Annotated in this window: 54 protein-coding genes (2 of these 54 only partly in view); 18 read left to right on the top strand and 36 right to left on the bottom strand. The window is 66.8% G+C overall.

All coding sequences use genetic code 11. From position 1 onward, the window contains the following. The 3 genes from ACFRAH_RS15960 to ACFRAH_RS15950 form a co-directional block, all read left to right on the top strand. On the top strand, nt 1 holds a 1-nt sliver of the coding sequence (locus ACFRAH_RS15960; protein ID WP_377991880.1) for a VOC family protein. It extends 473 nt beyond the left edge of the window; a 1-nt sliver of its 474-nt coding sequence is all that appears in the window; its start codon lies beyond the left edge, outside the window; only part of the stop codon is in view: it crosses the left edge, with 1 base visible at nt 1. Between the two features lie 133 nt (nt 2–134). Then, nucleotides 135–911: a glycoside hydrolase family 16 protein gene (locus ACFRAH_RS15955; protein ID WP_377991879.1), complete on the top strand. Its 777-nt coding sequence runs from the start codon at nt 135–137 to the stop codon at nt 909–911. 95 nt (nt 912–1,006) lie between these two features. Beyond that, nucleotides 1,007–1,663, top strand: a complete 657-nt coding sequence (locus tag ACFRAH_RS15950) for a cyclodeaminase/cyclohydrolase family protein (RefSeq protein ID WP_377991878.1) — start codon at nt 1,007–1,009, stop codon at nt 1,661–1,663. Nucleotides 1,664–2,009: 346 nt separating this feature from the next. On the opposite strand, the gene ACFRAH_RS15945 is transcribed toward ACFRAH_RS15950, so the two are convergent. Further along, complete coding sequence (locus ACFRAH_RS15945) at nt 2,010–2,774, bottom strand: MBL fold metallo-hydrolase (protein ID WP_377991877.1); 765 nt, start codon at nt 2,772–2,774, stop codon at nt 2,010–2,012. 103 nt (nt 2,775–2,877) lie between these two features. Here ACFRAH_RS15945 and ACFRAH_RS15940 point away from each other — a divergent pair, with 103 nt between their 5' ends. Then, nucleotides 2,878–3,516 carry a dihydrofolate reductase family protein gene (locus ACFRAH_RS15940; protein WP_377991876.1) on the top strand — a complete coding sequence of 213 codons (639 nt, stop codon included), beginning with the start codon at nt 2,878–2,880 and terminating at the stop codon, nt 3,514–3,516. A gap of 8 nt (nt 3,517–3,524) precedes the next feature. Here ACFRAH_RS15940 and ACFRAH_RS15935 read toward each other — a convergent pair whose 3' ends face one another. From ACFRAH_RS15935 to ACFRAH_RS15925, 3 genes are all read right to left on the bottom strand, one after another. Further along, nucleotides 3,525–4,373 carry an HAD-IIB family hydrolase gene (locus ACFRAH_RS15935; protein WP_377991875.1) on the bottom strand — a complete coding sequence of 283 codons (849 nt, stop codon included), beginning with the start codon at nt 4,371–4,373 and terminating at the stop codon, nt 3,525–3,527. Nucleotides 4,374–4,608: 235 nt separating this feature from the next. Continuing rightward, a complete protein-coding gene (locus ACFRAH_RS15930) occupies nt 4,609–5,784 on the bottom strand; it encodes a serine hydrolase domain-containing protein (protein WP_377991874.1) in 1,176 nt (391 codons plus the stop codon). A 326-nt stretch (nt 5,785–6,110) separates the two neighbouring features. After that, nucleotides 6,111–6,521 carry a VOC family protein gene (locus tag ACFRAH_RS15925; protein ID WP_377991873.1) on the bottom strand — a complete coding sequence of 137 codons (411 nt, stop codon included), beginning with the start codon at nt 6,519–6,521 and terminating at the stop codon, nt 6,111–6,113. A gap of 199 nt (nt 6,522–6,720) precedes the next feature. On the opposite strand from ACFRAH_RS15925, the gene ACFRAH_RS15920 reads away from it, so the two are divergent. Beyond that, on the top strand, nt 6,721–7,023 hold the full coding sequence (locus tag ACFRAH_RS15920) for a DUF4193 domain-containing protein (protein ID WP_377991872.1): 303 nt from the start codon (nt 6,721–6,723) through the stop codon (nt 7,021–7,023). Between the two features lie 292 nt (nt 7,024–7,315). On the opposite strand, the gene ACFRAH_RS15915 is transcribed toward ACFRAH_RS15920, so the two are convergent. From ACFRAH_RS15915 to ACFRAH_RS15895, 5 genes are all read right to left on the bottom strand, one after another. Then, complete coding sequence (locus tag ACFRAH_RS15915; protein WP_377991871.1) at nt 7,316–7,546, bottom strand: hypothetical protein; 231 nt, start codon at nt 7,544–7,546, stop codon at nt 7,316–7,318. A gap of 467 nt (nt 7,547–8,013) precedes the next feature. Further along, on the bottom strand, nt 8,014–8,682 hold the full coding sequence (locus ACFRAH_RS15910; RefSeq protein ID WP_377991870.1) for a GntR family transcriptional regulator: 669 nt from the start codon (nt 8,680–8,682) through the stop codon (nt 8,014–8,016). Nucleotides 8,683–8,723: 41 nt separating this feature from the next. Then, nucleotides 8,724–9,710 carry an ornithine cyclodeaminase family protein gene (locus ACFRAH_RS15905; RefSeq protein ID WP_377991869.1) on the bottom strand — a complete coding sequence of 329 codons (987 nt, stop codon included), beginning with the start codon at nt 9,708–9,710 and terminating at the stop codon, nt 8,724–8,726. A 41-nt stretch (nt 9,711–9,751) separates the two neighbouring features. Continuing rightward, nucleotides 9,752–11,089 (bottom strand): amidohydrolase family protein, encoded by a 1,338-nt coding sequence (locus tag ACFRAH_RS15900; RefSeq protein WP_377991868.1) that lies wholly within the window; start codon nt 11,087–11,089, stop codon nt 9,752–9,754. Nucleotides 11,090–11,250: 161 nt separating this feature from the next. Beyond that, nucleotides 11,251–12,738 (bottom strand): chlorohydrolase family protein, encoded by a 1,488-nt coding sequence (locus tag ACFRAH_RS15895; RefSeq protein ID WP_377991867.1) that lies wholly within the window; start codon nt 12,736–12,738, stop codon nt 11,251–11,253. 178 nt (nt 12,739–12,916) lie between these two features. On the opposite strand from ACFRAH_RS15895, the gene ACFRAH_RS15890 reads away from it, so the two are divergent. Continuing rightward, a complete protein-coding gene (locus ACFRAH_RS15890; RefSeq protein WP_377991866.1) occupies nt 12,917–14,380 on the top strand; it encodes a DUF3100 domain-containing protein in 1,464 nt (487 codons plus the stop codon). Nucleotides 14,381–14,400: 20 nt separating this feature from the next. Further along, entirely contained in the window at nt 14,401–15,624 is a 1,224-nt protein-coding gene (locus ACFRAH_RS15885) for an amidohydrolase family protein (protein ID WP_377991865.1), read from the top strand. Between the two features lie 93 nt (nt 15,625–15,717). On the opposite strand, the gene ACFRAH_RS15880 is transcribed toward ACFRAH_RS15885, so the two are convergent. From ACFRAH_RS15880 to ACFRAH_RS15870, 3 genes are all read right to left on the bottom strand, one after another. Beyond that, complete coding sequence (locus ACFRAH_RS15880) at nt 15,718–18,108, bottom strand: ATP-binding cassette domain-containing protein (RefSeq protein ID WP_377991864.1); 2,391 nt, start codon at nt 18,106–18,108, stop codon at nt 15,718–15,720. A 122-nt stretch (nt 18,109–18,230) separates the two neighbouring features. Next, nucleotides 18,231–18,641, bottom strand: coding sequence for a VOC family protein (locus ACFRAH_RS15875; protein WP_377991863.1), 411 nt, complete (start codon nt 18,639–18,641; stop codon nt 18,231–18,233). 10 nt (nt 18,642–18,651) lie between these two features. Further along, nucleotides 18,652–19,095 (bottom strand): helix-turn-helix transcriptional regulator, encoded by a 444-nt coding sequence (locus tag ACFRAH_RS15870; protein ID WP_377991862.1) that lies wholly within the window; start codon nt 19,093–19,095, stop codon nt 18,652–18,654. 82 nt (nt 19,096–19,177) lie between these two features. Here ACFRAH_RS15870 and ACFRAH_RS15865 point away from each other — a divergent pair, with 82 nt between their 5' ends. From ACFRAH_RS15865 to ACFRAH_RS15850, 4 genes are read left to right on the top strand one after another with little or no spacing between them, the layout of a single operon-like run. After that, a complete protein-coding gene (locus tag ACFRAH_RS15865; protein ID WP_377991861.1) occupies nt 19,178–20,359 on the top strand; it encodes a type III polyketide synthase in 1,182 nt (393 codons plus the stop codon). A 4-nt stretch (nt 20,360–20,363) separates the two neighbouring features. Beyond that, entirely contained in the window at nt 20,364–21,137 is a 774-nt protein-coding gene (locus tag ACFRAH_RS15860) for a class I SAM-dependent methyltransferase (protein ID WP_377991860.1), read from the top strand. Further along, entirely contained in the window at nt 21,134–22,267 is a 1,134-nt protein-coding gene (locus ACFRAH_RS15855) for an FAD-dependent oxidoreductase (RefSeq protein ID WP_377991859.1), read from the top strand. Before ACFRAH_RS15860 ends, ACFRAH_RS15855 begins: the two co-directional genes overlap by 4 nt. 13 nt (nt 22,268–22,280) lie before the next feature. Further along, nucleotides 22,281–22,970 (top strand): peptide deformylase, encoded by a 690-nt coding sequence (locus ACFRAH_RS15850; RefSeq protein ID WP_377991858.1) that lies wholly within the window; start codon nt 22,281–22,283, stop codon nt 22,968–22,970. On the opposite strand, the gene ACFRAH_RS15845 is transcribed toward ACFRAH_RS15850, so the two are convergent. Further along, entirely contained in the window at nt 22,967–25,084 is a 2,118-nt protein-coding gene (locus ACFRAH_RS15845) for a S9 family peptidase (protein ID WP_377991857.1), read from the bottom strand. The genes ACFRAH_RS15850 and ACFRAH_RS15845 overlap by 4 nt on opposite strands. Before the next feature lie 74 nt (nt 25,085–25,158). On the opposite strand from ACFRAH_RS15845, the gene ACFRAH_RS15840 reads away from it, so the two are divergent. From ACFRAH_RS15840 to ACFRAH_RS15825, 4 genes are all read left to right on the top strand, one after another. After that, nucleotides 25,159–26,100 (top strand): putative RNA methyltransferase, encoded by a 942-nt coding sequence (locus tag ACFRAH_RS15840; RefSeq protein WP_377991856.1) that lies wholly within the window; start codon nt 25,159–25,161, stop codon nt 26,098–26,100. 121 nt (nt 26,101–26,221) lie between these two features. Next, nucleotides 26,222–26,683, top strand: coding sequence for an NfeD family protein (locus ACFRAH_RS15835; RefSeq protein ID WP_377991855.1), 462 nt, complete (start codon nt 26,222–26,224; stop codon nt 26,681–26,683). 104 nt (nt 26,684–26,787) lie between these two features. Beyond that, complete coding sequence (locus ACFRAH_RS15830; protein ID WP_377991854.1) at nt 26,788–27,759, top strand: SPFH domain-containing protein; 972 nt, start codon at nt 26,788–26,790, stop codon at nt 27,757–27,759. 267 nt (nt 27,760–28,026) lie between these two features. Next, nucleotides 28,027–28,374 carry an RNA polymerase-binding protein RbpA gene (locus tag ACFRAH_RS15825; RefSeq protein WP_003802221.1) on the top strand — a complete coding sequence of 116 codons (348 nt, stop codon included), beginning with the start codon at nt 28,027–28,029 and terminating at the stop codon, nt 28,372–28,374. A gap of 118 nt (nt 28,375–28,492) precedes the next feature. Here the strand turns inward: ACFRAH_RS15825 and ACFRAH_RS15820 are convergent, their stop codons facing one another. The 18 genes from ACFRAH_RS15820 to ACFRAH_RS15735 form a co-directional block, all read right to left on the bottom strand. Next, complete coding sequence (locus ACFRAH_RS15820; RefSeq protein ID WP_377991853.1) at nt 28,493–29,230, bottom strand: polyprenol monophosphomannose synthase; 738 nt, start codon at nt 29,228–29,230, stop codon at nt 28,493–28,495. Between the two features lie 380 nt (nt 29,231–29,610). Next, nucleotides 29,611–31,272, bottom strand: a complete 1,662-nt coding sequence (locus ACFRAH_RS15815; protein ID WP_377991852.1) for an amidohydrolase — start codon at nt 31,270–31,272, stop codon at nt 29,611–29,613. A gap of 76 nt (nt 31,273–31,348) precedes the next feature. Then, nucleotides 31,349–34,243, bottom strand: a complete 2,895-nt coding sequence (locus tag ACFRAH_RS15810; RefSeq protein ID WP_377991851.1) for a DEAD/DEAH box helicase — start codon at nt 34,241–34,243, stop codon at nt 31,349–31,351. 24 nt (nt 34,244–34,267) lie between these two features. Further along, the gene (gene tatC, locus ACFRAH_RS15805; protein ID WP_377991850.1) at nt 34,268–35,062 is read right to left on the bottom strand and encodes a twin-arginine translocase subunit TatC; all 795 of its coding nucleotides are present in this window, start codon (nt 35,060–35,062) and stop codon (nt 34,268–34,270) included. Between the two features lie 48 nt (nt 35,063–35,110). Beyond that, complete coding sequence (tatA, locus tag ACFRAH_RS15800) at nt 35,111–35,380, bottom strand: Sec-independent protein translocase subunit TatA (protein ID WP_306923733.1); 270 nt, start codon at nt 35,378–35,380, stop codon at nt 35,111–35,113. A 35-nt stretch (nt 35,381–35,415) separates the two neighbouring features. Beyond that, nucleotides 35,416–35,781 (bottom strand): hypothetical protein, encoded by a 366-nt coding sequence (locus tag ACFRAH_RS15795; RefSeq protein WP_377991849.1) that lies wholly within the window; start codon nt 35,779–35,781, stop codon nt 35,416–35,418. A gap of 10 nt (nt 35,782–35,791) precedes the next feature. Next, nucleotides 35,792–37,807, bottom strand: coding sequence for a helix-turn-helix transcriptional regulator (locus ACFRAH_RS15790; RefSeq protein ID WP_377991848.1), 2,016 nt, complete (start codon nt 37,805–37,807; stop codon nt 35,792–35,794). A 221-nt stretch (nt 37,808–38,028) separates the two neighbouring features. Then, nucleotides 38,029–38,424: an FKBP-type peptidyl-prolyl cis-trans isomerase gene (locus ACFRAH_RS15785; protein ID WP_377991847.1), complete on the bottom strand. Its 396-nt coding sequence runs from the start codon at nt 38,422–38,424 to the stop codon at nt 38,029–38,031. Nucleotides 38,425–38,479: 55 nt separating this feature from the next. Continuing rightward, the gene (locus ACFRAH_RS15780; protein WP_377991846.1) at nt 38,480–39,409 is read right to left on the bottom strand and encodes an FKBP-type peptidyl-prolyl cis-trans isomerase; all 930 of its coding nucleotides are present in this window, start codon (nt 39,407–39,409) and stop codon (nt 38,480–38,482) included. 113 nt (nt 39,410–39,522) lie between these two features. Next, nucleotides 39,523–40,887 carry a Pup--protein ligase gene (gene pafA, locus ACFRAH_RS15775; RefSeq protein WP_377991845.1) on the bottom strand — a complete coding sequence of 455 codons (1,365 nt, stop codon included), beginning with the start codon at nt 40,885–40,887 and terminating at the stop codon, nt 39,523–39,525. Between the two features lies 1 nt (nt 40,888). Continuing rightward, nucleotides 40,889–41,596 carry a proteasome subunit alpha gene (gene prcA, locus ACFRAH_RS15770; RefSeq protein WP_377991844.1) on the bottom strand — a complete coding sequence of 236 codons (708 nt, stop codon included), beginning with the start codon at nt 41,594–41,596 and terminating at the stop codon, nt 40,889–40,891. A 1-nt stretch (nt 41,597) separates the two neighbouring features. Further along, on the bottom strand, nt 41,598–42,419 hold the full coding sequence (gene prcB, locus ACFRAH_RS15765; RefSeq protein WP_377991843.1) for a proteasome subunit beta: 822 nt from the start codon (nt 42,417–42,419) through the stop codon (nt 41,598–41,600). 85 nt (nt 42,420–42,504) lie between these two features. Then, nucleotides 42,505–42,705, bottom strand: coding sequence for a ubiquitin-like protein Pup (locus ACFRAH_RS15760; RefSeq protein ID WP_076802936.1), 201 nt, complete (start codon nt 42,703–42,705; stop codon nt 42,505–42,507). 84 nt (nt 42,706–42,789) lie between these two features. After that, nucleotides 42,790–44,409, bottom strand: coding sequence for a depupylase/deamidase Dop (gene dop / locus ACFRAH_RS15755; protein ID WP_377991890.1), 1,620 nt, complete (start codon nt 44,407–44,409; stop codon nt 42,790–42,792). 50 nt (nt 44,410–44,459) lie between these two features. Continuing rightward, nucleotides 44,460–46,199: a proteasome ATPase gene (arc, locus tag ACFRAH_RS15750; RefSeq protein ID WP_377991842.1), complete on the bottom strand. Its 1,740-nt coding sequence runs from the start codon at nt 46,197–46,199 to the stop codon at nt 44,460–44,462. A gap of 82 nt (nt 46,200–46,281) precedes the next feature. Next, complete coding sequence (locus ACFRAH_RS15745; RefSeq protein WP_377991841.1) at nt 46,282–47,349, bottom strand: tRNA (adenine-N1)-methyltransferase; 1,068 nt, start codon at nt 47,347–47,349, stop codon at nt 46,282–46,284. Nucleotides 47,350–47,480: 131 nt separating this feature from the next. Next, entirely contained in the window at nt 47,481–48,650 is a 1,170-nt protein-coding gene (locus ACFRAH_RS15740; RefSeq protein WP_377991840.1) for a site-2 protease family protein, read from the bottom strand. A gap of 13 nt (nt 48,651–48,663) precedes the next feature. Then, nucleotides 48,664–49,392, bottom strand: a complete 729-nt coding sequence (locus ACFRAH_RS15735) for an HAD family hydrolase (RefSeq protein WP_377991839.1) — start codon at nt 49,390–49,392, stop codon at nt 48,664–48,666. 175 nt (nt 49,393–49,567) lie between these two features. Between ACFRAH_RS15735 and ACFRAH_RS15730 the strand changes: the two genes are divergently transcribed. Beyond that, nucleotides 49,568–50,473: a PAC2 family protein gene (locus tag ACFRAH_RS15730; protein WP_377991838.1), complete on the top strand. Its 906-nt coding sequence runs from the start codon at nt 49,568–49,570 to the stop codon at nt 50,471–50,473. 74 nt (nt 50,474–50,547) lie between these two features. Here ACFRAH_RS15730 and mshC read toward each other — a convergent pair whose 3' ends face one another. Both mshC and ACFRAH_RS15720 read right to left on the bottom strand, forming a co-directional pair. Next, complete coding sequence (gene mshC / locus ACFRAH_RS15725) at nt 50,548–51,831, bottom strand: cysteine--1-D-myo-inosityl 2-amino-2-deoxy-alpha-D-glucopyranoside ligase (RefSeq protein ID WP_377991837.1); 1,284 nt, start codon at nt 51,829–51,831, stop codon at nt 50,548–50,550. Nucleotides 51,832–51,846: 15 nt separating this feature from the next. Further along, nucleotides 51,847–52,680, bottom strand: a complete 834-nt coding sequence (locus ACFRAH_RS15720) for an undecaprenyl-diphosphate phosphatase (protein ID WP_377991836.1) — start codon at nt 52,678–52,680, stop codon at nt 51,847–51,849. Between the two features lie 50 nt (nt 52,681–52,730). On the opposite strand from ACFRAH_RS15720, the gene ACFRAH_RS15715 reads away from it, so the two are divergent. Further along, complete coding sequence (locus ACFRAH_RS15715) at nt 52,731–53,669, top strand: aldo/keto reductase (protein ID WP_377991835.1); 939 nt, start codon at nt 52,731–52,733, stop codon at nt 53,667–53,669. A 45-nt stretch (nt 53,670–53,714) separates the two neighbouring features. Here ACFRAH_RS15715 and ACFRAH_RS15710 read toward each other — a convergent pair whose 3' ends face one another. Further along, entirely contained in the window at nt 53,715–53,978 is a 264-nt protein-coding gene (locus tag ACFRAH_RS15710) for a hypothetical protein (protein WP_377991834.1), read from the bottom strand. Between the two features lie 39 nt (nt 53,979–54,017). On the opposite strand from ACFRAH_RS15710, the gene ACFRAH_RS15705 reads away from it, so the two are divergent. Further along, entirely contained in the window at nt 54,018–54,251 is a 234-nt protein-coding gene (locus tag ACFRAH_RS15705) for a DUF5703 family protein (protein ID WP_102973612.1), read from the top strand. Nucleotides 54,252–54,311: 60 nt separating this feature from the next. Here the strand turns inward: ACFRAH_RS15705 and ACFRAH_RS15700 are convergent, their stop codons facing one another. Beyond that, nucleotides 54,312–55,505 (bottom strand): acyl-CoA dehydrogenase family protein, encoded by a 1,194-nt coding sequence (locus ACFRAH_RS15700; protein WP_377991833.1) that lies wholly within the window; start codon nt 55,503–55,505, stop codon nt 54,312–54,314. Between the two features lie 23 nt (nt 55,506–55,528). Continuing rightward, nucleotides 55,529–55,719, bottom strand: the 3' portion of a protein-coding gene (locus tag ACFRAH_RS15695; RefSeq protein WP_377991832.1) for a M20/M25/M40 family metallo-hydrolase. 1,114 nt of this gene lie beyond the right edge of the window; the window shows 191 of its 1,305 coding nt (coding positions 1,115–1,305); its start codon lies beyond the right edge, outside the window; its stop codon occupies nt 55,529–55,531.

Below are 55,719 nucleotides of genomic sequence, written 5' to 3'. Positions count from 1 at the left end.
GGTCCCGCCGGCGGCCGGCCCACCACCCGCTGGCCTCAAGGTTTTCCCAAGTACTGGTCAGTAGCCTGTGCCCAGGGTACTGAACAGGTTGCGTTGGGCGGGGCGCTGCGAAGGCTGCAAACCGAGGTGAGGTCATGCTCTGGAGGCGAAGGCTGGCAACGGCAATCATCGCTGCTGTCACGTTGAATCTGGCGGCGGTTTCCCTGGACAGAGGCTTCTTTGCAGGGGAGGTGGAGGGGGCAGCCGCTGCGACCGTTGTGCCGAACATCCAGACGGCCGTACTCCGCAATTGGGGTCCGGTGGTGGCCGGTGACGAATTCAATTATGTGGGACCACCCAACCCGCTGAAGTGGAAGGTGTACGACAGTGTCGGCCATGCCGGTAACGGGATCCGCAGCCCGAAGGCGGTGAAAGTTATCTACGGGGCACTCTTCATCACCGGCGACTCCCACGGCACCACGGGCGGGGTGTCCGCGAAGTTCGCCCAGCAGAAGTACGGCCGCTGGGAGACCCGGATGAGGACCACCGTGCGGGACGTGGAATACCATCCGGTCGTGCTGCTGTGGCCCAATGACAACAACTCCTCGACTTGCGCCGAGGTTGACTACGCGGAGGCACTGGGCAATCAAAACGTCGTCAAATTCAGCCTCCACTACGCCTGTACGCGGTCCAATTACCAGACCAGGGCGGCCAGGAACATCGACCTTACCCAGTGGCACAACTACGCCGTTGAATGGACCAGGACCGGAATCACCGGGTACATCGACGGCGTCCCGTGGTTCATCGACGCGACGCCCAGCCACCTGCCGACGGTGGGCATGCACCAGACGCTCCAGCTGGACTGGTTCCCGGACGGAACGGTCCTGAATCAAACGCAGATGATCGTTGATTGGGTGCGCGTGTACCGGTAGGTGCCGGAACCGGAAAGTCTTTGGGCACGACGGCGGGACGGCCCGCCGTCGTCCGTTTCTGTTTTCCCGCCTGCCGCGTGGGGCAGACTGGTGCCATGAGTGATGATTCCAAGGCGGTTTCGACGCGGACTGCGACGGTTGACGGCTGGACGCAGGCTTTGGCGGAGTCCGTTGGTTCGCCGGGCGGCGGCGCCGGGGCGGGCGTGATGCTTGCCATCGCAGCGTCCCTGGCGTCCATGGTTGCGGGGTACACGGAGGCTGACGGGCAGCAGCGGGCGCAACTGAAGGAGGTCCATGCGCGGGTGCGTTTGGTGCGGGAGGCTGCACTTCGGCTGGCCGATGAGGATGCCACGGCATCCCAGGCTTTCGGCGCGGCCTTCCGGCTGGACCCCGGGCCCGAACGCGAGGATGCCATACACCGGGCATCCGTGGACGCGGCCAAGGCTTCTGCCGTGCTCGGCGAGCGCGCTATCGAGGCCATTGCGGACCTGGAGTGGCTGGCTTCCAACGGTAACCCGGCGCTTGTGGCCGATGTCGTCGTCGCGCTTGGGGCCCTCAGGGCGGCGGTGACCGGAGCCAGAACCAACGTGAGCTTTGATCTCGCTGCCCTCACGTCCGCAGGGCGTGCGCCTGAACAGATCCGGGAAGAACATCCAGCCCTGTGGGCAACAATCGAGAGCCTTGACGACGCAGCCGACCGGATCGACCGGCTGACCGCCGAGGTGAACCACCGTTCCAGCCCCGCCGGCTGACTACTGACCCACTTCGTCGGATTCCGGGACTGGGAATATGCTCTGGCCCAGTGCCGAGCCGTAAAGCCTCCGAGGTTCACATCCGGAGGCGCTGATCCAGACCAGCGTCCCGGAGGGCGTGGCGTCTTCCACGTAACCAACGCGGATCACGGTTCCGGCTTCTTCCACCCTGACCTTTTTCCCCTGCAGGCCGGGCGCATCTTGAGTGCTGCTCCCGGCAATTGTCCCCGGCGTCACTGTCGGTGGCTCCTTCACGTTGAATGGCGTTCGCCCCGCCGTCCGTGGCCGGGTGAATAAATGAACGTTATTCATTTTACGGGACAATGCTCGATGTGTCAGCCTGAGGTCAGGTCCGCAGTGCCGCCAGGGCGTCGGCCAGGGGCATCCGGAGAGCCGGGCCATGGCCCGGCAGCACCACCGAGGCATCCATTCCGTCCAGGCGTCGGGTTGCCGCGAGTGCCTGGCCGGGGTCGGAGTGGAACATTGGATGCAGCATCTGCGGCCCGTTGATCCGGCTCAGGGGGTGGCCGCTGACGAACGAGTCACCGACGGCTACCGCCCCTGCTTCCGGAAGGAGGAGCGCAACATTTCCCGGCGTGTGTCCCGGCAGCGGGACCGCTTCAGGCTTGCCGGGCAGGTTTTCCAGTGTGGCGGTGCTCCAGGCCTGCGCGTCCGTTGCGGGCTTCGCCTTGAGGGCGCCCGCCTTGATGACATGGGCCAGCCAGCGGAAGACGCGGGGCCGCCAGGCGCGGACGATGACCTGGCCGAACGTGACCTGGTGCTTTTCCTTTCCTTGCACGTGGGCCAACTCCTCCGGGGCGCACAGGATGGGCGTTCCGTAGGTGTCGGAGAAGTAGGCGGCTGAACCGGTGTGGTCGACGTGGCCGTGGGTGATCAGCATGGCCTTGGCGTCGGACGGCCGCAGGCCAATATGGCGGATGGATTCCAGGACCAGGGGGCGGTCGGCCGGATAACCGCCGTCGATGATGATGAATCCCGTTTCGTCGCGGACCACGATCCAGTTCGACGCTGGCCCTTCGACGAAGAAGACACCGGGCGACGGTTCTGACGTGCGGGTGGCGGGGTCCCATGCGGGGGAACGATGCTTCACGATGCACATCCTAGCCACCGGACCTGCGCCTGTGCTTGTCTGTAGCCATGCAGCGCGGATCCGGCGTTGGGTCCGCGGCCGTTGATCGATGAGGTGACATGACATGAGGCTGACGACAACGACCAACGTCTCGGTGGACGGCGTGATGCAGGGTTTGGGTGGACCCGACGAGGACCGCAGCGGGGGCTTCGAACGCGGCGGATGGGCCATTCCGCTTGTCGATGCGGAAACGGGGGACTACCTCAACCAGGTTTACGGAAGCGCGGATGCGTTCCTTTTCGGCCGCCGGACGTACGAAATCTTCGCCGCCTACTGGGGAGTGATGCCCGATCCGAGCACCAACCCGATTGCCGCCGCCCTGAACAGCCGGCCCAAGTACGTGGTGTCCGCCAGCTTTGCCGACCCGTTGTGGGCGGGCACGGCCGTCCTGCATGGCGACGTCGCAGCGGCCATCGGAGACTTGAAGGCGAAGCACGACGGCGGGCTGCTGGTTCCGGGCAGCGGTGTCCTTGTCCGATGGCTGCTGGCCAACGGCCTGGTGGACCAGCTGGATCTGGTGACCTATCCCGTCGTCGTCGGCCAGGGTACGCGGCTGTTCCCCGACTCCGGCCCGGACATCGCGCTGGAGCTGGTTAGCTCGCGGACCACGTCGCGGGGCATCACCATCCAGGCATACCGGCCCCACGGGCGGCCGGAGTATGCAACGTCGACTGTGGATCCCGGAGAGGTGTTTAGCCACTGACCGCCGGATCAGATGAGGCCGAGCTCGGCGAAGGCGGCAACGAGTCCTTCCTGCCGCGGACGCGCAGCGGTGTGGTCCGCGATCGCCACAAGCTCGGGTGCGGACCCTTCGATGGCGACGCCGATGCCCGCGTAGGCGATCATCTCCAGGTCATTGGCGCCGTCGCCCACTGCGATCGTGTCCTGCCGGTCAATGCCGAGGTGGGCAATGACGGCCGCGAGACCGTCGGCCTTGCTGATCCCGTGCTGGTACAGTTCCCCCGCGTGTCGCCCCTCGTCGGCCACCGAATTGGCCACCACGGCAATGGCACCGCCGATCTCCCGGACCAGGTGCTCCATGGAGACGGGGGAGTCGAACACGGAGACCTTGGCGAACCGCACTGAGGTGCCGTCCGGTGTGGGGCGCACCGCGTTGAAGATATCGGCCGCACCCACAGGGCCCGCAGGTGCCTGACTGAAATGGGCGTCAAGGATGGCCCGCAAGCGTTCCAATGCCGCCGGAGGAGCGTGCAGGTCTTCCTGCGACTCCAGGATGTACACGGCATCATGGGCGTCCAGCGCCCTTACCGTCCTGGCCCCAAGGTCCGCCGGGAAGCGCCGGTCCACGAGCACGGTCCCGGCCACCTCCACGTAGGCACCGGCACTGGCCACAAGGCCATCAAAACCCGCGGCCAGGATACTCCCGGGCAGCATGGCCACGGGACGCCCGGTGCACAGCAGGACGCGGTGCCCGGCCTTGCGCGCCGCCTGCACGGCGCGCACATGGCCCTCCGGGACGACGCCGTAGTCCGCGTAGGTGCCGTCCACGTCAAGGAAGACAGCCCGTACAGTTCCGTTGGTGCTCGGCGTTGCGTTCATGCTCCGGGATCATATCTGACAACAGACGCCGTTACGCCTGGCTGATATCAATCCCGGGTGACCGGCGCGCCCGCACGCTCATACGCAAGCGAGACCGCGCCTTTGGAGAAGGCCGCGGAGGCTGCCAGGTCGAGAGATGGGGGCGGGGCATAGCCTGCTGTGCCGGGAGCGGTGGTGAGGGGCAGCGCTCAGTTTCCGGATTTGTGACGTGTCTACCCCGTGACGTTCCCGCCGCTCAGCCGGCGGCTTGGCAGAGCCTGTCCAGCGCTTCATTGAGGGTTGACTCGATCTGGCCATTCAGCAGGTCCCGTCTGTTCCCGCTGGACGGTTCCTCAAGCTGGGTGGGCATCGGAGGAGTGGTGACGGTCATGGCGGCGACGTAACGGCCGTCGTCGCTGCTGACCGCGATCGTCTGGTAATCCCAGAAGTTGCCACGGCCTTCCTGCCGCTTCGCAGACGAGCAGCCGTCACCGTGCTGCCACAGCCCCAGCCCGTACCCCAGGAAGCCGGGGCTGGTCTTCATCTCCTGCAGCGACCCAGCCGAAACGGCCCGCCCCTGGAAAAGCTGGGCCATGAAGAGGTTCATGTCCGCGACCGTCGACACCGCCCCGGATGCGGGGGAGCCTGCGGAGAAGTTGTTGTCTGTGGTGTCGACGCGCTCACCGCGGAGCGTCACGTAGCCGTGCAAAAGACCTGTCTCGTGCAGATCGATGCGGTCCAGGCTGGTGTTCTTTAGCCCGAGCGGCCCGAAGACCTCTTCGTCCATGACGCGGGCGAACGGCTTGTGCCGCAGCGTTTGGACCAGCAGGCCCAGCGCGAGGTAGTTCGTGTTCGAGTACATGAAGGAGCCGACACTGGCCTCAGTCCAGGGGAGGGTCCCGGCCAGCTGCAGCCCCCGTTCCATGGTCAGCGTCCGGGAGAGGTAAGGGCGGAAGTCAACATCACGCGGCAGTGCGTCGTTGACCTCCGGCATCCCCGAGGTATGGCTGAGCAGTTGCCGTACGGTGATCGGGCCCGGAGGCTTAAGCGCCGCCGTGAACCCCGGAATGACGTCGTTGACAGGGTCATCGAGGCCGATGAGGTGGTCATCCACGAGCTTGAGCACCGCCACGGCCGTCATGGTCTTGGTGACGCTTGCGATCTCCACCCTGTCGGTGGGCTGCGCAGGCGTCATGGATTCCAGGTCCCGCACGCCGTAGGCATTCGACCACTCACCGCCGGGCCACCGGATTTGGACGACCGCGGCGACCGCGCCCTGATCCATGAAGAGCTGGACCTGCCGCTCCAAGGGGCCAAGGGCATCCTGCGAGGGTGGCGGCGGTGCGGTGTCGTCTGTGGTGTAAGTGCAGCCGGTGACGGCGAGGACGACGGCGAAGACCGCCCGCCTCACTGCGCGGTTCTTCGAGCTCATGGGAGCCCTCCGACTAAGAACGGGGTGACAAGGACTTGGCCGCGAGCGGCACCACGCCCGGCCAGGCCTGTGACGGCACCGTCGCCCCAGCACCTCAATGCTAAGGCCGTCCCGCGTGACGGGGAACCAGCGGGCCGTGCCACGGGCTTTTGCCTCGAGCCTCTGCCCGATCGGTGCGGCCAGGACGCTGACGGTCCCGCCCGCACTGAGGAACAGGACTAGCGAGTTTCACCATGCCATCGCCAATCCGCGCCTGCTGTTTTGAGTCCGTTCAAGACCCAGTCCAGCGCCACGGCAGTTACATTCCACACGGCTTGAGTTTTACATCAGCGGATCTCTTGGATGCGGATCTGGTTGCCGGCAGGGTCCCGGAACGCGCAGTCGCGCATGCCGTACGGCTGCAGGGTGGGCTCCTGGATCACCTCGGCGTCGGTGGCCTGTACCTTCTCGAAGACCTCGTCGAGGTTGGGCGTGGCCAACAGGATCCAGCCGTAGGTGCCCTTGGCCATCATCTCAGAGATGGTGCGGCGCTCCTCGTCGGTAATCCCTGGATCGGTGGCCGGCGGGGCGAGAAGGATCGAGGTGTCCGGCTGGCCTGCCGGCCCGATGGTGATCCAGCGCATCGTGCCCCGGCCGACGTCCTGGCGGACCTCGAAGCCGAGTGCATCGCGGTAGAACGCGACAGAGGCGTCCGGGTCGATGTGGGGGAGTGCGATTGCATGAATGGTGAGTTCCATGGTCAACACGTTAGGGCGTGCGTGTGGACAATGCTTCTCGATTCCTGATCGGCTGATCGCCCGCTGGGCGATGCGCGGCAGCCGTCTCGTAGTACTTGTGGGTGAGAAAATAGTCTCAAACCTTGCTGGCTGGGAATCAAGTCGTCACACTGTACGTTGCACATCCGACAATCCCTACTAAGGAAGGCGATGCATTTCAGTGGCAACTGATTACGACGAGCTGCGCACCGAAGTTAAGGAATCGCAGAACGATTCCCTGGAAGCCCTCAAATCGGCCAACGCACCCGACGCACAAAGCGTGGTGCGTGAGCTGGACGCAGCGGATGACATGGACAGTGTCGGGATCCCGGGCGGCGAATTTGTCGCAGAGGAACTGGTCGTCCAGGTGGTTCCGCAACGCGACGACGAGTTCACCTGTTACTCCTGCTTCCTGGTGCGCCACCGCTCCCAGATGGCAAGGGAGAAAGACGGTCACGCCTACTGCACCGAGTGTGAGGGCTGAACTCAAAAGGAGCCCGTCGCCGGTCCCGACACGGGTATTGATGAGCCGGGATAGTCCGGTCACGGAAAAGGCGGGCTCTACGCCTATGGCACCGAGGAAAGGTGCCGACCCAGGCGCCATTCAACCCGTTCACGTCGATGTACAGGACCGGGGCCGTACCCGGCGGAAGAGGCGGCGGCGCTGATTCGACGCGCCCCTCGGCACGCACCAACCCAAAAACTTCAGCGCCGTTGCGCAAGTTTCAAGCCGTGCGGCGTCCGGTCGAGGCCCGGCTGCTGGATGTGGTCAATAACTAGTCCCGGGCGTTCATTTGGGCATCGCGTATCTGTGCGTGCATGTCCCAGGGCGCCTGCGGCAGGACGTTCCCGGTCTCGAGGAGCGTCTTGAGGTTGGAGCCGACAGCAGCCCAGCCCAGGGCCGCGGCCTCGGCATCTTCGGCGGTGGGAATGTTTTCGTGCACGATCGAAAGCTTCACGATCTCCTTGTATTCCTTGATGCTGAAGGTGATCTCCTGCAGCGGCACTGGGTTGAGGTGGTGAAGCCGTTCCCGGCCGCGGTGCACGACGGTGACAAGGGGCGCTTTGCTCGCGTCGAAGCAGCGTGATGCCCGCTGTAGCGGCGGAGGAGGGGTGATCTTGCATCGGATGCGATAATCACTCTTCTACTTTACATAATGCTGATTATCGGCGTTATTGATACGACGGCGGAAGTGGCTGGTAACCACCGCCGACGACGGACCGCACAGGAAGCATCAAGCCGCTCATATCCGCGGTTTTCGAAGCTTTGCTGCCAAGCGACTGCGCAAGAATCAACGTGGCTGCGGCCGACCGCCTTGGAACCGCCGTCGGCGAACTCGCTGCCTGCCCGGAACGCCGTCAGGACAGTCTCCAACCCGCGCAAAACGAACTGCCCTCGAAACGGCGCTCACTTCGGGTTCACTTGACATAACGTCACCCCGCCTCGTGTGTGCAGGCCTCTACAGCGCTCGGCTCAACCCTCAGGCAGGCGTCCGGCCAGGCCCTGGAGCGAGGGTGCCCGCCCCAGCTCGACGTGCGCGAAAGCCAGCGCCGCTGCCAGCTCCGCCTTGCCGTCGTAGATGGCCTGGCAAAGGCTTAGGTGTTCCGCGCACTGTACCTGCGGATCACGGTGCCCGGTCAGGGTGAAAAGCCACTGCATCCTGCCCAGCAGCGGCTTCATGGAATACTCCAGCAGCGAGTTGCCGCCCATCGACACGATCTCCGCATGCAGTGCCGTGTTGAGGAGCGGTATCTGTGCATCGTCATGGCTCAGGGTTGCCTCTTCTGCCTGGTCCATCATCTGCCGCAGGCGCGACGAGGAACCGCCGCGCGCCGCGGCCTGTGCCGCCAGGCGCGCGGCCAGGACTTCAAGGCTCAAGCGGACGTCAAAGAGTTCGTTGACGTCCCGCAGCGTGATCTGTTTCACGGTGGCCCCACGGCGTGGCGATGTGTCGATGAAGCCTTCAGCTTCCAGCTGCTGCAGGGCTTCCCGGACGGGTACGCGCGAGACATCCAGGGCCTGGGACAGCTCGCGTTCCCTAAGCCGGGATCCCGGCGCAAACTCACCTGAGATGATCAGCTCGCGGATCCGTGCCCGGGTGGCGTCTGCCGAGGACGCGGGAGATTCCGCCTGGACTGTCATTGGTGCCTCCCGCTGTTCCCGGCGTCGTCATCCCGCCCGCCTCAGTTGTTCAACTCCACATGGGTGCCGATCCCCTCGATGAGCGCTGCGTCATACAGGAGCCGGCCAATGGCCAGATCCTGCAGACCGATACCCACTGAGTTGAACAAGGTTACGTCCTCATCCCCCAGGCGCCCTGCTTTTGTCCCGGCCGCCACGTCACCAAGTTCGGCCTGCACGTCGTCGAAACTCATCGCGCCTTCTGCCACCGGGATGATCAGCCCGCCGGACTTTGCCTTTGCCGTGGCGAGGCTGTCCACGAAGACCCGCGCCCGCACCATGCCCGCCGAGTCGATTTCCCGGTGGTCCGGCCGGGGGCGGGCTCCGACGGCGTTGACGTGCAGTCCGGGCCGGAACCACTCCCCCTTGACCAGCGGCTCTACAGCCGGCGTGAGGGTGCACAGTACGTCGGCGCCTTCCACGACTTCACGAACGCCGGCAGTGCGCGTCATGTTGAGCCCGTACCGGGAAATTTCGTTGCAGAAGGCGTCGACGGTGTCTGCCGAACGGGACCACACCAAGACGTTTTCAACGGGCAGCACGGCCAGCATGGCCTCCACATGTGCCACGGCCAGGGCCCCTGCCCCCACCAGGCCCAGCGTGGTGCTGCCGGGCCTTGCCAGGAGCTTCGTCGCGACGGCGCTGGCGGCCGCCGTGCGGACCCGGGTGGGGACTTTGCCGTCCAGGATGGCCAGGGTCTCGCCGGTCATCTGGGACACAAGCATGATGGTGGACCGCTGCGTGGGCAGGTTGGACGCCCTGTTGGCCGGGATATCCGCCAGCAGCTTCACGGAGGCGAGCTCCTCGGCGCCGGACAGCGCCGCCATGGGAAGGAACCTCGCGTCGGAGGATGGCAGGACGAGCGAATCCGGCGCGGGCTGGACGGCGGTGCCCCCGCTCAGGCCGGCAAAGACGCGTTCGACGGCGGTAATGGTCCCGGGCATGTCGGCCAGCGTCTGGAGCTCGGAGGCCGTGAGGATCAGGGTCATGGGTGGGCTTTCTGGCTGGCAGGGTGGACGGAACGTAGGGGTCAGAGGTTGTTCCGTACCAGGACGCCCTGTGCCACGACGGCACTGATCTGCTCCAGGGCCGAGGGGTTGCTCAGCGGATCAGCATTCACAACGACGGCGTCTGCATAGGAACCGCGGACCAGTCGCCCGGCATCCGCACCCCAGCCCAGCAGGGCGGCGGCATTGACCGTTGCTGCCCTCAGGGCGTCCAGCGGCGAAAGCCCGGCCTCGGCGAGCAGGCGCACCTCGGTGCCGATCGGTGTCACCTCGGAACCGAAGGAGTCGGTCCCCGCTACGACCGTCACGCCGGCTTCGTGGGCTGCCCGCACCGCTTCCTTAATGATCGGCGTGTATTCCCGGCCCCGCGCTGCGAGGATCGGGTCGGAGGAGCCTGACATGCCGGTGATGGCATCCAGGGTGGGCGTGAAGTACGTGCCGCGGCTGGCCATCCGGGCGATGGTCTGCTCGGTGACGAAGACGCCGTGTTCGATGCTGCGCACGCCGGCCCGCACCGCACCGTCGATCCCCTCCGCACTGTAGGCGTGGCAGAGGACGCCTGCCTTGCCTGCGGCCTTGACCACCGCGGACAGCTGCCCGTAGTTGTACACCAGTTCGCGTGGATCCTGCTCAGCCAGGCCAGCCCGCGGGTTGGCCCGGGTCTTGATCACCTTGGCGCCACGTTTCAGGTTGACCCGCGCGAGGTAGGCGAGGTCCGCAGGTTCGTTAACTCCCCCGTGCAGGGCCGCAAGCGGCCCCAGGTCCGGGTCCGCCAGGAGCGACTCCCCCAGTTCGGGTGAGATGAACAGGCCTGCAGGGCTCATTCTCGGCGACGCGCCGGCCGCCCATTCAGGCAGGGCGGCAAGGGCAACGTCCTGGTAGAAGCTGGTGGATCCGCTCCTGACACTGGTCGCCCCGCCCTGCAGGATGGCGGCTGCATCGGACAGTGCATTGGCATGCACATGCACGTCGATGAGGCCGGGAAGGACCCAGCGGCCCGAGGCGTCCACAGTGCGTGCCCTGCCCGCCAGTGCGGCTACGGCACGCCGGGTTTCGGTCCGGCTGCCGACGGCGGTGACCCTTCCTCCCTCGAGGACGAGGACGCCGTCCTCCACCGCGTGGCCCGTCTTGGGGTCCACGATGGTCCCGCCCTCGATCATCAGGGGCGAAGGCGAAGCGGGGCGGTCCCCTCGGCTGGAGCTTGTTGCGGCGTCCGCTGCCTCCGCGGCGGGCGCGCCTCCGAGTTGGGCGGCAAGGCTCGCAACTGAGATTCCCGCCAGCGCGGCCGCCCCGGCAAGAATCCCGCGGCGTGGGACAGCAGCGGCGGACGGGGCTTCCGGGGTGTGGTCGTGCAGGCACATAGATTTCTCCAAAGAGGGTGCGGCCCGCGGCTGGAGCGGGGCCTGATGGGTGAGTCAGGTCAGGTGTACTGCGGAGGCGGACAGTCGTCGTCCGGCGGTGCAGCAAAGATCGAATGTCCCCACCGTAGGGCTTTTGGTATACCAAAGCAAGAGTTGCCGCATTACCGAAACACGGCCGGCGACGCGATCGTGGCCCGCTGATAGACAGGCGGGAACAGCTGGTCCGGCTGCCGGCGGCGGAAATCCCGCTCCGAATAGGCCCCCCGCATCCGGTCGAAGAGCAGCTGTCCCTCGGCGCGCAGGGCGCCAAGGTCTACGCCGGGCAGGGTGCCCGCCACGACGACGGGACGTCCCGCCACGAAGGTGTCTGTCACCTGGCGCGCCGTGCCGTTCAGCACCAGTGTGCGCAGGGGGTCTTCGACCACGCCATCACCAAAATGGCCCAGCGAGACCACCGTGATGTCCGCCTGCATGCCCGGGGCAAGCCGCCCCAGGTCAGCCCGCCCGAGTGCCCGCGCCCCACCGAGGGTGGCGGCGTCGAAGAGGTCCGCCAGCCTCCCGGCGTCGGGCCGTTCCTCAACAAGCCGGGCAAGGTGCATGCCGACGTCCATGCCCCGCACCAGGTCCGGCGGGAAGGAGTCGGTGCCGAGGCAGATGTTGACGCCTGCCGCGCGGAAACGGTCGAACGAGACAAGCTGCTTCTGGTATCGGAAGGACGTCAGCGGGCAGTGGACAATGCTGACGTTGTGCCTGGACAGCAGGTTCAACGCCCCTCCCGGGGCCAGCGTCCGGGGGTCCTTGCCATTGACCACCACACCGTGCGGAATGAGCAGGCGGGTGCCGAACAGCCCTGTTGATTCCAGCAGCTCCAGAACTCCGCGGCCGGCGGACTGATCGAGGAGTCCGTCCTCGAGTGGCGACTGGAGGCAGTGCAGCCGGACGATCGCGTCCCGTTCGCGCGCGATACGGGCGGTCTCCCGCATGAGGTGCTCGGACAGCGTCTCAATGCGGCACGGCAGCAGAACTCCGGTCACGAGCGGGTCTGCGAGGCCGGCGGCGTAGTCCAGGAACTTCTCGGCGTCCCGGAGGCCTGCGAGCCCTTCAGCTTCGTCGAAGAGGACCTCACGCCGTGCGTCGGCCGTAGCGGCATGGACCCCCGACCGGTAGGCCGGCCCGAGGTAACCGCGGAGCCCGATGCGGCGGCTGGTTTCCGTCATGTCCGCCAGCTCATCGAAGCTCTCGGCCCAGGAACTGTGGATCTCAGAGGCGATCGGCATGTAGGTCGTGATCCCGTGCAAGGTGAGCTGTGCCAGCGCAAACTCGCGGACCGTGGCCCGCTCTGCCCTGGTGAACACGTCCCTGCGGCGGTTGGCAAAGTAGTCCTCTGACCACAGGTGGCCACCCGCAACGTCGGGGGTCGGCCGCGAGTCCAGAATGAGGTGGTCGATATCCGCAAGCGCATCGAGGTCTATCAGGCCGGGCATGACCAGGCTCTGCCCGTAGTCATGTGCAACGTCCACCGGCCCGCGGTAGTCGCGCCCCATGAAGACGATCGAGTCGCCTTCGAAGACGACTTCCCCGCCCTCAATGAGTGCGTGCTGGTCGCCGTCCGAGCCCAGGACGTACCGGGCCGAGATTTTTGTGAACATGCGTGCCTCCTTGCACAGGTGTGAGGATTTTCCCGCCGTCGGGAGAATGTGACTTGCCTCTCACTGCGAGCGAGTATACAGTCATTTGGTATACCGAACAGGATGAAGCACCTCCTGTCTCCTTGAACTCATTTCACCGGTTCCCCCTCTTCGACCTCCCCTTTGAAAGGCACGCGTCATGCGCAATGAAGCGAAGACCACAGCCACCTCAACCGCCACCTCCGCTGCCGCGTCGCTGGAGGCAGCACCGCCGCGTTCATTCCGGGCACGCCCCGCCGTCTGGCTGGCCATGATTGGAATTTCGACAGCCGTGTGTGCCCTGGCCATCATGATCGGCACGCACAAGTTCCACCTTGGCCCGGCCGCGATCGTCCTGATGCCCATCCTCTGGACAGTCCTCATTGGCGGATTCCTTGGCGTCCAGAAATGGAGGCCTATCGGCGGAAGGGCCCGGGCCGTGTCCACCCACCTGATGGACGTGTCCATCGTGTTCTTCCTTGCAGGCCTGGGCAGCCAAATCGGCCCGTCGCTGGCGAAGTTCACCAACATTGGCCCCGCGATTCTGCTCCAGGAAGTCGGGCACGTTGTGGGCACCGTCATCCTGGCCCTGCCGGTGGCAGTTGCGCTGGGGCTGGGGCGCACGGCAATCGGCGCCACCTGGTCCATCGACCGTGAGTCCTACCTTGCCTTCGCCATCCAACGCTTCGGCGTGCGGTCCCCGGAGTACCGCGGCGTGTTCGGAGTGTGGGTGCTCGGCAGCGTCTTCGGCGCCGTCTTCATCTCCCTCCTGGCCGGCCTGCTCGGCGGACTGGAGTTCTTTGACCCGCGGGCCCTCGCATTGGGCCTCGGGCTCGGGTCCGCCTCCATGATGCTCGGCGGCGTCGGCGCACTGTCCATCCTGTATCCGGAGATGGCGGGGGAAATCATGGCCCTCGCCGCGCTGTCCAATCTGGTCACCAACATCGTTGGCTTCTATGCAGGCGTGTTCATCGCGCTGCCGTTGTGCCAGAAGCTCTACAGGATGTGGTCCCGCATCTGGGGACGTGACGACCTCGGCCGCCGCATCCGCGGTGCCGCCCCGGCCCGTGCGCTTGCCGGAAGCCGAGGGGACAGTCCAGGCACGGCGGCTGAAGCAGCAGATTCGGATGACAATCCAGGCGCAGGCACCGTGGACGTCAACAGCATCGAGGAGGACCCCACTGTTATTCGGACACCACGGACGTGGCTTACGGCGTTTGCGGCGACGGGCGCGGTGGGCGTGCTGCTCAACGCCCTCGGCACCGGCTCCGCCCGGCCCCTGGATGTGGTCGGCGTGCTCATCCTCCTCGCCCTTACCGCCGTCGCGCTCGTTCTTGCAAAGCTGGTCCCGGCGGTCCCGTCCAGCATCTGGGTGCTGGCGCTGGCCACCCTGGCCTCCGCGACCTTCCTGCCCATCGGCCCGTTCATTGCCTCCGCCACGCAGAACATCAACGTCCTTTTCGCCGGCCTGCCCATGATTGCCCTCATCGGCATGTCGCTGGGCCGGGACGTCAAGGCGCTGCGCTCACTGAGCTGGAAGATCGTCATCGTCGCCCTGATAACGTTCACGGCAAGCTTCGTTGCCGCGGCAGCCATCGCCCAGGTTGCCATGAAGTTCCAGTAACGGCCGAAAGGAACGAACCCATGCTGATCACCAATGTCCGCCCGTGGGGCGGGGACGCGGTGGACGTCGAGGTGCGGGAGGGACGGATAGCCGCCCTTCACCCCGGAGGAACCGCCGTCGTAAATGCCGCCAACGCCGCTGACGCAGTGGAGGGGCGCAACCGGATCGCACTTCCCGCGTTCACCGACGTGCACGTCCACCTTGATTCCACCCGGATCGGGCTGCCCTTCCGGGAGCACACGGGGGCGCCCGGCGTATGGAACATGATGTCCAACGACCGGGAGAACTGGCGCGACACCCCGATCCCTTACCCGGAGGTGGTGGCGGGAACGCTGGAACGGATGATCGCGCGGGGCACCACGCGCGTCCGTTCCTACGCCCAGATCGACGTCGACTGCAAGCTTGAGCGCTTCGAAGCGGTCATGGCCGCCAAGGAACGCTTCGCCCGCGCCGCAACAGTGGAGATCATGGCCTTCCCGCAAGCCGGCCTGCTGCTGGAGAACGGCACCGTCCCCCTCCTGGAGGATGCCCTCCGGGCAGGTGCCACCACCATCGGCGGCATTGATCCCTGCCAGCTGGACCGGGACCCGGTGCGGCATCTGGACATCGTTTTCGGCCTGGCCGAGAAGTACGGGGCCGACGTCGACATCCACCTGCACGAGCCCGGCCACCTGGGGGTCTTCAGCGCCGAACTCATTTTCGAACGCACCCGCGCGCTGGGGATGCAGGGGCGCGTCTCGCTCTCCCACGCCTACGATCTGGCCAGCGTCCACCCCGACGTTACCGCCCGTCTCATCGAGCAGATGGCCGAGCTTGACGTCGCCTGGGCGACGGTGGCCCCGGCAAGCGGCGGAACCCAGTTCGACTTGGCCCGGATGAACGACGCCGGGATCCGGGTGGGGCTCGGCGAGGACGGCCAGCGGGACTACTGGAGCCCGTACGGCAATTGCGACATGCTCGACCGCACCTGGCAGCTGGCGTTCACCCACCGGCTGCGCAAGGACCGCCTGATCGAGCACTGCGCGGCGATCGCCACCATCGGGGGCGCCTCCATCATGGACCGCTCGGTCCAGCGCCTCACGGGCCCCGACGACCGGCCCGGCCTGGCCGTTGGAGACCAGGCCGATATCGTCCTGGTCGACGGCGAAACCGTCACGAGCACCGTCATGGACCGCGGCACTGACCGCACCGTCATCCACGACGGCAGGGTCGTCGCCGACGGGCTGTCCGTCCTGCCGGCGTAACCAGGCGCGAACGTACACTTGTGGCCCCGAATCCGCCCGGATTTGGGGCCACAAGTGTACGTTCGCGCTGGTCTGTCAGTTCGCGTCCGGTTGTCAGCTGGCGCCGACGTAGGCCGCGAGGTGCTCGCCGGTCAGCGTTGACCGGCCGGCAACAAGATCTGCCGGCGATCCTTCGAAAACGATCCTGCCGCCGTCGTGACCCGCACCGGGGCCCAGGTCGATGATCCAGTCAGCGTGCGCCATGACCGCCTGGTGGTGCTCGATGACGATCACCGACTTGCCCGAGTCAACGAGCCGGTCGAGCAGGCCGAGCAGGTTTTCGACGTCAGCAAGGTGCAGGCCCGTGGTGGGTTCGTCGAGGATGTAGACCTCGCCCTTGTCCGCCATCTGCGCGGCCAGCTTGAGCCGCTGGCGCTCGCCGCCGGACAGCGTGGTGAGCGGCTGGCCCAGAGTGAGGTAGCCAAGCCCGACGTCGGCGAGCCGGTCGAGGATCTTGTGTGCCGCCGGCGTGCGCGCATCGCCGTCCTCGAAGAACTCCTCTGCCTCGGCCACCGACATCGCCAGCACCTCGGCGATGTTGCGGCCGCCCAGGGTGAACTCCAGCACTGCTGCCTGGAAGCGCTTGCCGTCGCACTCCTCGCAGGTGGTTTCGACGGTGGCCATGACGCCCAGGTCCGTGTAGATGACGCCGGCGCCGTTGCACGTGGGGCAGGCGCCCTCGGAGTTGGAGCTGAACAAGGCAGGCTTGACGCCGTTGGCCTTGGCAAACGCCTTGCGGATCGGTTCGAGCAGTCCGGTGTACGTGGCGGGGTTGCTGCGGCGGGAACCGCGGATGCCGGCCTGGTCGATCACCACCACGCCGTCGCGCTTGGCGACCGAGCCGTGGATCAGCGAGCTCTTGCCGGAGCCGGCCACGCCGGTAAGCACGCACAGCACGCCGAGCGGGATGTCGACGTCGACGTTCTTGAGGTTGTTGGTTGACGCGCCGCGGATTTCCAAGGCGCCGGACGCGGGGCGGACCGCATCCTTGAGCTGCGCCCGGTCATCGAGGTGCCGGCCCGTGATGGTGCCGCTCCCCCGCAGCCCGTCGACGGTGCCCTCGAAGCAGACGGTGCCGCCGCCTGTGCCGGCGCCCGGCCCGAGGTCGACGATGTGGTCCGCAATGGCGATGCTTTCCGGTTTGTGCTCCACGACGAGCACCGTGTTTCCCTTGTCGCGCAGCTGCAGGAGGAGTGAGTTCATCCGCTGGATGTCGTGCGGGTGCAGGCCGATCGTGGGTTCGTCGAAAACGTAGGTGACGTCCGTGAGGGACGAGCCCAGGTGGCGGATCATCTTCGTGCGCTGCGACTCACCCCCGGACAGCGTGCCTGACGGCCGGTCCAGGGAGAGGTAGCCCAGCCCGATCTCCGCGAACGAATCCAGCAGGTGCTGCAGTCCGGTGAGCAGCGGCGCCACGGACGGCTCGTCCAGGCCGCGGACCCAGTCGGCGAGGTCGGTGATCTGCATGGTGCAGACGTCGGCGATGTTCTTCCCTTTGATCTTCGACGACAGCGCTTCCTGGCTGAGCCGGGTGCCGCCGCAGTCGGGACAGGTGGTGAAGGTGATGGCCCGTTCCACGAAGGCGCGCACGTGCGGCTGCAGAGCGTCCACGTCCTTGGACAGCATCGACTTCTGGATCTTGGGGATGATGCCCTCGTAGGTCAGGTTGATGCCCTCGACCTTGATCTTGGTCGGCTCCTTGTAGAGCAGGTCGTGGAGCTCCTTCTTGGTGAACTTGCTGATCGGCTTGTCCATGTTGAAGCCGGCCCCGCTGAAGATCCGGCCGTACCAGCCGTCCATGCTGTAGCCGGGAATGGTCAGGGCGCCCCCGCCCAGCGACTTGCTGTCGTCGTACAGCGCCGTGAGGTCGAAGTCGCTGACGTTGCCCATGCCCTCGCAGCGCGGGCACATGCCGCCGAGCCGGTTGAACGTGGCCTTCTCGGCCTTGGTCTTGTTGCCGCGTTCCACAGTGATCGCGCCGCTGGCCTTCACCGTCGGGATGTTGAACGAGTACGCGTTGGGTGAGCCGATGTGGGGCCGGCCCAGCCTGCTGAAAAGGATCCGCAGCATCGCGTTGGCGTCCGTGGCGGTGCCCACGGTGGAACGCGGGTTGGCGCCCATCCGCTCCTGGTCGACGATGATGGCGGTGGTCAGGCCTTCCAACACGTCGACCTCGGGCCTGGACAGCGTGGGCATGAAGCCCTGCACGAACGCGCTGTAGGTTTCGTTGATCATCCGTTGCGACTCGGCGGCGATGGTGCCGAACACCAGGGAGCTCTTGCCCGAGCCGGAGACACCGGTGAACACGGTCAGGCGGCGCTTGGGGATCTCGACGCTGACGTCCTTGAGGTTGTTCACGCGCGCACCCTGCACACGGATCAGGTCGTGGCCGTCGGCGGTGTGCTGTCCGGATGACTGTGTGTCCGTCCTGGTGGTTATGGTCATCGTGTCCCCATCTGTTAGGCGGATAGCAGGCTGATCTTAAGCGAACGGCAGGTGGAGGCCGCCGGGTTCCACACACCATGACTGATTCTTGTTCGTCGGCGCGGCGGCGGCAACAGCAACACCTAGCGGACCTCGTTGATGCGGATCAGGTTGCCCGCCGGATCGCGGAAGGCGCAGTCACGGACGCCGTATGGCTGGTCGGTGGGCTCCTGGACCACCTCGGCGCCGCTGGCCTGCACCTTGTCGAAGGTGCCGTCCAGGTCCGGGGTCCCCAATACCAGGCGGGCATAGGTGCCCTTGGCCATCATTTCGGTGATGGTGCGCCGCTCGTCCTCGGTGATGCCAGGATCGGCGGCCGGCGGTTCCAGGACCACGGAGGTGCCCGACTGGTCAGGCGGGCCGAGGGTGAGCCAGCGCATCCCGCCGTACCCAACGTCGTTGCGGAGCTCGAAACCGAGGGTGTCACGGTAGAACGCCAGGGAGGCGTCGGCGTCGTTATGCGGAAGGAATGTGTAGTGGATGGTGAGGTTCATGCGGATCAGTCTAGGTACGGCCGGGCAGGACCGCTTCTCGATTCCTGACCGGTCTGCTGACCTGTTTCACCACGCATGGCGGGATGCCTGACGCCTCCCCCGCCGCCTGCGTCCGGTACGCGCTGGGCGGCATGCCAACCAGTTCGGTGAAGCGGGTGCTGAACGTGCCCAGCGAGGAACAGCCGACGGCGAAGCACACGTCCGTGACGCTGAGGTCGCCGCGCCGCAGGAGCGCCATGGCCCGTTCGATGCGCCGCGTCATCAGGTAGGAGTACGGTGACTCGCCATAGGCTTCCCGGAACTGCCGGCTCAGGTGCCCGGCCGAAATGTTCACGCCGCGGGCAAGCGCCTCCACGTCCAGCGGCTGGGCGTACTCCCGGTCGATGCGGTCACGGACACGGCGAAGGCGCGCCAGATCGTCCAGGCGCTGTGTTGCGGCGGGTTTGCTGGTCACAGTCGAGATGGTGCTACCTCCTGCCGGAGTTGTCCAGTCCAATCCATTGTCTTAACCGTGCGCTCTCGTTAAGAATGAACGAATGACGGTCTATGTGAGAGCTCTTGAAACTGCAGTTCCGCCGACTCTGCTCATCCAGCGTGAGGCCCGGGACGTGTTCGCGGCCCAGCCGGGACTGACACGCCTTGGCTCCCGGCTCGTGACCACGTGCTTTGACTCCGCGGCCATCGATACCCGGTACACGGCGGTGCGCGAGCTGACGCTGGACTCCGCCGTCGAAAATCCCCAGTTCTTTGATCCGGAGACCGGCCTGCTGCGGAGCCCCAGCACCAAGGCGCGCAACAACCTCTTCGCCGAAGAAGCAACGAAGCTTTTCATCGAGGCGGCGGACGCAGCAGTTTCCAAGTGCGACGGCATCGATCCGCTGGACATCACCCACCTCATCACGGTCTCCTGCACCGGCTTCTTCAACCCCGGGCCGGACTACAAGATCGTCCGTGCCTTGGGCCTGAACCCTGCGGTGCAGCGGTACCACCTCGGTTTCATGGGCTGTTACGCCGCCTTTCCGGCGCTTCGGGCTGCCAAATCGTTCTGCGAGGCGGACCCGACGGCGGTTGTGCTCGTCGTGTGCGCCGAACTGTGCTCGCTGCATGTCCGGACCTCCAATGACCCGGACACCATCATGGGCTCGGCCCTGTTCGCGGACGGCGCGGCGGCCGCCGTGGTGACGGCCCGGGAGGACCTGCCGGCTCCGCCGCTGCTCCAGCTGGACCACTTCGAGACGGTCCTGACGCCGGTGGGCGAGGACTCGATGGCCTGGAACATCGGCGATGAGGGCTTTGAGATGGTGCTCGGCAACTACGTGCCGCACATCATCGATGAGCACATCGTGGGCGCGCTCGAGCCGTTGCTGGCACGCGACGCCCCGCTGCGGGAACTCGCCTACCGCGACATCACCCACTGGGCCATCCACCCGGGCGGCCGCAGCATCCTGGACAAGGTGCAGTCCCGGCTGGACCTCACGGACGAGCAGCTGCGGCCGGCGCGTGAAACGCTGCGGAACTACGGCAACATGAGCAGCGCCACGGTGCTCTTCGTCCTTAAGCACATTCTGGATCTTCCGCCGCAGGAAGGGGACGAACGCATCTGCTCCATGGCCTTCGGCCCCGGCCTGACCGTGGAGACCGGACTGTTCACCAAGGTAAGACAGCCCGCGGATGAGCCCGATGCCGTAACCGGCGAGGCCGAACCGTCCCTGGCCTGATCCGGTGAGGATCCCAGGCGGCGGACCGGGCAGCGGCAAGGGCATCTTCGGACCAGGCTTTCTCGGACCAGGCTTTCTCGGACCGAGGGACACGGCGGCCGTTGAGGACATGGACCGGCCGGACTGCGACCCGGACCGGCTGCAGCGCACCTACGAGCAGTTCGGCCTTGTCAACCGCGTGGTCGCCGGCTGGTACCGGCTGTACCGCACCAAGGTTCGCCCGCAGCTGGCGGGCTCCGGCGGGGCAACACTGCTGGACGTCGGCTGCGGCGGCGGCGACCTTGCCGTGACGCTCGCCCGCTGGGCAGCCAGGGACGGATTCCCGCTGCACGTGACCGGGATTGACCCGGACGCCAGGGCCTACCGGTTCGCGGCCGGCCGCAAGCCCGTTCCCGGGGTGGAGTTCCGGCAGGCCAACAGCGGCGACCTGCTCGCCGAAGGCAGGCAGTACGACGTCGTCATCTCCAACCACGTGCTGCACCACCTGACCGCGCCGGAACTGCGGTCCTTCCTGGACGATTCCGCAGGACTCGCCCGGCACCTGGCCCTGCACAACGACCTGCGGCGCAGTGCGGCCGCGTATGCGCTGTTCAGTGCAGGCGCCCTGCCGCTCACCGGCTCCTACATCCGCGGGGACGGGCTGACGTCGATCAGGCGCAGCTACACCGTTCCGGAACTGGCCGCCGTGGTCCCCGCGGGCTGGACTGTGGAACCGCACTCCCCCTTCCACTGCCTGCTCAGCCACCGGCGGCACGACACCTACCGGCACCCGGCATGACCGATGTGCTGATCGTGGGCGGCGGGCCGGTGGGTCTCTTCCTTGGCTCGCTGCTTCTGCAGCAGGGGGTCGCGGTGCGGGTCCTGGAAAAGCGGAGCGGACGCAACGCCCACACCAGGGCCATCGGCATCCATCCGCCGGCGCTCGCCGCCCTGGAGCGCATCGGCGTCGCCCGCGAGCTGATCGCACAGGGCGTCCCCATCCGCCAGGGCTTCGCCGTGAGCAGCGGCCGGCGGATCGCCCGGATGCCGTTCGCCCCGGTCTCCGACCGCTATCCGTTTGTCCTCGCCGTGCCCCAGCCCGTGACGGAGGAGGTGCTGGAGCGGCGGCTCCGGGAGTTGGACAGCGGCGCGCTGCTCCGGAACGCCCGCGTGACAGGAATGCACGACGACGGCGGCCGGGTCACCCTCAGCGTCACCACTGCGGGGGGCGCTGCCAGCTACACCGCCGCTTTCGTGGTGGGCGCCGACGGCGCCTACTCGACGGTGCGTGCCCTGCTGGGCGTCGGGGCGCCGGAGAAGCTGTATCCGGACCACTACCTGATGGGTGACTTCCCCGAATCCAGTCCCTTCGGCAGCGACGCCGCGCTCTTCCTGGCAGGCGACGGCATTGTGGAGTCCTTCCCGCTTCCCGGCGGTGTACGCCGCTGGGTGGTCCGGCTGGGCAAGCCGCCTGCGTGCCCTGATGCGGAGCAGCTGGCCGGACTCGTTGCCCGCCGCACGCGCATGGCGCTGGACCCCTGCGCCAACAGCATGCTCAGCAGCTTCAGCGTCCGCTCCCGGCTGGCCGTGCGAATGGCCTCCGGCCGGACCGCGCTCATCGGTGACGCGGCGCATGAGATAAGCCCCATCGGCGGGCAGGGAATGAACCTTGGCTGGCTGGATGCCGAAGCGCTGCTTCCGGCGGTCCTCGCCGTCGTACGCGACGAGCCTTCGGTTGCCGCTCTCCGGCGTTTCGACGCCACACGACGCCGGGCGGCAGCTGCCGCCAAGCGCCAGGCCGAGGTGAACATGGCGCTGGGCCGGCCGCTTCCCGACGGTCTGCTGCGGCCGCGGAACGCGGCCATCGCCTGGGCAGCAGCACTCCCGGCGTTCAATGCCCTGGTGGCGCGGCGCTTCACCATGCAGTGACTAGGCTGTCCCCATGAGCCACGCATCGCCGCCCACGTCCTACAGCCCCGCCCGCATCCGGGAAACCGTGCAGGAACTGCTGGCCGCGGAGTCCCTGCCGCCCATCGTGCAGGCCGGCCACCCGGTCCTGAGGCAGCACGCGGCTCCCTTCGAGGGGCAGCTGGAGCCCGCCGAACTCAGCCAGCTGATCGTCCTGATGAGGAAGGTCATGCATGCCGCGCCCGGCGTCGGCCTGGCGGCGCCGCAACTGGGCATTCCGCTGCAGCTGGCCGTCCTCGAGGACCAGTTTGAGATCGACGAGGCCGTTGCGGCGGCCCGGGGCAGGGCGCCGCTGGAGTTTTTCGCCATGCTGAATCCGTCCTACTCCCCACTGGGCGGCGGTACGGCCGCCTTCTTCGAAGGCTGCCTCTCACTGTCCGGACTGCAGGCTGTGGTTGAGCGCCCCGAAAGCGTGCGGTTGGAGTATGTAACGCCCGACGGCGGTCAGGTCACCAAGGACTTCAGCGGCTGGCAGGCGCGGATCGTGCAGCACGAAACTGACCACCTGCACGGCCGCCTTTACATCGACCGTGCCGAACTGCGGTCTTTGAGCACCACCAGCGAATACGCCGCGCGCTGGGCCGAACCCGGCATCGGCACCGCCAGCCGGGAACTCGGCTTCCCGGCGGCCGCGGGGACCGGCCGGGAAGCAGGAGCGGACTAGGCTGGGCCGTTTTGAACTGGGCCGTTGTGGACCGAACTGTTGTGAACTGAGCCGGCGCGGTTGCTGTCCGTCGGCAGGTACTTTGCCCACCAGGCAAGGATGTGCTCGAAGCGCTGCCGCCGGTGATGGGGAGTGCCCGAGCGCGACAGCTCGTGGTCCTCACCCGGGAACACAAGGAAAGCCGAATCGACGCCCTGCCGCTTCAGTGCGGTGAAGTACCGCTGGCCCTGTTCCACCGGGCAACGGAGATCATCCTCGCTGTGGATCACCAGCGTTGGGGTCCGGACCCCGGCCACCGTGGCCATGGGGCTTTGCGCAGCCACCTGTTCGGCTGCCGAGCCAACGTACTCACCGCCGAAGAACCAGCCGATGTCCGACGAGCCCGTGAAGCTCACAGGATCCAGGAAACCCCGCTCCACAATGGCTGCCCGGAACCGGTGGTCCTGGCTGATGGTCCATGCCGTGAGGTAGCCGCCGTAGGAGCCGCCCATGATGCCCAGGGCGCCGGCGTCGAGGGAGGAGAACTTCTCCAGGCTGCCGTCCAGGAAGGCGAGCACGTCCTGCAGGTCCACTGTGCCCATCCGCTCCTTGATGCTCCGTCCGTGCGCCTGGCCGTAGCCGGCCGAGCCGCGCGGATTGCACATGAGCACAGCGTAGCCGGCGGCTGCGTACACCTGCGCCTCATCGAAGAACGCGGTGGTGTACTGCGCGAACGGTCCGCCGTGGATGTTCAGGAGCACGGGGTGCGGACCCTTCCCCGGCGGCAGCACAAGCCAGCCGTGGACCGGGTAGCCGTCCGGGGCGGGGAACGTTACTTCCTGCGGTTCGATGATGCCGGCCTCGGACCGCAGGGCAGCCGAGAAATCGCTGAGCAGGCGGAGCTGGCCATCCTCGAGGACGCCCACATCGCCCGCCGTGGCGGCGTCGCTGTAGCTGACGAACACCGTGCCGGCACCGTCCTCCGCGCCGTCGACCACCCTGTCACCGTGAACGAGGAGGGCATGGTCTCCCGTGGCGCTGAATTCGAGCAGCTCCACCGTCCCCTGGGCGGTGTTGAGCACCAGTGCACTGTCCCCGCCGCGCAGGCCGATCGTGCTGCCGGGCGCTTCAACGTCCATGTTCTCCGCATCGCTCAGGGCCGTGGCGTCGCCGCCGCCGGCGGGCATCACGTGGAGGACCGTGTTCTTGGCAACAAAGTCCTGGCCGGTGCTGCCCAGGTCCTGGGAGGTGAAGAACAGCCAGCGTCCGTCGGCCGACTCCCGGACGTCGAAAACGGTCTGGGCACCCAGATTGGGGACCGGCACCAAAGCCGGTGCACCGCCGCCGGCCATCACGCGGTAGATCCCCGTGACGAGATCCTGGTCCGCGCCCTCGTGGAGGGCCGCCACGAAGTAGATGGCACTGCCGTCGCTGCTGAAGGTGGCGCCGGTGTGGTCGGTTGCCGCCGTCGTGAGCCGGCGTGCCTCCGGGAACCCGCCGGAATCCTCGCCGGACGCACCGGAGTGCCCGCCCGCGCTGTTGTCCTTGCCGTTCCCATTGCTGCCCGGCCTGGCGCCGCGGCCCACCGGCTTAACCCAGGGTTCGCCGCCCAGTTCCGGAACATCGAGCAGGAACAGCTGCTGCGGCTTGTCCCGCGTGTAGCCCACGCCGTTCATCCGGTACTTGTAATCACTGATCAGCCGGGCGTCCTCGGCATCTGACGCGACGCCGTCGAGCGTTCCGTAGCGGCCCTCGTCCGGTTCCCTGGAAGCGAAGACGATCCGGGTGGAATCCGGCGACCATGCGAAGGAGCTGACGCCCATCTTCCTGTCGGTCAGGGCCTGCGGCTCCCCGCCGGCGGCCTCCACCACGTGGAGCTGGGGCTTGCCGCCAGGGGCAGCGCGGAGGAAGGCCAGCACCCGGCCGTCCGGCGAAAAAGCGGGCGCGGTGTCGCGGAACCCCCGGGTTACGCGCCGGGGAAGCTTTTCCGGGTCCCGCGGCACACTCCACAGCTGGCCAACATAGGAGTCGGCGCCAAAGTCCGGCCGGACAACGGACACGACGGCCCTGGTGCCGTCCGGGAGGACGGCGGGGGCGGAGACGGAATTGAGCAGCGGCAAATGTTCAGGCTTCACCCACGTGAGCCTAGCGGGTCGGGCAACGGCGCGGAACGGCAGGAGCGGAAAACGCCTGCCCTAGGATTGTCCTCATGCTCTCGCGCCTGCCCGTTCTTCTTTGCCCCGTCTGCCGCCAGGATCTCCGGCCCGTCCACGACGGCGGCGCAGGCCGGGTCCGGGGGCTGGCATGCCGGGAGCGGCACAGCTTCGACGCCGCCCGGCAGGGGTACTTCAACCTGCTGGTGGGGAAGGGAACCGCCTTCGAGTCGGACACCGCGGAGATGGTGGCTGCCCGGGCAGCCTTCCTCGACGCCGGCCACTACCGGCCCTTGGCCGAAGCACTGGCACGCGCGGCCGCGCCGGCCCTGGCTGGCCCCGCTCCGATGGTGCTGGACTCCGGAACGGGGACGGGGCACTACCTGCGGGTGATCCTTGATTACCTGAACAGCAGTTCTTTGGACGGCGGTTCTTCGGACGGCGGTTCTTCGGACGGCGGTTCTTCGGACGGCGGCGGCGGGGTGGCCGCCGTCGGGCTGGATATCTCCAAGTTCGCCCTGCGCCGCGCCGCCAGGCTGAACCCGGAGGCCATCAACCTGGTGGGCGACGTATGGCAGCCGTTGCCCCTGCCCGACGACGCTGTCGACGTCATCACCGTGGTGTTCGCGCCCCGCAACGCTTCCGAGTTTGCCCGCGTGCTCAAACCCTCCGGCAGGCTCATCGTGGTGACGCCGCGTGCCGGGCATCTCGGGGAAGTCGCCAGCCGGGCCGGACTGCTGGGCATCGATCCCGTTAAGGACGAGCGACTGGCCGAGGCGCTCGCCGGCCGCTTCTCGCCGCTGTCGGCACAGGACATCGACGTGGTCCTGTCGCTGTCCCCGGGGGACGTGGCCAACCTGGCGCTCATGGGCCCGGCCGGCCACCACACCGACCGCGCCGCGATGACCGAAAGGCTTGCAGGCCTTCCGCCAGTTACCGACGTCTCCGCACGGTTCCGGATCAGCATCTTCGTCCCCTCGGAAACCCCCGTTCCGTAACGGCTTGGCCACGTTCCTGCGCTGGCTGCCATTCCCCTGCCGGGCGCCCGTGCTTCGGTCTACGATGGAAGAAAGTTACTGAGGGTCTGCCCCGCAGCCCTCGGGATCAAGGGGGAACGCGATGTTTGAATGGCTTGGCCAAAACTGGTGGGCGCTGTGGCTCACCCTCTTCCTGGTGTTCGCCGCCGTGGAGATGCTGACCCTTGATCTGTTTTTCATCATGCTGGGCGGAGGTGCCCTGGCCGGCGTGGTGGCCGACTTCGCCGGCGCGGACCTGTGGCTTCAGATCGTGGTGTTCTGCGTCGTATCGCTGCTCATGATCGCTTTTGTCCGGCCGGTGACACTCAAGCACCTGCATAAGGGGCCGCCGGAACAGCGCACCAACATCGACCGCCTGATCGGCGAATCGGCGCTCGTCCTGGAGGCAGTGACGGCCACGGGCGGACGCGTGAAAATCGGCGGCGACATCTGGAGCGCGCGTTCGCAGTCCGGCGTCCTTCCCGAGGGCCAGCGCGTAGTCGTCTCCGCCATTGAAGGCGCGACGGCGGTCGTCTCACCTCAGGCTGAGACCGCCGTCCAGTAGGCGGCTCCCTCCAAGGTTTCTGCTCCCGCCGCGGCGGGGCGGCAGATTGCGGCGAGTTTTCGCCAGGTTAGAGCTTCACTGAAAGTTGGGGACAAAGGAGAAGTATGGATAGCCCAGGAGGAATCGCACTCACGTTCGTGATGGTGGTTCTGATCATTTTCGTCATCATCGTGCTGGTCCGCTCGGTTCGGATCGTGCCGCAGGCCCGGGCCGGCGTCGTGGAACGGCTGGGGAAATACCAGCGGACGCTCAACCCCGGACTGACCCTCCTCATTCCCTTTGTTGACCGGCTCCTGCCGCTGCTGGACCTTCGTGAGCAGGTGGTGTCCTTCCCGCCGCAGCCCGTGATCACCGAGGACAACCTCGTGGTGTCGATTGACACCGTGGTGTACTTCCAGGTCACCGATCCGCGGGCCGCCACCTACGAGATCGCCAACTACATCCAGGCCGTGGAGCAGCTGACCACCACCACCCTGCGCAACGTGGTGGGCGGCCTGAACCTGGAAGAGGCGCTGACCTCCCGCGACCAGATCAACGGCCAGCTGCGCGGTGTCCTGGATGAGGCCACCGGCCGCTGGGGCATCCGCGTTTCCCGGGTGGAGCTGAAGGCTATCGACCCGCCGCACTCCATCCAGGATTCGATGGAGAAGCAGATGAGGGCCGAACGCGACCGCCGCGCTGCGATCCTGACCGCCGAGGGAACCAAGCAGTCCCAGATCCTGACCGCGGAAGGGCAGCGGCAGGCTGCCATCCTCAAGGCCGAGGGTGACGCCAAGGCTGCCATCCTGCGTGCCGACGGCGAGTCGCAGGCCATCCAGAAGGTGTTCGACGCCATCCACAAGGGCAACCCGGACCAGAAACTGTTGGCGTACCAGTACCTGCAGACACTGCCCAAGCTCGCGGAAGGTTCCTCCAACAAGCTGTGGATCATCCCCAGTGAAGTCGGCGAGGCGCTGAAGGGTATTGGCAGCGCCTTGGGCGGAACTAACCCCGATCCCCGCTCCGGCGGCCTGTTCGGCGGCCAGGAAGGCGGGCAGGACGGCGGCCAGGGCAGTGAGGCCAGGACCCAGTCCTAGCTTTTCAAGGCACCTCAGCAAACGGGAGGCAGGCCCCAACGGCCTGTCTCCCGTTTGTATTCTGCGCCAGCCCAGATTGCTGCGCCCTGCCGGAATCCGTATAATGGGATATTTGTCCGGCCGGATCAGTCCGTGCGGAACAACAATGCTTGGCGAAGCGTTTCACCTAGTGATGCTACGTGAACCACACCGTAGTCCGGAGGCACCCCTTTTGGGGCTTCCGACTAGCGCGGGGTCCGCTCCGCGAACCGATTAGAGGGAGAAATCATGAGCGATCGCAGCCTGCGGGGCATGCGTCTTGGCGCCCAAAGCATGGAGACCGAATCCGGCGTGGAGCCGGCTCCGCGTCAGCGGGTTGAGTACCGGTGCGAGGATGGCGAACAGGTTTTTGTAACCTTTTCCTCCGAAGCCGAAATTCCCCCTGTCTGGGTTTCCAAGACCGGCAAGGAAGCGCTGCTCGTTGATGGCGAACGCCCGGACACCAGCAACGAGAAGGCAGTTCGCACGCACTGGGACATGCTGCTCGAGCGCCGCTCGCTTCCCGAGCTGGAGCAGATCCTCGAAGACCGCCTTACCATTCTGCGCGAGCGTCGCGGCGAACGGCGTTCAGCCTAAGCCCAGTTAGAAGCTGGCAGGCGCTTATATAGCCGAAAAGGCCGGATCCGCTGCACCTCATGGTTGCAGCGGATCCGGCCTTTTCGTTAAGCCGTCGTTGTGCCGGCGGGCGCGCCCGCTAGCCGCGCGGGTTCCTGCCGGTCAGCTTCTTCCAGCGGGCGGTCAGCCCCCACTTTGTCACATTGATCATGGCCTCAACCACGATGTTGCCACTCATCTTGGAGGCGCCCAGTTCACGCTCCACGAAGGTGATGGGCCGCTCCACGATGTTCAGCCCCATCTTGGCGACGCGCCATGCGAGGTCCACCTGGAAGCCGTAGCCCACCGAATCGACCTGGTCCAGGTTGAGCTTTTCCAGCGTGGTGCGGCGGAACGCCCGGTAACCGCCGGTCACGTCCTTGATCTTGAGCCCGAGCATGATGCGCGCATACGTGCTGCCGGTCCGGGAAATGGCCTGGCGGTACAGCGGCCAGTTCACAACGCTGCCGCCCTTTACCCAGCGGGAACCCATGGCCAGGTCAGCGCCCTGGTCCACGGCCTCCAGGAGGGAGGGCAGTTGTTCGGGCTGGTGCGATCCGTCGGCGTCCATCTCCACGAGGACGTCGTAGCCGGCATCCAGGCCCCACTTGAAACCTGCAATGTAGGCGGCGCCCAAGCCTTCCTTGCCCTTCCGGTGCAGGACGTGGACCTGGTTGTCCCCGGCAGCGATGCTGTCCGCCAGCTGTCCGGTGCCGTCCGGGCTGTTGTCGTCCACAACGAGGACGTCGGACGCGGGCACCGCGGCGCGCAGGCGTCCCAGCGTCTTGGGGAGCGACTCCAGCTCGTTGTAGGTGGGGATGATGGTGAGGACACGCACAGGGAGGCCTTTCCTGGATGGGAGCGGTCAGCACGCGGGAGCCCGGCGGGAAAGCCGGCTCGTAAAGCGCAACTCCCAATTATACGGGCCCCGCGGGGCGCCTCCGCACACGCAGGCAATCCAGCTCCGCCACGGGCGGGTCCATTGCGCTACGGGCCAGTTCCTGAGGCCGCGATACGCGGATGGAGGAACTGTTTTCTGCTGCGCTGTGGACCCGCCCCCGGAAGCACCATGCTACGGACTGGCGGGGGGCTGTCAACAGCCCCCTGACCTGCCCGTTCATGTATCGCCGCAGGTCAAAGGCGTATTTGCGTTGCTCCCCGGCCGTCATTGTGGCGGGTCCGTGGCCCCATGTGTCGCCGGATTAAGCCCGCCGCAGGTTACCCGCGGAGGGTCTCGGCGGAGAACAGCTCCAGCCCGTTCCGCACCGTCTGAAGGCACCGCGGATCCGTGCCGGTGTCCAGGGCGGGCAGCAGCGGCGTACGGGCGCGGGGATCTGTGCTCCAGGACTGGACCCTGTTGTCGGCCACCTGGACCATGAGCTCATCCACCTCCCAGACGGCGAAGGTTGCGGGTGCGCCGGGCACCAGCTGGCCGGCCAGCGGGTTTTCGTAACGGGCGGCGCGCCAGCCGGCACGCGTGTGGCCGAGGAAGGCCGCACGGGCGGAGACCCTCTGGCCGGCGTCGTGGTGCTCGAGGCAGGCCCGCACGCTGGACCAGGGACGCAGCGGCGTGACCGGGGTGTCGCTGCCGAAGCAGATGGGGACGCCTGCCGAATAGAAGGAGGCGAACGGGTTCATGCCCCGGCTGCGGGATCCGAGGCGCTGCTCGTACAGCCGCCCGGGACCGCCCCATGCCGCGTCAAAGGCGGGTTGGGCGCTGACAGTCACGGAGTACTTTGCCAGGCGGGCGATGGCGTCGGCGTCGGCCATTTCGACGTGCTCGAAGCGGTGGCCGGCGGCCCGGACCCGTTGCTCCCCCACCTCGGCTGCAGCTTCCTCGAGGGCCTGCAGGGCGGCATCGAGGCCGGCGTCGCCAATGACGTGGAATCCACCCTGGATGCCCAGTACCGAGCAGGCCGCCAGGTGGGCTGCCGCCTCGGACACGGAAAGGTACGTGGTGCCGGTCTCGTCGGGGGCGTCGTCGTAGGGTTGCCGCAGGGATGCGGTGCGGGACCCGATCGATCCGTCGATGTTCAGGTCACCGGCAAGTCCGCGGACCCGGACCCCCAGCTCGGCAAGCAGCGCCTCCGCGTCGGCCGCAGCCGGTGTCAGTTGGCCCCAGTACGGCAGCACCTCCGGCGCCGGGCGGGAGCCTGCCGCGTCATTCCATCCGGCAGCCAGCCGGAGGTCCTCGATACTGCTGATCTTCGGTGCACCCATCTCGGCCAGCGCCACGTACCCGTTGGCTGCAGCCTCATCCAGTGCGCGCCGCTGGTATTCCTGCAGCGCACCGGCCGGCAGCCGGCGGGTGGCCTGCCGGGCGGCACTGTGCGCCTGGCGCCTGACGTGGCCATCCGGCGCGTAGCCGTCCAGGTCCGCCAGCCCGGCACTGGCCACGAGTGACGGCGAGACGAGGGCTGAATGCACATCAACCCGGGAAAGATACACCGGACGGCCGGCGGCAGCCCGCTCCAGTTCTTCGGCGTCCGGGAGGGTGGGATCCTCCCAGCGGGAGTCATCCCAGCCGTGGCCCAGCACTGCGCCGGTCCCGCCCGAGGCCGCGACGGCGTCCAGCAGTTCGCGGGCAGACCGCACACCGCCCAGCTGCAGCGAGTCAAGCGCGATGCCGGTTTCCGTCAGGTGGGCGTGGGAATCGACGAACCCCGGGGCGACGAGGGCGCCGCCCAGGTCGACGATGTCCATGGAGCTGTCGGCGATCGAGGTGGCAGCCTGTTCCGAGCCGACCCACGCGATGGTTCCACCGTCCACGAGCATGGCCGTGGCGAAGGGATCAGCGGCCGTGTAAACGGAACCGTTGCGGTACAGGGTGACCTTTGACGGTTCGGTTCCATCCTGCTGGCGGGAGGTGGCATCGGCCATGGCGGCGCTCCTTGGAGTGTTCAGTACGGGTGTTCAAACGGAAATAAGCCCGCTGTGCCGGGCGGGAGTATGGCGTTCAGCCCACGGTGGAGTAGGCGACGACGCCGCGCCGGATCAGCCTGATGGCCTCGGCGCAGAGCCTGGCCAGGCGGGGGTCCAGCCCGGGAATCTTGGCCAGCTGGTCGAGCAGGTCGATCACTTGCTTGGTCCACCGCACGAAGTCGCCGGCGGCCAGGTCAGTGCCGTTGAGCACTTCCTGCAGGTGCCGGCCGCGGGCCCACTTGTACATCGGCCAGATCAGCCCGAGCTCCGGTTCACCGGTGAGCGGGAGCTTGTTCTGCTCCTCTACGTCCTCCAGCGCCGACCACTCGCGCACCACGATGTCCACTGCGGTCTCGAGCGAGACGCTGGGCATGCGGGGCCGCAGGCCGCGGTCCTCACGTTTTGCCTGGTACACCAGCACGCTGGCGAACGCGGCCACCTCCACGGCATCGAGGTCGCCGAACGCGCCCTGCCGAAGTGCCTGTGAAATCAGCAGGTCCTTTTCGCCGTAGATCCGGCGCAGCCGCTGGCCGTCCGTGCTGATGCCCTGCTGCCCCTCCTCGGCGGCCTCAAGGTAGCCGTAGACGGACAGGACATCGCAAACGCGGTCGAATGTTTTGGCGATGGTGTTGGTGCGGCCCTGGATCTGGCGGACCAGACCGTCGGTTTCCTTGCGCAGCTTCCACCAGCGTTCGGACCACCGGGCATGGTCCTCGCGTTCACTGCAGCCATGGCAGGGGTGGGCGCGCAGGGCGCGCCGCAGGTCCGCGATCTTCTTTTCCTGGTTTTGCAGGGCAGAGCCAAGGCCGAAGTCGTTGTTGCGGCTGCTTCCCCTCGACGGCGGCCGGTTCTCCCGCAGCGCGTTCCGGACCGATGAGGCCAGATCGCGCCGGGACTTGGGGACCTTGGCGTTGAAGGACTTGGGAATCCTGATCCGGGTCAGCGGCGCGATAGGGCCCTCAAGGTCATCGACGCCGATCCGGCGCAGCTGGCTTTCCAGCGTCAGCACGGCGGGCCGCGGTTCGCGGGAGCTGTGGTCCGAGCTGAGGACCACGGCGAATCCGGGCGCCCTGCCGGCCGGAACATCCACCACATCGCCCGGCAGGAGCCGGCTCAGCGAGTCCTCGTTGACCGATTTGCGTGCCCTGGACTTGCTCCGCGAACTGAAATTCTCGGCGTCGGACAGTTCCCGCCGCAGCCGGGCGTATTCGGTGAAGTCGCCCAGATGGCACGTCATCGACTTGGCGTAGCCGGCCAGGGATTCCTCGCGGCTGCGCACCTGCCGGGCCAGCCCCACCACCGAGCGGTCAGCCTGGAACTGGGCGAAGGAGGACTCCAGGATTTCGCGGGCCCGCGGCCGGCCGAACTGGGCGAGCAGGTTGATGCTCATGTTGTAGGTGGGCTGGAAGCTGGAATTGAGCGGATACGTCCGGCGGGAGGCAAGGCCGGCCACCGCGGCCGGATCCGTGCCCGGCTGCCACAGGACCACGGCATGGCCTTCGACGTCGATGCCGCGCCGGCCCGCCCTGCCGGTGAGCTGCGTGTACTCCCCTGCCGTGATGTCCACGTGGGCTTCGCCGTTGAACTTGTCCAGTTTCTCCAGCACCACCGAACGGGCCGGCATGTTGACCCCGAGGGCCAGCGTCTCCGTGGCGAATACCGCCTTCACCAGGCCGTCGGCAAAGAGCTTCTCAACCACTTCCTTGAACGTGGGAAGCATGCCGGCGTGGTGGGCTGCGATGCCGCGCAGCAGGCCGTCGCGCCAGTTCCAGAAGCCCAGCACTTCGAGGTCGTCGGACGGAATGTCCTGGCCGGCCTCGTCCACGCGCTGGGCGATGATGCGCTGCTCGCGCTCGGTGGTGAGCCACAGGCCAGAGGCCACGCACTGGGAAACGGCGGCGTCGCACCCGGCCCGGGAAAAGATGAAGGTGATCGCGGGCAGCAGGTCCTGCCGGTCCAGGCTGGCAATGACCTGCGGACGGCTGGCCCTGCGCACCGCGGTCCGGGTCTCCTGCTGGGGCCGGTCGCCGTAGCGCTGGCGCTGCTGCCGCCGCTGGCTCCGGCCTCCGTGGCCGAAGCGGCCCTGGAAGTTGAGCTGGCTTTCGGACCGGGACAGGGTCAGCAATTCCGGGTTTACCTCGAAGCCATGCGTGCCGGCATCGTCGGCCGAGGGCGCCGAGGGCAGGGCGGCGGCAGCGGCCGGGTTGCCGGCCGGGGCGATTTCGTCGAAGGTGGTCTCGCCCGCGAAAAGATCCACGATGTCCCGGCCCACCATGACGTGCTGCCAGAGCGGAACAGGCCGGTGTTCGGAGACGATGACGTCGGTGTCCCCGCGGACAGTGTCCAGCCAGGCGCCGAATTCCTCGGCGTTGGACACGGTGGCGCTCAGGGACGCGACCTGCACCTCGCTGGGGAGGTGGATGATCACTTCCTCCCAGACAGCGCCGCGAAAGCGGTCGGCCAGGTAGTGGACCTCGTCCATGACCACAAAACCCAGGTCGAACAGGGTGTCGGAGTCGGCGTAGAGCATGTTGCGCAGAACCTCGGTGGTCATGACCACCACGGGTGCGTCGCCGTTGATGCTGGTATCGCCGGTTAGCAGTCCGACGTTCTCCTCGCCGTATTTCTCCGTCAGCTCGGTGAATTTCTGGTTGCTGAGCGCCTTGATGGGCGTGGTGTAGAAGGCTTTTAGTCCACGCTGGAGAGCGAGGTAGACGGCGAACTCGCCCACGATGGTCTTGCCGGCGCCGGTGGGCGCGGCCACCAGTACCCCGCGGCCCTCCTGGAGGGACTTGCACGCCTGCCGCTGGAACTCGTCCAGTTCAAAGCTGAGTGTCTGGGCAAACGCGCCCAGGTGGGTTTTGGCTTCCGCGGCCCGTTCGGCGCTGGCACGGTACCGTTCGGAGGGCGACGGAGTGGTGGTGGACATGCCTCAAGCCTAATGGTGGGGCGACTAGAGATTCTTCAGCTCACTGCTCGGGGTGGCGATATCGGCTGTGGCTTCGGTCTCAGCGGCCCGCTTCTCGGCCCGGCGGGCACGGCGCCGGTCGTTCAGCACGCACAGGCCGATTGCCAGGAAGAAGAGCAGGAGCATGGGGCCGGCAAGGTAGAACATGCTCATCGCGTCGCCGCCGGGGGCGGCCATGGCGGCGAACAGGCAGACCAGGAACACGGTGATGCGCCAGCTCTTCAGGAGCTGCTCCCCGCGGAGGATGCCGGCCATGTTCAGCCCGACAAGGACAACGGGGAGAAGGAAGGCAATGCCGAAGGCGAGCAGCAGCCGCAGCACGAAGGACAGGTAGACCTGCGCGCTGATGTAATTGGACCCGCCGGCGGGCGTGAAGTCAGTGAGAACCCGGACTGCGTTGGGCAGGACGAGCCAGGCCATCGCCACGCCGCCGACGAAGAGGGGCACTGCAGCAGCAACGAAGGACAGCGCCAGCCGGCGTTCCTTCTTGTGCAGGCCGGGGACGATGAACGCCCAGAGCTGGTACAGCCAGACCGGGCTGGCCAGGATGACGCCCAGGAAGACTGACACCTGGATCATGAGGTCGAAGGAGCTCGCCACGCCGTCGAAGTTGAGCGAGGCCTGCCGGCCGGCGTTGTTGTTCAGGTCCTTGATCGGCTTGATCAGGGCAGCAAGCATGGGTTGGTAGACCACGAAGCCCGCAACGGTGGCGAGCACAACGGCAATGGCGGACTTGAACAGCCTGTTCCTGAGTTCGCGCAGATGGTCAAGAAGAGCCATCCGTCCCTCAGGATTGGAGCGACGACTCATGGTTAGTGCCACGTAACTTTAGGCGCGGTTGGGGGGCGGAACGTCGTTGCCGTCTGCAGGACGGTTATCCGTAGCGGAGGAACGCGGGTGGTTGACGACGGTGCCTTCGACGGGGTCTGAGCCGTCCTTGGCTTCCGGGGCCCCGTCCTTCTTCATTTCGCGGACTTCCGACTTGAAAATACGCATCGACTGGCCGAGGCTCCGGGCCATGCCGGGAAGCTTCGGTGCAGCGAAGAGCACCAAAGCCAGGACGATGATGATGATGAGATGCCAGCCTTCAAGCCTCATGGTGGGTGTTCCTTTCGTTTAGTAACATCCTACGTTTATCTGAATTCGATGTCGCGCAGCGACTGGGGCTGGCCCCGTTCGGCCTTCCGGCGGACCCGGCGCTGGCGGCGGGCTTCCCTGCGGGCCTCCTTGGATGCGTGGTAATCATGGCGCATCTGGTGGGGCGGGGCAAAAGGAGCCATACCCGGCGGAACCCCGATGACGTTCGCATCAGGCGCCGCATCGGTACCAGCGGATACCGCCGCAGGCACCGGAATCCGGGTCAGCTTGTCGCCGGCTTCACCGAGCTCCTTGACTGTTGCCATGAACTGGCGGAACAGGCGGACACCCATGACGACGAAGAACAGCAGCGACAGCGACACAAGTGCCACCCAAACAAGGATCCAGGACCACCAAGGCATGCTGAGTAGTCTAGCCGTTGTCGTACTGGGCCAGGGCCGCTTCGATCCAGTCCCGGGAGCCTCGGGCCAACACCTCGGGTTCCAGGATCCGTGCCGTTCCGCCGTGCTGGGCCACGAACATGGGCAGCCATGAGGTGTTGCCGAACCGGATCTCGGCCACCACGCCGCCGTCCTCAAGCGGGGCCGTCCGCTCGGCGTAGTAGTCGTCCGCGAGCCCGGAGCCGCGGGCAGTGAGGTGGACAGTGACCAGGGTGTCGTCGTCGTTGGGGGTGAACAGCTTTGCCGGGAACCCGCCGTCGGGCTTTATCCCGGACGAGACGGGATTCCCGTTCGGGGCCAGGTCCTCGATCCGGTCCAGCCGGAAATTCCTCAATCCGGCCGCCGAGTGGCAGTAGGCCTCGAAGTACCAGGTGTTGTCCAGGGAATAGAGCCGGAGGGGATCCACGTCCCGCTCCGACAGGGTGTCCTGCTGTGCGGACAGGTAGACGAGGTGCAGCTGGGATCCTGATGCAATCGCGTCGCGGATGACCTCCAGGTTGGCCGAGTTGCCGGGTCCCACCTCCGGCCCGGACAGGGCTGCGGCCCGGAGCCCCTCCTCCCCCGCGGCAGCCATCAGCTTGAGCGTCACCGATTCCAGGGCACTTCCCTCGGCCAGTTCCGGCAGGCCGTTCAGGGTCTCGAGGCCCGTGAGCAGCGCGCAGGCCTCGTCCACGGTGAAGCGGACCGGCCGGTTCAGCTCCATGGACTGGCTGATGAAAACGTGGCCTTCCTCCCACTGGATGTCCAGCAGTTCGTCCGGGTACCCCTGCGGCAGGCCGGAACAGATCAGGATCAGAAGATCGCCCTCCAGCTCCTGGCGGGTCACCCCGAACCGTTCCGCGACCTCGTCGATGGGCAGGCCCTGGTTGCGGACCAGGAACGGGACCAGTTGCAGCATCCGCTTGAGCTGGTCCTCCGACGTACGCTTGCGGGTCCGTTTTCCCGTGCCGGCGTGCGCGAAGGAGTATGGCGGCACGGGGGTGGCAAGGAACGCTGCGGCGTTCGCGAGGCGGCGCTGCACCGCCGCGGAAAGCTCCGCGGGGGCCACCACCCTGACGTGTGGTCCGTAGGAGGCCAGCTCCTCGCCAAGCACCTCAGCGTCACGGTAGGGAACGGTCAGCCGGTCCCAGCCGCCGTCGGACTTCCCGTTGGCGTCCGAGGGCGGCACAGCAGCGGCGGCCCGTTTGCGCAGCCCCAGCAGCTTGCCGGGGTGGACGTCCACGACGGCGTCGCTGACCGGAAGCTCGGGAAGGGTGTTGAGCTCGGCCCGGACGTTGAAGCCGGCCGGCGGCGTGAAGGCCTCCCGGTCAAGAATTGTCACCGCCGACGTGAAGCGCGACAGGCGGAAAAAGCGCTTGGCGCCGCGACCCCGGTCAAAGCCCACGAGGTACCACTGGCCGAAGCGGCTGCCCAGGCCCCACGGTTCTACGATCCGTTCCTCTTCCCTGCCCGTGCTGCCGGCGAGGTAGAGGAAGCGGACGGCGTGCTGGGCGTGCATGGCGGCCACGAGGTCCTCGAACGCCTGCCCGGCGGGCTTGATGCGCGGCTGCACGCCGGCCGGAAGTTCGACGTCGGCCAGGCCGCCTGCCGCCTGCAGCTTGCGGAGGGCGTTGCTCGCCGCGGTTCCCAGCGCCGCCTGTTCCCAGAGCTGGGAGGCCAGCAGCAGCACCGCCCACTCGTCCGGGGTCAGCTCCACGTCCGGCAGGCGGTTGGACTCCTTGCCGATCCGGTACCGCGTAGTGCCGGGATCGTCAGAGCTCCAGCCCAGGTCGGTGACGGTCTCGACGTCGAAGCCGAAGTCGCGGAGGTCGTTCTTGTCGCGTTCAAACATGCGCCCAAAAGCGGCGTCGCTGGCCGCGCCGCCCGCATAGATTTTCTCCCGCAGTTCGCTGCGCCGCAGACCGAACCGGGAGTTCAGCAGGGCGATCAGGAGGTTCAGCAGGGCGATCAGGAGGTTCAGCAGGCGTTCAGTACGTTGGGCGGACACTCTCGTTACGTTACTAAAGCCATTCCGGCAAAAACGCGAAAGCGCGGCAACAATCCGGAAAATCCTTCCGATTGTTACCGCGCTTGCGTTATGCGGCGGCCGGTGGTGGGCCCACGCCCGCAGGGTTCCCTGTCCGAGCTTGCGAGGAAAGGGGGCCGGTGGTGGGCCCACGCCCGCAGGGTTCCCTGTCCGAGCTTGCGAGGATAGGGGGCGGGTGGGGATTAGCGGACGCCGACCAGGTCCACGACGAAGATCAGCGCTTCGTTCGGGCCGATGGCTCCGCCGGCACCGCGCGAGCCGTAGGCCAGCTCGGAGGGGATCTCGAGGCGGCGGCGGCCGCCGACCTTCATGCCGAGCAGGCCCTGGTCCCAGCCCTGGATGACCTGGCCGACGCCGACGCGGAAGTCCAGCGGGGCCCCGCGGCCCCAGGATGCGTCGAACTCTTCGCCGGTGGACCAGGCCACGCCGACGTAGTGGGTGGACACGGTGTCGCCGGCCTTGGCTTCCGGTCCGTCGCCCTCAATGATGTCGGTGATGACGAGTTCCGTGGGGACCGGGCCCTCGGGGAACTCGATCTCCGGCTTTTCACGGTCGAGGTTGCGCTGTCCGAATGACATGGTTGCTCCTTCTGCTTGTGTGCTGCTTATGCGGACTTGGGACTGTGGGCTGGTGTTACTTGGCACCCAGGATGTCGACGACGAACACGAGGTCGCCCTTGGCGTCACCCTGGCCCGAGTCGCCGTAGGCAAGGTCCTTCGGGATGACCAGCAGGACGCGCGAGCCGACCGTCTTGCCGGCCAGGCCCTGGGTCCAGCCCTTGATGACCTGGTTCAGCGCGAACGAGGCCGGCTGCTTGCGGTCAAAGCTGGAGTCGAACTTCTTGCCGCTGGCCAGAGCCACGCCGACGTAGTTGACCGTCAGGGTGTTCGTGGCCTTGACGACGGCGCCCTTGCCCTTGATCAGGTCCTGGGCGATGAGCTTCTTCGGGGCGGCGACGCCCTTGACGGAGATCTCCGGGATGCCGTCCTTCTCGGTGACGGTCGGCAGGCCGACGGGCGGGGTGACCGCATCGCCTTCGGGCTTGTCGAGGACCTTCGGGGCGTCCTTGGCGGAGATCACCTTGATGATCAGGAGCTCGGCCGGCTGGGCGGCGGAGCCCTGTGCTGCGGCTTGGCCCGGAGCGGCCAGAGCGAGCTGGGAGCCCACCTTGGCACCAACAAACGCGTTGTAGATGATCGGGCTGCTGGTTTTGACCTCATCGCTCAGCTCGAAGGACTGAGGTTCCCTGGGGAAACCGTCGTCGATAGTGGATCCGTCCTTGGCGTTTATCCTCAGGACGGAAATCTCGGCGATCTGGTTGGCCTTCACGCGGTCCCCGCTGCCTTCGGTGACAACCTTGACGGTGGGTTCGGTGACCTCGAGGGGCTTGCTGAACTCGACGCCCGGGGCTTTCTTGTCCCCCTTGTCCGTCAGCTTGAGCGAGTCGAGCTTGGCGGTCTCACCCGCGGACTGGCTGGTCGGTTCCGGGGCTGCGGGCTCCTGGCCGCCGCAGGCGGTCAGCAGAAGCAGCGCAGGAAGAAGGATTGCTAGTAGTCGGCGCACGTAAGAACTTTCGTCGGGGCAAGATGGATGCCCTGCCGGCGGAGGTGCTGCACGCGGCAAGGCAGACAGGACCGCAGAACGGCCTCTTCCAGAGTAACGCGGAAAGCTGGGGATCAGCCCATAGAGTCCAGAAGGGCATCAACCCGCTCGTCCACGTTGCGGAACGGGTCCTTGCACAGGATGGTCTGGTGCGCGCGGTCGTTGAGCTTCAGGTGGACCCAGTCCACCGTGTAGTCCCGGCCCAGTTCCTGCGCCTTGCGGACGAAGTCGCCGCGCAGCTTCGCGCGGGTGGTCTGCGGCGGGGCGTCCACGGCGTCCTTGATGGCCGTCTCCTCGGTTACCCTGCGGACGGCACCGCGGGACTGGAGCAGGTAGTACAGCCCGCGCGACCGTGAGATGTCGTGGTAGGTGAGGTCCAGCTGCGCGATGCGTGGGGCGTCCAGGCCCAGGCCGTGGCGCCTGCGGTAGCTGTCCATGAGCTTCTTCTTGATCGCCCAGTCGATTTCGGTGTCGATGGTGCTGGAGTCGCCGCTTTCGATGGCGCGCAGCGTCCGCCCCCAGAGGTCCAGGATCAGGGGCACATGCTGGTTGTGGGCGCCGTTTTCCTCAACGAACGCCGTGACCTTGCTCAGGTACTCCTGCTGGATCTCCAGTGCGGTGAGCTGGCGGCCGTTGGCGAGCCGGACCAGGGCGCGGCCGCTCAGGTCGTGGGAGATTTCCCGGATGCTGCGGATGGGGTTTTCCATCCGCATGTCCCGCATGATCACGCCGGCTTCGATCATCCGCAGAATGAGGTCCACGGTGCCGACCTTGAGCAGCGCAGTGGTCTCGGACATGTTCGAGTCCCCGACGATCACGTGCAGGCGGCGGTAGAACTCGGCGTCGGCGTGCGGCTCATCGCGGGTATTGATGATCGGCCGGGACCGGGTGGTGGCGGAGGACACGCCCTCCCAGATGTGGTCCGCCCGCTGCGAAAAAGCGTAGGTGGCTCCGTGCGGCGTCTTCAGGATCTTGCCCGCGCCGGCGATGAGCTGCCGCGTGACGAGGAACGGGATGAGGATCTCGGCCAGCCGGGTGAATTCGCCGCGGCGCGGAATGAGGTAGTTCTCATGGCTGCCGTAGGAGTTCCCGGCGGAGTCGGTGTTGTTCTTGAACAGGTAGACGGTTCCGTTGAAGCCCTCGGCCGCGAGCCTGGACTGGGCCTCGTCCACGAGGTCGTCCAGAATGAGCTCCCCTGCCCGGTCGTGGGCGATGAGCTGGGCGAGGTCGTCGCACTCCGCTGTGGCGTATTCGGGGTGTGAGCCGACGTCGAGGTACAGCCGGGACCCGTTGGTGAGGAACACGTTGGAGGACCGGCCCCAGCTGACTACCTTGCGGAACAGGTAGCGGGCCACTTCCTCCGGCGCGAGGGGCCGGGAATCCGGGCTCGAATAGGAAATCCCGAATTCGGTTTCAATGCCGAAGATCCTCTTGTCCATGTCAGCTCTCCTCAGCCAGCAGTTCCACAACGTCCTGGTTGGACAGCCTGCGGAAAGCCCTCCGCGTCCCCCTGTGGCTTTCCGAACTGCGGTCCAGCAGCGCCACTTCCAAGGCCTTGGCCGGCACATCCGGCGACTCGTTGTCCGTCGCCAGCGCCCTGGCGGCGAGCCGGATCGCCGCCGCGAACGACAGGTCGCGCTGCCAGCCGTTCTCGATCGCCCCGGACACCTTGTCCGCCTGGCCGCCCATCACAATGAAGTTGTGCTCGTCCGCGATCGAGCCGTCGAAGGTGAGGCGGTAGAGGTGGTCGAGGTCCTGGCTGGCGCCCACTTCTGCCACGACAAGTTCCACCTCGAACGGCTTCTGCTCGGCCGTGAAGACGGCACCCAGGCTTTGGGCGTAGACGCTGGCCAGTCCCCTGGCCGTGACGTCCTCGCGGTCGTAGGAATAGCCGCGGACATCGGCGTAGCGCACCCCGGCCTGGCGGAGGCTCTCAAATTCGTTGTACTTCCCGACGGCGGCGAAGGCGATCTTGTCGTAGATCTCGCCGATCTTGTGCAGCGAGGGTGACGGGTTCTCGGCCACCAGCGCAATCCCGTCCTCGCAGCTGACCACGATCACGGACCGGCCGCGTGCGATGCCTTTCCGTGCGAAGTCCGCACGGTCCTTCATCAGCTGTTCGGGGGAGACATAAAACTGCTGTGTCATATCAGGCCTCCCGCCGGGCAGCAGCCCTGGACTCGATGATGTTTCCGGCCGTGGTGGCGAGTTCGCGCTCCGAGACCCGCCGGGCTCCGGCCCGGTTGACGGCGTACACCACGGGCCATAATTGCCGCACGGGGTCCGGGCCACCGGTGGCGGAGTCGTCGTCGGCTGCGTCATAGAGGGATTCGACGGCCACGGCGATGGCTTCGTCCTCGGGCAGGTTGGGCCGCCAAAGCTTCTTCAACGCGCCGCGGGCGAACATCGATCCCGAACCCACGGCGTGGTGTTCCTGTTCCTCGTACCGGCCGCCGGTCACGTCGTAGGAGAAGAGCCGCCCCGCTCCGGCGGCAGCGTCAAAACCGGCGAACAGCGGCACGACGGCCAGGCCCTGCAACGCCATCGGCAGGTTGCCACGGATCATGGCTCCCAGACGGTTCGCCTTGCCCTCCAGGCTCAGCGGGGTTCCCTCGATCTTTTCGTAGTGCTCCAGCTCCACCTGAAACAGGCGGGTCAGGTCGATCGCGATGCCTGCCGTGCCGGCGATGCCGACTACGGAGTACTGGTCGGCGGGAAAGACTTTTTCGATGTGCCGGCTGGCGATGATGTTGCCCATGGTGGCCCGGCGGTCGCCCGCCATGACGATGCCGCCGGCGTAGGTCATGGCCACGATGGTGGTGGCGTGGGGCACGGCGGGGATCTGGCCGGCGGCCGTGCCCGTGGCGAGGGGTGCGTATTGGGGAAGCAGGTCCGGACGGTCGCGTTGGAGATGTTCAGTGAACGACGATGTCGCGTGGGCGGCTACCTTGTTGGCTGTTGTCTCCTGCACTGGTGCACTCCTTCAACGTGATGATTCGGCGGCTGTCCGGTACCTCTGGCTCCCGTGCCCGGTGCAGGGTGGTGTCCCTACCGGTCTACTGGCCGCCCTTTTGCACGAATGCCCGGACGAATTCCTCCGCGTTGGACTCCAGGACGCCGTCGATCTCGTCGAGGAGATCGTCAACACCCTGTGTCGACGCGGATGCCTGTCCTTCCGCGGGCGCCGGCGGTACGGGGACCTCTTCCTCGACCTCGGTGTCGCGTGGCTGTGGCTGCTGCTGCTCCTGGCCTGCCATGTCCTTCTCCTTCATCCAGTCCCCCGTTCCGAAGGGACATCCTGTATGCCCATATTGCCACGCAAAAGGGCTTTGCGGTGTGCTTTATGCCGGTGGCGGAGCGGGCGCCGATCCGAGGAGTTCTGCTAGGAACGGGCCCGCCTCGCGGTGCCTGGCAAACAGCCCTCCGGTCAGTGCCTGCGTGCCGCGCAGCGGCTCCCGGGTGGGCACACGCTGCAGCCTTCCGTAACCCGGAACATCGAAAATCACCGAGTCCCAGCTGGCCCCCACCACGTCCTTGCTGAAGCTGCTGACGCAGCGTCCGCGGAAGTAGGCCCGGGTGTCCGACGGCGGTTCCGTCACCGCCGTGGCGATGTCGGCGTCGTCCACGACCCGCTGGATCCGGTTCCGGGAGAGCAGGCGGTAGTACAGTCCCTTTTCCGGCCGAAGGTCGGCCCACTGGAGATCGACCAGGCCCAGCCGGGCGTCATCCCACTGGAGCCCGTCGCGCTGGCGGTAGCCCTCCAAAATGGACAGCTTGGCCAGCCACTCCACGGACGTGGCTGCCGTGGCCCGGTCGCTGTCCAGCTGCGTCAGGGTGGTGGCCCACCGCTCCAGCACGACGTGCGTGTGGCCGTCGCCGTCGACGGCGTCGCCCACCCCGGTGTCCTGGGCGAGCTTGGCGGCGGCCTCGTGGTACATCCATTGCAGGTCCAGGGCCGTCACCCTGCGGCCGTCGAGCAGGCGGACCTTGGTGGTGAGCGTGGTGTCGTGGCTGATGGCCTGCAGCGCTGCCACCGGCTCGTGGACCTCGATCCGCGGCGCGAGGCCCGCCTCGATCAGGCTCAGCACCATGGCGGTGGTCCCGAATTTGAGGTAGTTGGACATCTGGCTCAAGTTGGCGTCGCCGATGATGACATGCAGCCGCCGGTACTTGTCCGCTGTTGCATGCGGCTCGTCGCGGGTGTTGATGATGGGGCGACGGATAGTGGTTTCGAGCCCCACCTCCGCCTCGAAGAAGTCCGCCCGCTGGCTGATCTGGTAGCCGGGGCGGGAACTGTCCTGGCCCAGGCCCACGCGCCCGGAGCCGCAGATGACCTGCCGGGACACGAAAAACGGGGTCAGCCCGCGGACAATGTCGCCGAACGGCACGGACCGCGGCATGAGGTAGTTTTCGTGCGACCCGTAGGACACTGACTTGTTGTCGGTGTTGTTTTTGTAGAGGTTGACGGCGGGCAAGTCCGTGTCGCCGGCCAGCCTGCGGACCGCCGCCAGGCCCACGAGGTCCCCGGCAGCGTCCCAGGCCACTGCCGCCGCAGGGTTGGTGACCTCCGGGCTGGAATATTCGGGGTGGGCGTGGTCCACGTAGAGCCGTGCCCCGTTGCCGAGGACCATGTTCATCAGCAGCGAGCCGGATTCGTCCTCGCCGTCCAGCTCCAGCTCTTCGCGGCCGTAGGCAAGCGCCACGGCCTCGGCGTCCAGCACGGGCGGCTGGTCCGTCAGCTGGCTCGGGTGCGCCTGGCCGCGCTCCAGCGTCCAGCCGCGGGCGTCATGCAGCGGTTCCTCATCGGTGTAGTCCCAGCGGGTTTCGGCGCCGCCGGCGGCCCGGAGCCGGGTGACCTGGGCATAGGCCTGGACCACCCGGGCGGACATCATCGTGGCATTGGCGCCCGGAGCGGCAGGCGCGTGGATCCCGTATTCGGTTTCCGATCCCATCACCCGCATGGCGCCGCCGGCCGGCAGGCCGCCTCCCAGCACTGAGTCGGAGGCGGCCGTCACAGGTACTGGCCCGTGCTGGGCATGGTTTCGATGGATTTGCCGGGCTCCTGGCCGGCCTTGCCCTGGACGATGGTGCGGATGTAGGTGATGCGTTCACCCTTCTTGCCGGAGATGCGTGCCCAGTCATCCGGGTTGGTGGTGTTGGGCATGTCCTCGTGCTCGCGGAACTCATCGACGACGGCGCGCAGCAGGTGGTCGATCCGCAGGCCCTTCTGCTGGCTGGTCAGGAGGTCCTTGATGGCGTACTTCTTGGCACGGTCCACAACGTTCTGGACGACGGCCCCTGAGTTGAAGTCCTTGAAGTACAGCATCTCGGTGTCGCCGTTGGCGTAGGTGACTTCGAGGTATTCGTTGGACTTCTCGGTGGAGTACATGGCCTCCACCGTGCGCTGGATCATGGCGTCCACCGTCTCCTGCACATCGCCGTCGTGTTCCACGAGGTCGTCCTCGTGGAACGGCAGGTCCGGGGTGATGTACTTCTTGAAGATGTCTGCCGCGGCCTCGGCGTCGGGGCGGTGGATCTTGACCTTCACGTCCAGGCGGCCCGGGCGCAGGATGGCGGGATCGATCATGTCCTCCCGGTTGGAGGCACCGATGACAATCACGTTGTCCAGCCGCTCGACGCCGTCGATCTCGCTCAGCAGCTGCGGCACAATCGTGGTTTCGACGTCGGAGGAGATGCCGGTGCCGCGGGTGCGGAAGAGCGAATCCATCTCGTCGAAGAAGACCACGACGGGGCTGCCGTCCGAGGCCTTTTCGCGGGCCCGGGAGAAGATCAGCCGGATGTGGCGTTCGGTTTCGCCGACGTACTTGTCGAGGAGCTCCGGGCCCTTGATGTTGAGGAAATAGCTCTTCAGGTCGGTGTTGCCCGAGCGTTCCGCAGCGCGCGCGGCCAGCGAGTTGGCCACGGCCTTGGCGATGAGGGTCTTGCCGCAGCCCGGAGGCCCGTAGAGCAGGATGCCCTTGGGGGCTTTGAGCCCGTGTTCGCGGTACAGGTCCGGATGCAGGAACGGCAGCTCTATGGCGTCCCGGATCTGTTCGATCTGGGGGCCGAGACCGCCGATGTCCTCGTACGTGATGTCCGGGACTTCCTCCAGGACGAGGTTCTCGACCTCTGACCGGGGGACTTTTTCAAGGGCGTACCCGGTGCGGGAATCGATGGAGAGGGCGTCGCCCACCCGGAGCTTCTGGTTCAGGAGCGGGCCGGCGAGCCGGATCACGCGCTCTTCGTCGGCGCGGCCCAGCACCAGTGCGCGGTCCGGGCCGAGCAGTTCCTTGAGCGTGACGAGTTCGCCCGCGCGTTCGTAGCCCAGGCCGGCAACCACGAGGAGGGCCTCATTGAGGAGAACCTCCTGGCCGACCGCCAGCTGGTTGATGTTGACAAGGGGGCTGATGCCAACCCGCATTTTGCGTCCGGCGTTAAAGATGTCCACCGATTCCTCAGTGGCCGCCTGGCCGCTGCCGGCGGGCTGCCGCCGGGGGTTCAGCTGGAGGATGGTGCCGAAGCTGTATGGCGGCTGCCCCTCCTGGTCCAGGGCGTTCTTGAGCCTGAGTATTTCGGCCTTGGCCGTTTCGAGCATCGCCACGAGCTTGGTGTTGTTCTGCGTGGCAGCTGCCAGTTGCCGGTCAATATGCCTCAGCTTGTCCCGAAGGATATTGACCTGCCGGTCAGCGACAGACAGTTCGTTGGCGCCCGCCTGTTCAGCCGGCGTAGGCACGGAGTCATTGTTCTCCATGATGCATCAGCCCCTTCCTGCGCTTCTATTAAGACGATAGCCCCTAGTCGGCGCGGAAAGCTGACGACATCCGAAATGCGGACTAGTTTGTGATCTCCGGGTCGTCCTTCACATTGGTGCCCGCTATGGCGTCCCGTGCGGCCCGGCGGAGCTTCTTGTCAGAGACGAGGCGTTCGCCCACCGCGCCTGGCGTCCAGGCGTTGACGTCCTCTTCGTTGAAGTCGGTCTTGGACGGGCGGCGCTTGACGGAGATGCCGGTGACACCGTCGGCGAGCCGCCGCGTGACCAGCAGGAAGCCGGTGTGGGCGACCATGCGGTGGTCCGGGCGCACGGCGAGTCCTTCGAGATGCCAGCCGCGGACCAGGGATTCCCAGGCGTCCGGTTCGGTGAAGCGGCCGTCGGCGCGGATGGCCTCGGCTGTGCGTGAGAGCTGGGTGACGGTGGCAACGTAGTTGATCCAGACGCCGCCGGGGGCCAGGACCGTGGCCACTGCATCGAGGCATTCCCACGGTGCAAGCATGTCGAGGACCACGCGGTCGATGGATCCCGGCTCTTCGGTGCGGACCACTTCATCCTGGAAGTCGCCCAGGGAAATCTGCCAGGCCGGGTGCGGGCCGCCGAAAATGGTCTCCACGTTGCCGCGGGCGATCGCGGCGAATTCCTCGCGGCGCTCGAAGGAGTGCAGGTAGCCTTGGTCCCCCACCGCGCGCAGCAGCGAAATGGAGAGCGCACCTGAACCGACGCCGGCCTCGACCACCCTTGCCCCGGGGAAGATGTCGGCCATGGTGACGATCTGCGCGGCATCCTTCGGGTAGACGACGGCCGCACCGCGGGGCATCGACAGGACGAAGTCGGACAGCAGCGGGCGCAGTGTCTGGTACTGCTGGCCCACGTTGTTGACCACAACGGAACCGTCCACCTTGCCGATGATGTCGTCGTGGTTGAGGAAGCCGCGGTGCGTGTGGAAGGCCCCGCCGGCCTCGAGGCTGATGGTGTTCATGCGACCGCGCTCGTCCGTCAGCTGGACCCGCTCGCCTTCGCGGAAGGGCCCGCGCCGCCGGGCAGCGCCCACCGGCTGGTCCGCCGTGCCGGCTGCAGTGCCGGTGGAAAGGCCCGTGCTGGTTGCGTTGGCGGCAGAATCGCTGCTCATGACTGTGTCCTCGCTCCTGTGAAAGCTGTCTTGGGGGTGCGCCCTGGCGTTCCGGCAGGGCGCCGTGCACCGGCTGCCGATTTCACGACCGGCACGTAACTCTACCGGGTCCGGCCCGGCCGGCGCGTGTTTTAGCGGGGCGCCTTGCCTGTTATGGCCGTCACCACGGTGGATTGCCGGAGCAGGCCGGTGACCCGGCCGTTGTGGTCAATCACGGCGTAATTGTGTCCTTCAAGCTGCGCCAGGTACTGCAGCAGTTCCTGGCCCTTGGACCATTCGGGCACATAGGCGCCGGCGCCCAGCGGGTAGGCCACCGCCGTGGCCGGGGTGGACCCGGCGACGGCGGCCGGCACGGCGGCCAGGGCTGCTGGGTCCACCACGCTGTTTGGCCTGCCGTCGGCGGCACAGAGAACGACGGCGGTCCGCCCGCCGGCTGACACCCGGAGGACGTCGCTGACAGTCCCCGCTTCGGAGAGGCCGACGGCGGGTTCGGCCAGTGCTGCGGCGCTCACCAGATGGAGCCGGCCGCGCAGGCGGCCCTGCTGGATGGACGCAGACGCGCCCATCCACAGGAAGCCGCCGACCAGGATGGTGATGAGCAGCATGCTGGTGTCCGGGACGTCGCCAATGAGGAGCGGACGGACAAGGAACCAGAGGCCCAGGGCGACGACGATGATGCGCCCGCCCCAGCCGGCAGCGACGGTGCCTTTGGCGTGGCTGCCGGTGGCCTTCCACACCGCGGATTCCACCAGGCGGCCGCCGTCCAGCGGCAACCCGGGCAGCACGTTGAAGATGCCGATCACAAGGTTGGCCCAGAAGAAAATGTTCAGGAGGGTGTCCGCCACGCCGGACAGCCCGCCCGCGGAGATCACCAGCCAGGCTGCCCCGGCGAGCACAAAATTGGCGGCGGGACCGGCCATGGCCACCAGCACGGACCGCCCGGGCGTGGCGGTGAAGCTTTCGAACTGGGTGTGGCCGCCCCAGAGGTTGAGCACGATCTTCTCGCTGGGCCAGCCGTACATCTTGGCCGTCAGGGCATGCGCGAGTTCATGGACCAGCACGGACAACAGGAGCAGCAACGCGTAGGCGAACGCCACGTAGTACGCCCCGATGCCCAGGGACGGGGTGCCATGCTGCAGCACCGGCCCGTAAACGATCACCGTGAACGCGGCGATGATGAACCAGGAATACGCCAGCACAATGGGAATGCCGGCGATCCTGCCGAGCGGGATCCCCTCCCGCCGGCTGTTCCCTGCCAGCCTGTCCGGGGTCTGCTGACCGGATCCCGCGGGATCAGACACGTTACGTGCTCCTTTAGTTAGCGTTCTCGAAAGTTGCCGCCGGTTCGCGGGCGCCGAGGCGGAGCCTGACCAGCTCCTCCAGTTCGGCCACAGTGCGGTCCCTGAGTGAATCCCAGGTGGTCCTGCGGGCATCGTCCGGCAGCGGAACGATGTGCGGAATGGCCACGGTCACCGCACCCGACGCCACGGCTGCGGCAACGCCCGGTGCCGAGTCCTCCAGCGCCACGCAGTGGTCGACGGTGAGCTGCGGGTCCTGCTGTTTCAGCAGATCCACGGCTTTGAGATACGCCTCCGGGTGCGGTTTGCCCTTGGTTACCGTGTCGCCGGTAACGAGGAACTCGAAATAAGGCCGCGGAAGGCTCGCCACAATCTCGCGGGCCAGCGGTGCCTCTGACATGGTCACAAGGGCACAACGCACGCCGGCGCTGAAAAGTTCATCCAGCAGCTCACGGGCCCCCGGTCGCCACGGCACGTTCTCCCGGACACGGCTGATCACCTGGGCGGTAAGCGTGTCGATGATCTCGCGGATCTCCAGGCGCACGCCGGCGCGCTGGAGAATTCCGGCCGAATGGACCAGTGATTGCCCCACGAGCTGCATGGCCTGTTCGTGGGACCACGTCCCCCCGTGTGCCCCGACAAGGTTGTGTTCGGCTTCGATCCAGTACGGTTCGGTGTCGACGATGGTGCCGTCCATGTCCCATAAAACGGCTTTGAGCAAGGGCTGAGCGGCGGCAGAATCCATGCTTTCCACTGTACCGGGCCGCCCGGCGGCGCCCTGCCGCAGGCCCCGGGCGTACGCCGTCGGCGAATATCCGTGCCCGTCCCGGCAGGGATGACCGGCAAGGATGAAGGGTTTGTCCGGATCTGCGGCGGTTCGCGCTATGCAACAGCAACGCTTGTGGACGTAGGGTGAGGGAATGAATAGCTTCGACGGAGACACCAACGAACCGGGCACCGCGCCTGAGACGGAGCAGCTGCTGCAGCCTGTTCCCGAGGGCCAGCGTATTACTGTGATGCTGGCTGCGTTCGAAGGCTGGAATGACGCGGGGGAAGCCGCCAGTGATGCGCTCCGTTACCTCAACAAACTGTGGGGCGGCAAGAAGGTCGCGTCCATAGATGCCGACGAATACTACGACTTCCAGTTCACCCGGCCCACCGTCCGCCGCACGGCCTCCGGCGAACGCAAGATCAAGTGGCCGTCCACACGGATCTACAAAGCCAGTGCCCCCGGCACCAACGTGGATGTGATTTTCATCCAGGGAACCGAGCCGTCCTACAAGTGGCGTGCCTATACAGCCGAACTGCTGGTCCACGCCGAGGCGCTTCACGTCGACTACGTGGTCCTGGTGGGTGCGCTGCTCGCGGACGTGCCGCATAGCCGCCCCATTCCCGTCAGCACATCCACCGACGACGGCGGGCTCCGTGAACGGCTGAACCTCGAGGCCTCGCAGTATGAAGGGCCCGTGGGGATCGTGGGCGTGCTGTCCGAGGTCTCCCTGCTCGCCGGCATCCCCACCGTCTCACTCTGGGCAGCCGTGCCGCACTATGTGGCCCAGGCCCCGTCGCCGAAGGCGCAGCTGGCGCTCCTGCACCGGGTCGAGGAACTGCTCCAGGTTCCGCTGGACACGCACGAGCTGGCCGAAGAGGCAGAGGCCTGGGAGCGCGGCGTCAACGAACTGGCCACCGAGGATCCCGAAATTGCCGCGTATGTGCGGCAGCTGGAGGAGGCGAAGGACACCGCCGACCTCCCTGAGGCCAGCGGTGAATCCATTGCGCGTGAGTTTGAGCGGTACCTGAAGCGCCGGGGCAAAGACAAGCCCTAGGGCTCAGGATAAAACGACGCGGCTGGGCCCAACCCGAGGTTGGACCCAGCCGCGTCGTTTAGAGGGGGAGGGTGTTAAAGTTCGACGCCGAGAAGCGCGTTGACGGCGTCGCGCACCAGCGCCTGGTCTGCTTCCGACGTGTTGTTGCCGGCGGTGCTGTTAAGGGCAGTGTCTGCCCAGTTGTCGACGGCGGCCAGGGCCGTGGGGGCGTCCAGGTCGTCGGCCAGGGCTTCGCGTATCCGCCCGATCAGATCCGCGGCGGATCCGGCGGGTGCCGCGGCCAGGGCGGAGCGCCACCGCTCGAGGCGTGCCTTGGCCTGCTCGAAGCCTTCCGCCGTCCAGGACCAGTCGGACCGGTAATGGTGTGCCAGGATGGCCAGGCGGATGGCTGCGGGTTCTTCGCCAGCAGCGCGCAGCTGGGACACCAGGACCAGGTTGCCCTTGGATTTGGACATCTTCTCGCCGTCCAGCCCCACCATGCCGGCGTGGGCGAAGTGTTCGGCGAGGGGGACGCCGGACAGCGAGTAGGCGTGTCCGGCACCCATCTCGTGGTGCGGGAAAACCAGGTCAGAGCCGCCGCCCTGCACCGTGAAGGGCGCGGGCAGGTACTTTTGGGCGATGACGGTGCACTCGATGTGCCAGCCGGGCCGGCCCTCCCCCAGCTCACCGCCCGGCCAGCTGGGCTCACCGTCACGCGCCACGCGCCACAGCAGCGGGTCGAGTGCCTGGCGCTTGCCTGCCCGGCCGGGGTCGCCGCCGCGTTCTGCGAACAGTTCAAGCATCACGGCTTCCGGCAGTCCGGAGACGGAGCCCAGGGTCCAGGCGTCAACGCCGACCGCGTGCTTGCCGGCGGCTTCGACGTCGTAGTAGACGTCGCCGTCGGGCTCTCCCGCGGTGCCGTTGACCCGGTAGGCCAGCCCCTGGTGCAGGAGCCGTTCAATCGCGGGGACGATCAGCGGCATGGCTTCGACGGCGCCGATGTAGTGATCGGGCGCGATGACGTTGAGGGCTTCCATGTCGGTGCGGAACAGCTCGATCTGGCTCTCTGCCAGCTCCCGCCAGTCGACGCCGGTGGCTTCGGCGCGCTCCAGCAGCGGGTCATCGACGTCGGTGACGTTCTGGACGTACGCAACCTGCTGGCCGCCGTCGCGCCAGGCGCGGTTCAGGAGGTCGAACGCGACGTAGCTGGCGGCGTGGCCCATGTGGGTCGCGTCATACGGGGTGATGCCGCAGACATACATCGACTTTTCGCCGTCGGCATTCAGGCTTACGGCGCGGTCTGCGGTGGTGTCAAACAGCCGGAGCGCGGGCATTTCCCCCGGCAGGACAGGCACGGGGCGGGAGATCCAGGACTTCACAGACCAAGCCTAGTGCTAGGCGCTGATGACATTGAAACCGAGCAGCAGGTACAGGGCGAGGCCCAGGAAGATGCGGTACCAGACAAACAGCCGGTAGCTGCGCGTCGAAATGAACTTCAGGAACCAGCCAATGATGACGTAGCCGATGACGAACGCAATCGCCGTTGCCAGGGCGGTCTCCCCCAGTCCGAAGGGTCCGCTCACGCCGTCCTTCGTTGCCACCTTGAACAGCTGGTAGAGGCCGCTGCCGAAGACGGCGGGGATGGCCAGGAGAAAGGAGTAACGGGCGGCGGCTTCACGGGTGTAGCCCATGAGGAGCCCGGCCGTGATGGTGCCGCCGGAGCGGGAAACACCCGGAATCAGGGCCATGGCCTGGGCGAGGCCGTAAAGGACGCCGTGCTTATAGGTGAGCTTGGTGAGGTCCCGGTCCTGCTTCCCGACGGCGTCGGCCACGGCGAGGATCAGGCCGAAGACGATGAGCATCGTGGCCACGATCCACAGGCTGCGGAGGACAGATTCGATCTGGTCCTGGAACAGCAGGCCAAGGACGATGATGGGCAGGCTGCCCAGGATCACCAGCCAGCCCATCCTGGCGTCCGGATCCTGGCGCGGGACCCGTCCCGTCAGCGAGCCGAACCAGGCCTTCACGATCCGGACGATGTCCCGCCAGAAGTAGACAATCACGGCGGTTTCCGTGCCGAGCTGGGTGATGGCGGTGAAGGCCGCGCCCGGGTCCGCCGCATTCGGCAGGAAGGAGCCCACAATGCGGAGGTGGGCGCTCGATGAAATAGGTAGGAATTCGGTCAGTCCCTGCACAAGACCCAGCAGGGCCGCTTCAATCCAGTTCACGCTAAGACCCTACGTCATGATGCGGGTGGTTTCCCCGTAAGCTAACTGCTATGCAGCAGCGTTACATCGGCAACAGCGGCCTACGCGCCTCCTCCCTCTCCCTGGGCACTATGTCATGGTCCCGCGAAACGGACGAACAGGACGCCTCGGAGCTGCTGCGCACATTCGTGGATGCCGGCGGAACCCTGGTGGACACCGCTGCCTCGTACGCCGACGGCCAGGCCGAAGCCATGCTGGGTTCCATGCTGGGCGACGTCGTCTCCCGCACGGAAGTGGTCATCTCCACCAAAGCCGGGGTGTCGCCGTCGGACGGGCGGCAGCGCGTTGATGCGTCGCGGAACGCGATGCTGTCCGGCCTTGACGCAAGCCTGGCGCGGCTGGGCACCGACTACGTCGACCTCTGGCTTGCCCAGGCGTGGGACCCCAACGTCCCGCTTGAAGAGACGCTGTCCGCCCTCGACTTCGCCGTCCGCAGCGGACGTGCACGCTATGCGGGAATCGCCAACTACAACGGCTGGCAGACCGCCAAGGCCGCCGCGGTCGCAGGGTTCCCCCTTGTGGCCAACCAGTCCGAGTATTCACTGCTGCGCCGCAAGCCGGAGGCTGAGCTGGTGCCTGCCATCGAAGATGCCGGGCTGGGGCTGATGGCGTGGGCGCCGCTGGGACGCGGCGTCCTGACCGGCAAGTACCGCGGCCATGTCCCGTCCGATTCCAGGGCGGCGGGCACCCGGCTGGCCACGTACGTGGAGCCCTACCTGGAACACCCCGCGTCGCAGGTGGTCGAGGCTGTTGCCATGGCAGCCCGGGGCCTGGGGCGGTCCTCCCTGGATGTTGCGCTGAGCTGGCTGCTGTCCCGGCACGGAGTGGCGACGGCCATCGTGGGCGCCCGCACACCGGTCCAGCTCAAGGAAATCCTGGACGCCCAGCTCACGCCGCTGCCGGCTGAAATTGCGCGTGCGCTTGAGGACGTCTCCAGCGGGCACGGTTAGGCGGGCTGCTTCCCCGCTACTCCCCGGCCGCCACTGGTCGACCCGCTACTCCTCGACGATTTCCAGATCCTCGTCGTCCGCTTCCTCGTCCTCGTCTTGGTCTTCTTCGTCATCGAACACCTGGAGCGGCGTGACCTCGTTGTAAGCCTCGTAGAGGGCGTCCTCGTACACTTCGAAGGCATCGGCTACTGCAAAAAATGCTGCCTCCACTGAGGGGTCACCGTCCCCCCGGCGGGCTGAGGCGGCTGCAAGGTGTTCTTCCAAGGCCCCGGTCAAGGACTGAAGCGCGACACGCGGATCGATGCTCATGCCTTCACGTTAGCGGGAAAAGGACGAAAATGGAGAGCAATGAAGGAACATTTTCTGACCAGCTCGGTCCTGCGGGAACGGGATTATGCCCGGCAATACGAGTACCTTGTGTTGACCGTCGGTCCCGAGGATTCCCTGCCCGAAGCCCGGCGCCGGCTCGTTGAACACTCCGAGTACGGCAAGTGGGAACTCGAGCGCAGCAGGCTGTATGTGGGCGGCGGCAGGCGCTTCTGGCTTCGCCGCCGGGTCACCCAGGTGCAGCGCACCGTCTAGGCCCCTTCGGCCCGGTGGGCGCGCGCCGCGATGGTGTGCGCCCACTTCCGTGCTGCCCGGTTAATCTTCCGGGCCGGGGTCTTCGAACGGGCCAGGGTCCTCGAGAGGGCCCAGCCAGGCGTTGGCCACCGTGTTGTGTGCCGATTCGTCGTCCGAGGGGTGGAACATGCCGGCCAGGACATCACGGTACAGGCGCTCCAGTTCGGACCCCCTGAAGTAGCTCGAGCCGCCGGAGACCCGGATGGCAAGGTCCACCACGGTCCGTGCCGTTTCCGTCGCGTGCAGCTTGACGCCCACGAGCTTGGGAAACCACTGGCTGCCGTGGTCCGCCAGGCGGTCCACATCCCCGGCCACCACTGACAGCTGGGGATACAGCGCATCCATGGCCAGGGCCGCCTCGGCGACTTTCCAGCGGATGTCGGGGTCCTGGGCCAGGCTCCGGCCCCCGTTCTTGAATGACGTCCGGCGCCTGGCGGCTTCAACGGCCAGGACCAGGGCACGCTCCCCGATACCCGCATAAACGCCCGCCAGCAGGGTCTCAAAGCAGGCGAAGATCGCGAAGATCAGCGGATCCGCGTTGGGCCCCACGGGCAGCTTCCGGAAGATCCTGCCGGGTGGGACAACTGCCCCCTCCAGGATGGTGGTGTTCGACTGGCTGGCGCGCATGCCCAGAGTGTTCCAGTCATCCAGGATCCGGTAGCCGGCCGTGTCCCGCCGGATGAAGCCGTGCACCAGTTCGCCGTCGCCATCCCGTGCTGCGGCGTCCTTGCCGAAGATGCCCAGGCGGGTCCATGCCGGCGAAAGGCTCGTGAAGATCTTGATGCCCGTGAACGAGTAGCCGCCGTCCGGCAGGGGCCTGGCTTCCGACAGAGAATCGAAAAGAACGGAGTCATTGCCGGCCTCTGAATTTCCGAACGCGAAGATCTCCCCTGCGGCCGCTTCCTGCAGCACGAAGTCCAGTGAAGGATCGCCGCGTTCGGCGAGGACGCGCGCCACCCCTGTCCAGACCAGATGCATGTTGATGGCCAGCGCGGTGGCCGGGGCCGCCGTCGCAAGCCTTTGCTGGCAGCGGACCGCAGCCTCCAGGCCAAGGCCCGCCCCGCCGTCGGACGTTGGCACGAAAAGCTTGAGGTACCCGGCGTCGGCCAGGTCCTCAAGATCCTCGGCGAAAAAGCGGTTCTCCTCGTCGTACTCCGGGGCCCTCCCCCGGATCCGCTCGAGCAGGCCGTCAGGCAGCAGCTGTTTCGGGTCCATGGGTGTTTGGTCCATCGGAATGGTCAGTAGTTGGTGAGCAGGGTGTTCAGGACCCGCGCGCCAAACTTGAGCGACTCTGCCGGGACCCGTTCATCAACGCCGTGGAACATGCCGGTGAAGTCGAGCTCGTCCGGCAACTGCAGCGGCGCGAAGCCATAGCCCGTGATGCCGAGCTTGCTGAGGGACTTGTTGTCGGTGCCTCCGGACAGCGTGT

The sequence above is a fragment of the Arthrobacter sp. NPDC056727 genome, assembly GCF_042790555.1.
GTDB lineage: Bacteria > Actinomycetota > Actinomycetes > Actinomycetales > Micrococcaceae > Arthrobacter.
The sequence above is the reverse complement of the archived record's forward strand: the minus strand, read 5'-3'. Positions and strand labels throughout refer to the sequence as shown.

Bases quoted from the DNA above. Each gene is read 5' to 3' on its own strand.
- ACFRAH_RS15955 (WP_377991879.1), top strand. From the start codon at position 135: ATGCTCTGGAGGCGAAGGCTGGCAACGGCAATCATCGCTGCTGTCACG.
- ACFRAH_RS15950 (WP_377991878.1), top strand. From the start codon at position 1,007: ATGAGTGATGATTCCAAGGCGGTTTCGACGCGGACTGCGACGGTTGAC.
- ACFRAH_RS15940 (WP_377991876.1), top strand. From the start codon at position 2,878: ATGAGGCTGACGACAACGACCAACGTCTCGGTGGACGGCGTGATGCAG.
- ACFRAH_RS15935 (WP_377991875.1), bottom strand. From the start codon at position 4,373: ATGAACGCAACGCCGAGCACCAACGGAACTGTACGGGCTGTCTTCCTT.
- ACFRAH_RS15930 (WP_377991874.1), bottom strand. From the start codon at position 5,784: ATGAGCTCGAAGAACCGCGCAGTGAGGCGGGCGGTCTTCGCCGTCGTC.
- ACFRAH_RS15925 (WP_377991873.1), bottom strand. From the start codon at position 6,521: ATGGAACTCACCATTCATGCAATCGCACTCCCCCACATCGACCCGGAC.
- ACFRAH_RS15910 (WP_377991870.1), bottom strand. From the start codon at position 8,682: ATGACAGTCCAGGCGGAATCTCCCGCGTCCTCGGCAGACGCCACCCGG.
- ACFRAH_RS15905 (WP_377991869.1), bottom strand. From the start codon at position 9,710: ATGACCCTGATCCTCACGGCCTCCGAGCTCCAGACGCTGGCCGACATG.
- ACFRAH_RS15900 (WP_377991868.1), bottom strand. From the start codon at position 11,089: ATGTGCCTGCACGACCACACCCCGGAAGCCCCGTCCGCCGCTGCTGTC.
- ACFRAH_RS15895 (WP_377991867.1), bottom strand. From the start codon at position 12,738: ATGTTCACAAAAATCTCGGCCCGGTACGTCCTGGGCTCGGACGGCGAC.
- ACFRAH_RS15890 (WP_377991866.1), top strand. From the start codon at position 12,917: ATGCGCAATGAAGCGAAGACCACAGCCACCTCAACCGCCACCTCCGCT.
- ACFRAH_RS15885 (WP_377991865.1), top strand. From the start codon at position 14,401: ATGCTGATCACCAATGTCCGCCCGTGGGGCGGGGACGCGGTGGACGTC.
- ACFRAH_RS15880 (WP_377991864.1), bottom strand. From the start codon at position 18,108: ATGACCATAACCACCAGGACGGACACACAGTCATCCGGACAGCACACC.
- ACFRAH_RS15875 (WP_377991863.1), bottom strand. From the start codon at position 18,641: ATGAACCTCACCATCCACTACACATTCCTTCCGCATAACGACGCCGAC.
- ACFRAH_RS15865 (WP_377991861.1), top strand. From the start codon at position 19,178: ATGACGGTCTATGTGAGAGCTCTTGAAACTGCAGTTCCGCCGACTCTG.
- ACFRAH_RS15855 (WP_377991859.1), top strand. From the start codon at position 21,134: ATGACCGATGTGCTGATCGTGGGCGGCGGGCCGGTGGGTCTCTTCCTT.
- ACFRAH_RS15850 (WP_377991858.1), top strand. From the start codon at position 22,281: ATGAGCCACGCATCGCCGCCCACGTCCTACAGCCCCGCCCGCATCCGG.
- ACFRAH_RS15840 (WP_377991856.1), top strand. From the start codon at position 25,159: ATGCTCTCGCGCCTGCCCGTTCTTCTTTGCCCCGTCTGCCGCCAGGAT.
- ACFRAH_RS15835 (WP_377991855.1), top strand. From the start codon at position 26,222: ATGTTTGAATGGCTTGGCCAAAACTGGTGGGCGCTGTGGCTCACCCTC.
- ACFRAH_RS15830 (WP_377991854.1), top strand. From the start codon at position 26,788: ATGGATAGCCCAGGAGGAATCGCACTCACGTTCGTGATGGTGGTTCTG.
- ACFRAH_RS15825 (WP_003802221.1), top strand. From the start codon at position 28,027: ATGAGCGATCGCAGCCTGCGGGGCATGCGTCTTGGCGCCCAAAGCATG.
- ACFRAH_RS15815 (WP_377991852.1), bottom strand. From the start codon at position 31,272: ATGGCCGATGCCACCTCCCGCCAGCAGGATGGAACCGAACCGTCAAAG.
- ACFRAH_RS15810 (WP_377991851.1), bottom strand. From the start codon at position 34,243: ATGTCCACCACCACTCCGTCGCCCTCCGAACGGTACCGTGCCAGCGCC.
- tatC (WP_377991850.1), bottom strand. From the start codon at position 35,062: ATGGCTCTTCTTGACCATCTGCGCGAACTCAGGAACAGGCTGTTCAAG.
- tatA (WP_306923733.1), bottom strand. From the start codon at position 35,380: ATGAGGCTTGAAGGCTGGCATCTCATCATCATCATCGTCCTGGCTTTG.
- ACFRAH_RS15795 (WP_377991849.1), bottom strand. From the start codon at position 35,781: ATGCCTTGGTGGTCCTGGATCCTTGTTTGGGTGGCACTTGTGTCGCTG.
- ACFRAH_RS15785 (WP_377991847.1), bottom strand. From the start codon at position 38,424: ATGTCATTCGGACAGCGCAACCTCGACCGTGAAAAGCCGGAGATCGAG.
- pafA (WP_377991845.1), bottom strand. From the start codon at position 40,887: ATGGACAAGAGGATCTTCGGCATTGAAACCGAATTCGGGATTTCCTAT.
- prcA (WP_377991844.1), bottom strand. From the start codon at position 41,596: ATGACACAGCAGTTTTATGTCTCCCCCGAACAGCTGATGAAGGACCGT.
- ACFRAH_RS15760 (WP_076802936.1), bottom strand. From the start codon at position 42,705: ATGGCAGGCCAGGAGCAGCAGCAGCCACAGCCACGCGACACCGAGGTC.
- dop (WP_377991890.1), bottom strand. From the start codon at position 44,409: ATGCGGGTGATGGGATCGGAAACCGAATACGGGATCCACGCGCCTGCC.
- arc (WP_377991842.1), bottom strand. From the start codon at position 46,199: ATGGAGAACAATGACTCCGTGCCTACGCCGGCTGAACAGGCGGGCGCC.
- ACFRAH_RS15745 (WP_377991841.1), bottom strand. From the start codon at position 47,349: ATGAGCAGCGATTCTGCCGCCAACGCAACCAGCACGGGCCTTTCCACC.
- ACFRAH_RS15735 (WP_377991839.1), bottom strand. From the start codon at position 49,392: ATGGATTCTGCCGCCGCTCAGCCCTTGCTCAAAGCCGTTTTATGGGAC.
- ACFRAH_RS15730 (WP_377991838.1), top strand. From the start codon at position 49,568: ATGAATAGCTTCGACGGAGACACCAACGAACCGGGCACCGCGCCTGAG.
- ACFRAH_RS15715 (WP_377991835.1), top strand. From the start codon at position 52,731: ATGCAGCAGCGTTACATCGGCAACAGCGGCCTACGCGCCTCCTCCCTC.
- ACFRAH_RS15710 (WP_377991834.1), bottom strand. From the start codon at position 53,978: ATGAGCATCGATCCGCGTGTCGCGCTTCAGTCCTTGACCGGGGCCTTG.
- ACFRAH_RS15705 (WP_102973612.1), top strand. From the start codon at position 54,018: ATGAAGGAACATTTTCTGACCAGCTCGGTCCTGCGGGAACGGGATTAT.
- ACFRAH_RS15700 (WP_377991833.1), bottom strand. From the start codon at position 55,505: ATGGACCCGAAACAGCTGCTGCCTGACGGCCTGCTCGAGCGGATCCGG.